Genomic DNA, 56466 nt, shown 5'->3' with positions numbered 1-56466 from the left:
TGATATGATCAACTATTTGTGGCGGGGCGCTACACCAAAAGTCTAGCCCTTGATCGGCATATTCTGGATATCCCAATTCTTGAGCTACTGATTGAGCGTGTTCTAAACTAGTCAGATGTCCAATTAAACCAAACATGGAGTGATATATTAGGCGTGTGCTGTCGTGCAAAACTTGGGAATTATTCAGCAATCCTCCGGGGTAACGAAATTGTCACCCCTATGGTTAGTATTTAAGCAGTTGCGAGTCCGTAAGCAGAAAGACGCATGATGTCACGGGTGGTAAAGCCTATGTTACTTAATGCTTCGCCATATTGAATCATGAAGTCTTCTACTAGAGCGTCTTTTTCCATTGCTAGAACTTTGGCATCGTCTGCTACTTCATTCAGCATTTTCCAGACAATGGGCAGATTTTGACGGTTTGCTTGCTCTAATTCAGCCTTGGATTCTGTAAAGTTTTTTTGCAGCCACACCTCACCAAAGTTAAGATGACTGTATTCTTCTTTGACAACTCCTTCTGTAATTTTCTTGGCAAAGTCGTCAGCCACGGGAATATATATGTTATAGGCTGCGATCGCAAAACATTCAATAATTAAAGATTGAATTAGCAAACAAGTAACTATTTTACCTTCTGCTGCTGCGGTTTGGAAGTTTTTGTGCAATCCTGAGAAAAACTCCTTGGCAAATTCCAGATCTGGAGTTACTTTTAAATTCTTTCCACAGGCTTCAAATCCCTTTTTGTGGCGACTTTCCATTTTTGACAGGCGAATTAATTCCTCTGCTTGTGCCGGTAATAGTTGAGATAATGTTATGTAATTTTCGTGGGCTTCTTGTTCCCCTTCAATGACGATAGCATTAATGCGGCTATAAGCATCTTTATATACTTCACTTTGGAAATCAATTTCTTCACTTTGGACATCAATTTCTTTGACCTGGTCTAAAATCTGCTGCATATTCTGTATTACTCCGTTAACCCTACTCATTGGATACAAAAACTTAACTTGCCCGATAAAATTGGGGATAATGATCACTGTGATTTAATTTAACTTAACAAGGAACTATAGTGATTAGATTAGTTTTTACTGATGTTTTAGTACCAGAAAAACAAATACATGAAGTCATAACCAATGTCCAAGCTAAATTGGAATCTCAAAAATGCCAATTTTTTAAGCCTGTTAGTGGTGCTAACAGGTGTATTTATCGTTTTCCTGCCGCTAATTGTGATTTTCTCCACATTTCTGGGAGTTTAGGTAACAAAAGCAGCGATTTTCCCCAGTAATTGGACTCTAGCCAATTATCGGGCGCTATGGAAAGAAAGTTTTGACTGGCCTTTACTAATTCTACCTTAGTAGCGATCGCAGTTTAAGTTAATTCAGATTTTATAGCCTTTACTATTTCAACTGCGGTGTCAAAATAAGTAATTAAACGCAGATAAACGCAAATATGCGCGGATAAATCTGTATTTCAGCCAAATAGGAATTGACTAATTAGACATCTCCAGATCGGAGTTTTGATAAAAAATAGATTATTCTCTATACTGAGTTAAATATAATTTTATTTAAAAAAACATAAAATATGCAAAATCTAGGTTTAATTTTAATCATTATCTCATTTTCTCCCTGGTTAGCCATCGCTGTCATTGTACCATTTTTACCGATTTCCCTGGCTCAAAAAGCCCTATTAGTACCAGCTTTATTAGTCTTGGCCGAAGTTTTGTTTTGGCCAGGGGTGCTGTTGGTGGGAAAAGAAGTGGTGCAAAAGTATAGCCGTTATTTCAGTTTTCGCTATTTGCGAATATTACTCAAAAGATGGAAGCACAAAAATCGCCGAAGATGGTAATTAGATAGAATAGCGATTGATAAAATCCCTGTGTAGGTTAGGAAAATGACAGCACGAAAATTGAACGAAACTGAACTAACACTAGCTCTCAAGAGTTTACCAGGATGGCAAATCAAAGATGGCAAATTGTACAAAGAATATAAATTTAACTCTTTTGCAACTGCCTTAGGTTGGATGGTTAGTGTCGGTATTTATGCGGAAAAAATGGGACATCACCCGGAATGGTTTAATGTTTACAACACTGTTATAGTTGATCTTACTACCCACGATATTGGTAATGCTATCAGTAATTTAGATGTTGAACTTGCTAAAAAAATGGATGAATTAGCAGCACCGCTGTTACCCTAAATAAGGAGGAATTGGTAACACCCGAAGCTAATTTGTTTCCTGGATTTGTAAGCGGATAGTATGTTCTATTGCGCCGCTTAGTTGCAGTTCCATGATTTCACCACCAAGGGGTTCTATACAAGTGAGGAGCGATCGCAGGTTAGGTGTACTTGCACCCGTATCTACATATAACCTATCCGCTAAATTACCAATTTTTTTCCAAGTCATATACAACTTAGCAATACTTTGTTCGATTTGAGATGCTTGATTTACCAAGTCAGCAGCAATACTTAAACAACCGACTCTTTGGGCTTCTTCTAATGCGGTTTCAATATCTACATCTTCCGCTATTAACGCTTGTACCTGAGCAGCAGATTTGAGATATTTAGCTAATTGACGGGCTTCTGAAGTCGCTTGTTTAACAGTATCAACGTCAGGATTGGCGGCTATATCCCTTTGTAATGCCTTTTGGTGCAGTTCGGGCAGTTTTTCCATTTCCTTGACTAGAGGGGCAATGTAGCGCGGTGGGAGGCTGTTATCGGCGGCTTTTTCCCTGACTTCTTCCGGTAATAAATCGGAAGACATGGCTGTCCATTCGTCACTGAGTTGACGGACCTCTCGACGGGTAATGCGATCGCCTTTTTGTGCCGCTTCACTAACCATCTGTTGTACTTCTGGTACAGCTTTGGCAGTTTCGACAAAAGCCCGTTTACTAAAGTTATTAACTGTGTCCGGGTCGAGTTTGCCATCAGAAATCAGGGTATCAGCACTATTAGCCAATTGAATCCAACTGTAGGCCTGGGTTTTACTGATTTCCCGTTCTTTAAGCCATTTAAGAAAACCTGTACCGCGCCCATCTCCGCCTTTTTTTTCTCTGTCACGGATAGAACGTAAAATCCGGCCTCGCCAAATTTCGGTTTGCAAATCAAAACGATCACATACCTGCCATGCTACATCAAGTTGTTGTAAAAAATCAGACTCAGGAATTTGTTCATCTTCTGGATCGGGTAGTTGAAAATCTAAATCCGCTGGTTGTTGGAGTGCAGCAGCAATGTCATTCATGGAGTCGGTATCTTGCACGATGGATAAGTAGTTGGGGTATGCGACTTGTGCTTATATTCACATAACCTAATATTTATTATTCTGGAAATTGGTGAATAAAGCAAGTTAGTATTTTACTGCAAAAATTTAATTTTAGGGGACTGGGAAAATGAGAAAATGAATAAATAAATAAACAAAAGATCAGGATGCAGACGAAAGATGAAAATCAAAAACTTTTCCCTATTCCCTTCTTTATGAATATACAAACTGCCAAAATACTAGATGGTAAGGCATTAGCCGATAAAATTCAAATAGAACTCAGCGAGACAATCACTAAATTACAGGGTAAAATTGGCCGACCTCCTGGTTTAGCAGTATTAATGGTTGGTGATAACCCAGCATCAGCCGCTTATGTCCGCAACAAAGAAAAATCCTGTGCTAAAGTGGGAATTACCTCTTTTGGTAAACACTTCCCCACCCAAACCAGTCAAACTGAACTGGAGGAAGTCATTGCTGAACTCAACGAAGATGAAAGGGTAGATGGAATTTTGGTACAATTGCCCTTACCCAATCATTTAGATGCTGTCAGTCTACTACATCGAATTGCACCGGATAAAGACGCTGATGGACTCCACCCGGTGAATTTAGGGCGACTGGTACGGGGTGAAACAGGTCTACGCAGTTGTACTCCCGCGGGTGTGATGCGCTTATTAAGGGAATACAAAATTCCTTTACAGGGGAAAAAAGCCGTAGTGGTAGGACGTAGTATTTTAGTAGGGAAACCCATGGCATTGATGTTATTAGAGGCTAATGCTACAGTCACAATTGCTCATTCAAAATCTCAGAATTTACCGGACATTACCCAAAATGCTGATATTCTCATTGCAGCCACAGGTATTCCGGGGATGATTACCGCTGATATGGTAAAATCGGGTGCGGTTGTGGTAGATGTAGGGATAAATCGAGTTACAGATAACAGTGGCAAAAGTCGTTTGGTTGGTGATATTCAGTTTGAAGCGATCGCTAATGTAGCAGAATATATTACCCCTGTTCCTGGTGGTATCGGTCCAATGACGGTGGCTATGTTACTGCAAAATACTGTTTCTAGCTATTTACAAAGAACAGACAATTGAGAAATAATTTTTATGAATGCGGCTTCAAACTCCTGGAGATTGTAAACTTTGAATCTCCAATCCAAAATTTAAAATCTAAAATCTAAAATTCCGTGAGTGTTTCCGTCCCCAACCTCCGTAAAATTAGTATACAGATCGCAAACAACAGCCCCATATTTTGAACAGTTAAGAGGAATACAAAGCATGGTAGCAACGGATGAAAAATTGACAACCCCAAAAAAATCAGAGTCGGCTAGTTTTAACCTCGCTACCTATCTCAAAGAACGACAACAGCTTTGCGAACAGGCTTTGGATAATTCCATTACCGTCGTTTATCCAGAAAAGATTTATGAAGCCATGCGCTACTCCCTCTTAGCTGGAGGTAAACGAGTTCGTCCTATTCTCTGTCTGGCTACCGCCGACATGATTGGTGGCACAATAGAAATGGCCATGGCCACAGCTTGCGCGGTAGAAATGATCCATACCATGTCACTGATTCATGATGATTTACCCGCTATGGATAATGATGATTATCGTCGTGGTAAATTGACAAATCATAAAGTCTATGGTGAAGATGTGGCTATTTTAGCAGGAGATGGTTTATTGGCCTTAGCTTTTGAGTATGTGGCCGCCCAAACTCCTGAAAATGTACCCAAGGATAGGGTTTTACAAGTAATTATTCGTCTGGCCAAGGCTTTGGGTGCGGCTGGCTTAGTCGGTGGCCAGGTAGTAGATTTAGAATCGGAAGGTAAATCAGATATTTCCCTAGAAACTCTGAATTTTATTCATAATCATAAAACCGCAGCCCTGTTAGAAGCTTCTGTAGTTTGTGGAGGAATTATTGCCGGTGCATCTGCTCAAGATGTGCAAAAATTAACTCGTTATTCTCAAAATATTGGTCTCGCTTTCCAAATCATTGATGATATTCTAGATATTACTGCTACCCAAGAACAGTTAGGTAAAACCGCTGGTAAGGATCTAGCAGCTAAAAAAGTCACCTATCCTAGTTTGTGGGGAATTGAAGAATCTCGCGCTAAAGCTCAACAACTAGTTGCTGAGGCTTGTGCTGAATTAGAATTTTATGGGGAAAAAGCTATTCCTCTCCAAGCGCTCGCTCATTTTATCACCAGCCGCAATCACTAACCTCTATTTTGGATTTTGGCGGCTTGTATCCTCATTTTTCCTCCACACAACCACTACTCACACTTACTAACCTCACCAAAATACCATGCAGGACATAGGCATAGGCGAAATTATTAACAACCGGGTGCTGTTGGTTGCGCTTGTAGCTTGTTTTTTGGCTCAAGGATTAAAGCTGATCGTTGAGTTAGTCAAACACCAAAAATTAGATGTGCGTGTCCTAGTCACGACTGGGGGTATGCCTAGCGCCCATTCAGCCCTAGTGACAGCCCTAGCAGACGGTGTAGGACAAACTTTGGGCTGGGCATCTCCAGAATTTGCTCTAGCTGCGGTTTTTGCTATTATTGTTATGTATGATGCTGCTGGTGTCCGTCAAGCTGCCGGTAAGCAAGCCCGGATACTTAATCAAATGATTGATGAATTATTTCATGAAAAACCGGACTTTTTCCAAGACCGTCTCAAGGAGTTATTGGGACATACACCAGTTCAAGTTATTGCTGGTTCGGTTCTGGGTGTAACTATTTCTTGGTTAGCTAGGGCGGCCTACTAGTCATTGGTAATTGCCCGGATTTCCCAGATGATCAACCTATTACAAATGGTGTTGGTTATCCTTTGTGATACAATAGTATGGCAAGTAGATACGCAGCATATATGACAACCATACTTAGAGAAAAAGCATTAGTCCTTCTGCGTCGGGCTTTGAATAACCCAAACGCTGATTTTCGTGATGTACAATGGGAAGCTATAAGTAGGTGAACGGAAAAAAACCGACATAAGTAACGAAAAGTAAAGTTGCCCAAAACCTGTTCCCTGTTCCCTTGTCATAAGGATTTAAGGATTGACACAATTTTATGGCATTTAGCAATTATAAAAGTATTAGTTCAGTCATTAAAAAATTTCAAATCAAGTATGTGCAATCTAATTTTATGTTGGAAGTAGAATTTCCGGCTAAGGAATCTTTTAAGGAGGAATTAGACTTGCTATTTACAGATGGAGTTATTGATAACTCCGAAGATGCTATTTGTGAAAATCTCATTTATCCAGTATTGAAAGAAGTATGGAAACCTTACCGAAGTAAATTAACTCTTTGGAGTCATGAAGCATTAGCTTATGATGAGGATTTATCAGGTATTCCTGATTATACTGTGACACAGCGAAACTCTTTAAGTACAATTGTTTTTGATAAACCTTATTTTTTGATAGTTGAAGCTAAACAAGACAAATTTGAAGAAGGTTGGAGTCAGTGTTTAGCTGAAATGATCGCAGTTCAGAGAATTAATGATGATTTTGTTAGTGATATTTTTGGAATTGTTTCTAACGGGAAAATATGGCAATTTGGAAAGTTGGTTGGTGATGTATTTACTCGAAATAAAAATCTGTATATGATTCAAGATTTAGATAAATTATTTGCTGCGGTGAATTATATTTTCCAACAATGTGAATTAAAAATCCAAAAACATTAAAATAATTTCTCGTTCCCATCTCTCGTTCCCATACTCTATATGGGAATGAATTCTAGAAGGCTCTGCCTTCAAAAACAGTGGAGTCTGGAGTCAGAGCCTCTGTGATAGCATTCCCAGTCTCCGACTGGGAATGAGATAATTACGAATAGGAACTATTTTGAACCTTTAAGATGTGCAGTTTCAGAGTTTTTCAACTGGGATACTGCGGTTGTTGAGTTATTCGCAGCTTTGATTATATTATACGAAATACCCCGGATTTCTCACCAAAGCGAGGCGCTCCGTAGGAATCGCATTGTTTATCAGAAATGCGGGTTAGCGACTTTCATCGCCACCTGAAGAAAACCACAGCTATCAAGTATTCATCATGACTAAACAAGAATTTGAACGACAAAAACCCCGGGATCAAGGATTATTGTTATGTATGATGCCGCTGGTGTCCGTCAAGCTGCCGGTAAGCAAGCCCGGATACTTAATCAAATGATTGATGAATTATTTCATGAAAAACCTGACTTTTTCCAAGACCGTCTCAAGGAATTATTGGGACATACACCAGTTCAAGTTATTGCTGGTTCGGTTCTGGGTGTAACTATTTCTTGGTTAGCTAGGGCGGCCTACTAGTCGTTTGTCATTAGTTAATAAACAACTAACAACTAACACAACTAAGAATTATCAACGCACAATTGAGCGTAGTAAAACCACTTTCCGACCATCTGCTAAAATGGCCACAAATCCGGTTTCACTGAGTTTTTTTAATGTATTGTATGCTTCTTTTTGATTGGTAGTATAAACTGCGAGTAAGTAAGGGCGTTGTCCATAGGATACAAAACCTACATCACCTCCTACAGCGTTTCGCAGACTACTAACCATTTCTGGACGGTTAAAATAATCTACCAGAATTGCATAACCTTCCCCTAATATTTTGGGGTCGTAGGTGATTTTTGTAGTTTGTGTGTTTGGTATTGTTTGAGTTGCTTGTCGGGTCACTGGTTCTGTTGCACGAGTGGTAATAGTGGCAGATAAACCAACTATATTTTGAATATACCTCGCCCAACGGTTGGCATCATCAATATTTGTAAAACCACCAACTCGCGTTACTGTTTGGTTGTTATACTGACAAACAACTGTTTTTTGCTCAGTCGGTAATGCAGTACGCAACTGCTTTTGATTTTCCGGTGTCGGACTCAATACTAATAATAAATATTCCCCTATATTTGGTTGTTGACAATTAGCAAAATTTTGTTGAGCAATAACAGGATGAATATTGCTAATTAAGGGGGCAAATGCTAATAATAAAACACCCGATAAAGTTGGTAATTTTTGCATAATATCATAATATTGATAATTGATAATTGGGGAAAAGGTGAAATTATGATTTGTTCCCTATTCCCTGTTCGCTATTAAGAAACGGTGCTAAGAGAGGCTATTGCATTAGGTATAGTGTGAGAAGGGGCTGAAAATTCTCCAGTAATGACATACTCTAATCGTAATTTTAGCCAGGTAATAAATTGGGCATTAGTGGAAATAATTGCTGCTGCTGGTTGAGGACATTTCTTTTTAATATCTCTCATTTCTGGTGCTTCTAAAAAAGCAGGTTGCTTGACTAACCAAAAATCAATTTCTTTTTCTTGTTCATGATAGTGACGAGTCCGTTCTTTGAGAACTTCATCTATTGGTTCTTCTTCTATGAGAAAGTGTTGACTGGCCAAAACGTAATAATATTTTTCCATTTTCTGTGTTTACTGACTAATCCATAATTCTATGGTAAGGTGTTAACATCCCCGACTTCTAGTATTGATTCATCATTTCATTGACATCATGAAAACAGAAGTCAGGAATGTAATAATGGTACAGTATTGAAGCTGTACCCCGCATAATTAACTTTTCTTTAATCCCTGAAACCAAGAACCAAAGGGACAACCACTACCTTTATTATTGTCACTATTTTCTATTTTGCCACCTGCTGTCAACTTTTCCAAGAACAGGGCATTATCAAAATAGTGTTCTAAGGAAACAATTTTTAAATCATCGGTAACATGGGCAACACTCATACCGATCATTTCTACTGTTTCCCCCGTTGGTGCATAATCTTTGTATTTACCCTGAAAATGTCCCCAGTGTCGCCATTTGAATGTAACATGAGGCGGACCTGAATAAACTGCTAATACTTCCCAGGGAAATCCTTGGGGAAAGGTACTATGAAAGATATCATGGGATGATTCAAAACTTTCTTCAGAAGCTTTGTAATGTTCAGAGTCAGCCATAAATAAATTATAAGTACCTTTTGCACCTAATTCAGCAGCGGTATATTGTTGGCCGCCATTGCTGCTCACCCGGAATTTGTCATTAACGACAGATAACCACTGTTGGGGGTTGGTTTTCCATGAAACTTCCATTTCAAAGGTTCTGACTAGGTTTTCCACAATTGCTTCCAGTGTACCTTCTAAATGATGGTGAATACTCTCTTTAGCTAGGTTCTGTTGAGAACGGGTATAGTCAGGTGGCTTTTGATAGCGCCATTGAGCGTCTGTACTGGCTGCAATTACCTTAGCTCTGTCCTGTACCCATAGGGGTAAGTTATTCGGTGTAGAACTCATAAAAGTTTCAAGTCTGACTTTAATTTAATTTACAGGATTTCGCAACTAATACTCCCCAGTAGCAAGAGGTAAAAGATCAGAATTTTACCCAATTACCAATTACCCCCCATTGCTGCTTTCATTTCTCGAACTGCTCTTTCTATACCTACCAAAGCGGCTCGACTAATGATAGTATGACCAATATTGAGTTCTTCCATACCTGGAAGCGCGGCCACAGGGTAAACGTTCCAGTATGTGAGTCCGTGACCAGCATTTACCCTTAAACCCGCTTTAATGGCTTGTTCACAGCCCTGGGCTAATAAAGCTAGTTCCCGCTGACGAGTTGTTTCGTCTTTGGCTTCTGCATATTGTCCTGTATGCAGTTCAATAAATTTGGCTTTTACCTTGACAGATGCCTCGATTTGTGGTAATTCGGCATCTATGAACAAACTTACGGGAATGCCAGCATTTTGCAGTTTATCCACTATTGCCCCTATTCTAGCAGTTTGTCCGACAATATCTAAACCACCTTCTGTGGTCACTTCTTCCCGCTTTTCTGGTACTAGGGTAACATAATCAGGTTTGATGTCTAAGGCTATGGCTAACATTTCCTCGGTCGCAGCCATTTCTAAGTTTAGATGAGTTCTGACGGTTTGCCGCAATAGTCGCACGTCTCGATCTTGAATATGTCTTCTATCTTCGCGTAAATGGGCAGTAATGCCATCTGCACCTGCTAATTCCGCTAGTAATGCTGCTGCTATGGGGTCTGGTTCTACTGTACGCCGAGCTTGACGGATAGTAGCTATATGATCAATATTTACACCGAGTGTAGGCACGTCTGGTTTCTCCTGCTTTGCTGTCTTTTACTGTCTTCAGATGTTGATTTTAGCGGAAATACTAATAATTTTTAATTTTTTAATTCAATGGTAATAATGAAGTCCATTTACATCCTTACAAAATTAGGCGTATTTCTGTAGCAGAAGCTTTAGCAATTCAATCTTTACCCGCTAATTTTTCACTCCCAGGAAATATGTCACTTACGAATATGTTTAAAACTGTTGGCAATGGTGTACCATACTTAGCAGCAAAATCATTAGCACAAACTATTCTTGACTTTTTAAACAGTGGTTTGCCAGAATAGTCGCACGCTCTATACTACTAATTTCTGACTTCTCCTGATCTGTGGTTTAATATATAAGAAATACTTTAATTTTCATCAAGTTTAATAAACTCTACACCAAAATAAAAACGATGGCATTAGACTATCCAAACATTGATATTGCACCATTTATTGACCACTCTCTGCTATTACCAATTGCCACCCCAGAACAGATAAGTCAATGGTGCGATGAAGCATATAGATATAACTTTGCTTCCGTTTGTGTAAATCCCTGCTATGTCAAGCAAGCAGCAGAACTATTATATAAAAAAAATCCTCGAATTTGTACGGTCATTGGCTTTCCCAATGGTGCAAATACCTCAGCCGTGAAATTATATGAAGCTAAAGAAGCAGTAGATAATGGCGCTACTGAGTTAGATGTAGTTATTAATTTAGGCTGGTTAAAAGCCGGGAAAACAGACGAAGTTCACCAGGAAATTGCCACAATTTGCGAAGAAGCCGGACAGCCTGTTAAGGTAGTTTTAGAAACTAGTCTTCTTACTGATACTGAGAAAAAAATAGCAGCAGAATTGGCTATGGATGCTGGTGCAGCATTCTTAAAAACCAGTACAGGTTGGAATGGTGGGGCAACTGTAGCAGATATTAAGCTGTTAAAGGAAATCGCAAAAGATCGGGTAGGAATCAAAGCATCAGGGGGTATTCGTACACACAATGAAGCCTTAGATCTAATTATAGCTGGTGCGACTCGATTAGGCACATCCCGTGGTGTAGATTTACTTCGTCAACGTAATAACCCGGTCGGGGAATAGATAATATGAAAATTTTTTACTAGTAACTAATGACTAAAACCTACAAAGCAACTGGTATCAATCTCAAAACTCAGCCCCTGGGCGAATCGGATAAAATAGTCACAATTCTTACCCAGGAATTTGGTTTAATTCGGGCAGTGGCGACTGGGGCGCGTAAACAAAATTCCAGTCTGGGCGGTAAAATGGGGATGTTTGTGATTAATGAATTACTAATTTCTCCCGGCAAAAATCTCAATATAATTATTGAGGCTGAAACTATTAAAAATTATCCGGGTTTATCTAGGAATTTGGGTAAATTAGCTGCTAGTCAATATTTAGCTGAAATAGTCTTATGTCAATTTTTAAGCGAACAACCCCAAATAGAAATTTATGAATTATTTAATAAACATATTCAGCGTATAGAATATATACCTGGAACAGAAATAAAAGCTGTAGTCGCTTGTTTAGTTCAAGGTGTATTTCAGCTTTTAAATTTAGCGGGTCTAAAACCACAAGTAGAATTTTGTTGCTTAACACAGCGGTTTTTAACTCCAGACTGGAAAAATCCCCATTGGCAAGTTGGATTTAGTATTCCCTCTGGTGGGATAATTTGTTTAGAGGCCTGGAAAAATTTGCAACAGCAAATACAGCAGGGAAAATGGGAACATCGGAAAATGAACGGAAAAACAAAGACAAATGTTACCAATACCCAATCCTTGGCCTCTGACCCTAGTGATAAAACGGTTTTTTATCAGCAGGAGTTACCAGTTGTTTCTTACCTGTTGAACGGAAAAGAACTGTTTATGCTTCAACATCTGTCGGAAATAGAGATAATACAAATAGATGCAGCCGACTATTCTGGATGGTTAGCTGTTGAGCAAGTTTTACGCCAGTACGTCCAGTATCATTTAGAACGACCAATTCACTCTGCCACTTTGATTGACTCTTATTTTGCCACTAACCATGATGCAATCGTCTGATTTAGATAGAAAAAGCCGAACTCACTCACCTAGCGAAGCTAAAAAAAACCATAGATCATCAGATCATAATGTTGCTTCTTCACCTAAACTAAGTCATATTCATAGTTCAGAAATATCACTCAATAATATTTCTGAATCTGGAAGTTTTACGTCAGAAATTCCCTTGACTAATATCCCTAAACCACTAGAAATTACCCAGATAAATGGCAAAATTAATTGTGATCAGGATCAGGACTCAGTAGCAACGGAAATAATACCAGAAACTCCACCAATAATGGATAGTGGTTCGGGAGGTCAAGATTCAGAAAATCATCAACGAGCGGGTTTTTTACCTGTATTAAAAAATCAGAATTTCCTGGCTCTTTGGGCAGGTCAAGTTTTTTGTCAATTAGCTGATAAAGTTTATTTAGTATTAATGATCGCTTTGATTAATAGCCAGTTTCAAGCTAGTGATCAAAGTATTAGCGGTTGGGTTTCCGCTTTAATGATGGCCTTTACAATTCCCGCAGTATTATTTGGTTCTCTTGCTGGAGTGTTTGTAGATCGTTGGTCAAAAAAAGTTGTTTTGGTAGCATCAAATATTTGGCGCGGTATTCTGGTTTTACTCATTCCTGCTTTATTATGGTTCACTCATAATTGGCAGCCTGTGGGAGTTTTACCAGTGGGTTTCTTGATTATTTTAGGTGTGACTTTTCTGGTTTCTACCCTAACACAATTTTTTGCACCAGCCGAACAAGCCGCCATTCCTTTAATAGTAAAAGAACAAGATTTGCTTTCCGCTAATTCTCTTTATACAACAACAATGATGGCTTCCGTAATTGTTGGTTTTGCAGTCGGAGAACCAGTTTTAGCATTAGCAGATAAACTGTGGATACAATTAGGTGGTAGTGGTGGCTTGGGAAAAGAAATTTTGGTCGGTGGTAGTTATGCGATCGCTGGGTTAATATTATTCTTACTCCAAACTAACGAAAAACCTCACCCCCCAGAAACAGAATTTCCCCACGTTTTCTCAGACCTGCGCGACGGGTTACGTTATCTCCAAGAAAATCATCGCATCCGTAATGCTTTATTACAACTAATTATCTTATTTTCTGTCTTTGCAGCCCTCACTGTTCTGGCTGTGCGCATGGCGGAAATTATTCCTAATATGAAAGCCTCTCAATTCGGCTTTTTACTAGCCTCCGCAGGTGTCGGTGTTGCTGTGGGGGCGACAATTCTCGGCCAATTTGGTCAACGTTTTTCCTACAAACAACTCAGTTTTTGCGGTTGTATCGGCATGACAGCCTCTTTAATTGGTTTATCATTATTTACAACCCAACTCTTACCTGTACTCTTATTTATAGCCCTAGTGGGCGTATTTGGCGCTTTGGTCGGTATACCCATGCAAACCGCAATTCAAACTGAAACACCCCCAGCTATGCGCGGTAAGGTATTTGGACTGCAAAATAATGTGATTAATATTGCTCTCTCCCTCCCCCTGGCTTTAGCAGGTATAGCAGAAACTTTTATCGGCTTAAAAGCAGTATTTTTTACCCTAGCCGTCATCGTCTTATGCGGCGGTCTCTTTACCTGGTACAATACTGGTGCATCTGAGGATGCTAAATCATCAACAACTGCATCAAAATCATGAATTTCATGCTAAACTTAATCCAGTCAGATGGAAAATAGCCTTGGCTGGAAACAAACTAAATAATCAGTATATTAAGTTGTGATTAAGTAAATATTTCATAACTTTTTAATATTTATCATCAATAAAGTTATTTATTGAATTTTTAATTACCAAGATTATTTAGTTTTTCAATTACCTGTAACTGAATTTTTATCATCAACGAAAATTCTGTTATCACAACTGCATAATTAAAACAGTATAGTTGACACCCGCCTTTTTTATAGATAACCAAAGAATGCGTATAGCTTGGATTGGAAAAAAAACGCCCTTTTGTGGTAACGTCACCTACAGTCGAGAAATTACCAACGGCTTATTAGATAGAGGACATGAGGTTAGTTTTCTACACTTCGCTCAGGAAGAAGCCACCACGGACAACTGGCCGAATTTTCAAGAAGTTCCCCTACCATTTATCTACAAGTCCCAGGTTTACACTATTCCCTCTTTTAAAGCAACTAAAGTTTTGAAAGATTCCCTCAGAGAAATTAAACCAGATATAGTCCACGCTTCTCTGACTTTATCAACTCTTGACTTCGTTTTACCAGAAATTTGCGAAGAATTAAATTTACCTCTAATTGCAACTTTTCACACTCCATTTGCAGGTAAAGGAGCAAAATTATTATCTAGTACCCAACTCTTAGCTTATCAACTTTATGCCCCTTTTTTAGATCATTATGACCGCGTAATTATTTTTTCCCAAATTCAGAGAGAATTACTCTCAAATATGGGGGTGCGGGAAAACAAAATTGCTGTAATTCCTAATGGTGTAGATCCTATTAAGTATTCTCCCGGATATTCCCAAATCAAAACAGAATTTGGCGCTGAACGTTTATTTGTGTACCAAGGAAGAATCGCTCAGGAGAAAAACGTTGAATCTCTCTTGCGTGCTTGGAAACAATCAGATATGGGAATTAATACAAAATTACTTATTGTCGGTGATGGTCCATTAAAACCTTCTTTAGAATCCTTTTATGGGCGAGAACATGGGATCATCTGGTTAGGATTTATTGCTGACGAAAATCGCCGCATCGAAATTTTACGGGGGTCTGATGTATTTATTTTGCCTTCTTTGGTAGAAGGTCTATCCCTATCCCTATTAGAAGCAATGTCCTGTGGTTTAGCCTGTTTAGCTACTGATGTCGGTGCTGACGGAGAAGTTTTAGAACGGGGTGCAGGTGTAGCAATTAATACTAGAAGCGTGCGATCGCAGTTAAGAACCCTCTTACCACTATTTCAAGATCATCCAGAACTAACAACATTGTTAGGACAAAAAGCCAGAAAACGGGTATTGGAACGCTATACCCTGAATGATAACATCACCCAATTAGAAGAGCTTTATCATCAAGTCGTCGTACAGCGGCCTTTAACACTGAGTTGGGGTGTTTAGGTAATTTCATCGTTTCTTCTTGACAATCAATAAACACCTCTAGCAGAGACGTTTCATGAAACGTCTCTACAATGGTTATAAAAAAATGCACTTACCTCTAGCTACTTCTGGAGGAGGAAGATATTTATTATTTATTCATTTATGATGAATGACCACATTTAATCTATTTTGTCAAGTCGTAATTTCCATGGCTTTACAAAAATTAAGATTTCCGTTACATTACTTTACATAAAACCTAAGTTCATCATAAACATTTTTAACTTAAGTTTTCATAGCGACTAATAAACACATAATCTTGGAGATTCCAATTGTGGCATTAACTATCCAGTCTGCTCAAACTATTTTTTCTAATACTCAAGTTCCTAGTCCAATTCCCGCAACTATAGCCTTGTTCGATCAACTTAACGTTGATGATCAATTAGCTTATCTTTGGTACGCTTATACTGAAATGGGTAAAACCATTACTCCTGCTGCACCAGGAGCGGCACGCTTACAATTAGCCGAGGGTTTGCTTAATCAAATTAAGCAAATGTCCAGTGAAGAACAAACAAAAGTCATGCGGGATTTAGCCAGTCGCGCTGATACTCCTATTAGCCGTGCCTATGGTTTCTTCAGTGTAAATACTAAACTAGCGTTCTGGTACGAGTTAGGAGAATTGATGAAACAGGGAGTTATTACCCCTATCCCCGTTGGTTATCAAATGTCCCCTGGTGTAAAATTTGTATTAGAAACTACACAAAAACTTGATCCAGGTCAGCAAATTACCGTATTGCGAAATACTGTAGTAGATATGGGATTTGATACTTCTGACCTCGGTCCTAGTAGTTATCCCAAAGCAGCTACAGAACCTGCTTTCCAACGCACAACTCCAGTGATTTCCTCGGTGAAAATTGACGGCATTACAGAACCCGCTGTGTTAGGCTATATTGAAGCCATGAATGCAGATAATTTTGATGCTGCTATTGCGCTATTCACTACTGACGGTGCGCTACAACCACCATTCCAAAAGCCAATTGTGGGACGGGAAGCGATCGCTAAATATATGCGCGAAGAAGCACAAGGACTTAACATGATGCCGCAACAAGGTATCTGTGAAGTTCAACCAGACGGTTCTAAGCAACTGAAAATTACAGGAATCGTCCAAACTCCTTGGTTTGGTGTTACTGTCGGTATGAATATTTCTTGGCGGTTTTTGATCAATCCTGAAGGAAAAATATTTTTTGTAGCTATTGATATGCTGGCATCTCCTCAAGAACTCATGAACCTGCGTCGAGTTTAATCAAATCAAGAGGCTGTTAACAATAAAGTTGGCATCAAACCGTTTTAACAGCCTCCAAACTGGCAAATTATAAAGTATAAGGTATTGACACTGGGCGAAAAGTTTGTTATGATGTAAGAGACGAGGAAGAACTATCTTCCATGTATAAGCGTAATTAATAAAATATTAAGCTAAGTCACCAAATCATCAAGAATTAACCACTAACTTACGCAACAATTTAGTATAAAATACTAATCTGATTTACAGTAATGCTTTAGATTATGTTAAAATCAAAAGAAAATTAACTAACTTACCAGAACTCTGTCCCTACACTTTAGGTCAGATTTTAGACAAAAACTGGTTGCGTTTATCTTAAAATATCTTAAAATATCATATTTTCCGTCGGGAAAATTTAATCCTTCCCTAAAACAGACCAACCCAAACCTGTAGGTTGTTCATAAACCCGTTTTAAAGTATTTACATCTCTAACAGAAATAAACGGTGGTTTGCGAACTTGAGAAAAATACATTGTATCAGTTGGTAACAAACTATGACCCCAAATACCTAAAGCATGGCCAAGTTCATGACGCGCTGCCGATAGTACATATTCACCAGTTTGACTGGGACTCAACAGAATTGTAAACCTGTGAGATAGAATATTATTTGCAGTATATAAATCATAAGTAGTTAAAGCCGAACGCGCACGAGGTATTTTACTATTAGGTTCAAGTTGTAAAGGTGGAACTTTACGAATAATTTTAATATCAGCAATATCAGATTTTTCTACTACCTGTAAAGGTAAATAAATACTCCATTCTTCAACTGCTTTTAAAACATTGCCAACCCATATTTGTGATTGTTTTTCACCAATATCTTTTGGTGTTTCTATATTCACCTTTACCGGAAAATTTGACCAAATTAAATAACCAACTTTAGTAGATTTGATTTGATCAAAATAATCACCACTATTTGTTTTATCGTGCCATTTTACCAGAGTTGGTGGTAAAGAATGGTGCTTTTCAAGCACAGATAGAGAATTAGATAATTGAAAATTTCTCTCCTGTTCGCTAAAAACAGCATTAACTGGAAAACTAGTAAAAATAACTAACAGTCCTGTACTTATTGCTAAAATCAGAACTGCCATTAACCGTCGCCAAAATCGTTGATTTTGGGTAATTTTCCCCATTTTCCCCATTTTCATTCGCAACTACTTGGGCAACCAATTAGCACTTAAAACCACAGTCAAACCCATAAAAACCACCGTTAACGCCCAAGTAACTCTATTTAAAGTATTTTCGGCACTTTTGGTACTTGTGAACAATTGTGCTTGTCCACCAATAGCACCAATTCCGTCACCTTTAGGACTATGTAACAAAACCAGAACAATTAAACCAAGAGCAGAAAATGCCCAAATACCTTGTACGATGTTAGTAATTGTCATATTAGAAATGTTGGTTATAAGAAGTCATCAAACAATCAGGGATTTAGCTAAATTGGCGGTTAGAAACCGCGTCTACACAGGCAAAACCCACCAGCGTAGGTTTCAAAATCTTGATTTTTCTTGAGTCCGCGCCGGCGGACTTTGATTGTGTAGCTGCGACTTCCAGTCACCAGGACTAAACCCCTAACATTTTACAATTTTACAAGCCCACCTGTACAGGAGTACGAGTTAATTGTAAATCATATTCTGCGGCTTTGAGTAATGATCGCCCGGTCATTTCCTGGGGTTGGGATATTTGTAAAATATCCAGAATAGTTGGGGCAATGTCGGCTAATTTGCCATCATTTCTTAATTCCACATTTGTTCCATATCCTGGTATTTTGGCTTTTTCACCCTCTACCAAAATTAAGGGAACTGGGTTGGTAGTATGCGCTGTCCAAGGATTACCGCCATCATCTAGCATATACTCAGCATTGCCGTGATCAGCAGTAATAATTGCCGTACCACCAGCTTTACCAATTGTATCAATCAGACGACCCAAACAAAGATCTACCGTTTCAATAGCTGTTACTGTAGCCGGTATTTGTCCCGTATGCCCTACCATATCAGGGTTAGCATAGTTCATCACTACTAGGGAGTAGATGCCTTTTTTAATAGCAGCGATCGCCACATCCGTCACAGCTTGTGCTGACATCGCTGGGGCTTGATCATAGGTCGCTACCATGGGACTACTGACCAATTCCCGGTCTTCTCCCACACAAGCCTCTTCCATTCCCCCATTAAAGAAATAGGTGACATGAGCGTATTTTTCCGTTTCCGCAGTTCTAAACTGTTTTAAACCACGGTTAGCGATAACTTCACCCAGAATATTAGTCAGGTTTTGAGGCTCGAAAGCCACAGAAACGGGTAATTCTGGATCATATTGGGTAAAAGTTACAAAAGAAAGCGGCACAATTTGCCGTCTTTCAAAACCGTTAAAAGTTTTACTGACAAAAGCTTGAGTTAGTTCTCTAGCACGGTCAGGACGGAAATTAAAAAATATTACCCCATCACCCGATTCTACGGCACCTGGTTGCAAACGGACGGGGAGAATAAACTCATCAGTAATACCTTCAGCGTAGGATGCTTGCAATATCTCTACAGCCGAGAGTCCATTGCCTGCACCGTCTGTTGTCATTACATCGTAAGCCCGTTGGACTCGATCCCAGCGGTGATCACGATCCATGGCATAATAGCGACCACTAATAGTGGTAATTTCACCAATACCAATATCCTCTATGTATTCTTCTAGCTGCTGGATGAACCTGATTCCATCTTTTGGTTTCGTGTCACGGCCATCAGTAATCCCATGGATACAAACTTGTGAAACTTGCTGTTCCTTGGCTAAGTCAAGTAGTCCCAATAGATGGGTAATATGGGAATGCACCCCCCCATCAGAACAAAGCCCCACTAGATGTAACTTGCCATTAGTGGAACGGACTTCCTGGCAAATTTTCACCAGGGCTGGGTTTACCCTTAAAGAACCGTCTTCTACAGCATCTGAGATCCGTACCAGTTCTTGCGGTACGACCCGACCAGCGCCAATGTTCAAATGACCAACTTCCGAGTTGCCCATTTGACCTTCTGGCAACCCTACGGCTTTTCCTGATGTGCGAATGAGGGTGTGGGGATAGGCTGCCCATAAACTGTCCATGACGGGAGTTTTGGCAGCAATAATAGCGTTTCCTCGCTTTTCCTCACAGTAGCCCCATCCATCTAGAATGACTAGCACCACAGGAGCAACAGGTGCTTTGGTCATAGTAAAATCGCCCTTTACTTTTTGTAATACTTGAATGATACCATTGCTAATCATTTATGGAAGTTAAATTCTGTTGATCTTATCCCAGTCCCCGGTCAGCATTTACCAGTCAGCTTTTTAAAATTCTTGTCTCATCAGGATTTCACTTTATTTTTTTAATAGTAGATAACTTATCTATTGGAAACGGGAAACCTCTCCAAGAATAAAAGAGTCAATCCACCTTATATATATACACCTCACGGGTATAATTAATTTTGGATTAGCTTTCAGGAACAGATACCAAATGTACATCAGTATAAGGTTGCAAACTCTATGGTATTTCTGCATTGGGCTGATACTTGTTATTTGCTGCACTATATTAGGAGCAAATGCCAGTTCGACACCAGTAAACCTATACGTTTCTCCTTTAGGAAACGATACCTGGTCAGGTGAGATTGCAGCCCCTAATTCAGAGAAGACCGATGGACCATTCCAGACACTTGAGCGGGTGCGTGATCAGATCCGTACTCTGAAAAAGGGGCGTAAATTCCCTAAAGGCGGCGTTACTGTCTACCTACGTGGGGGCATTTATGAACGTAAGGTACCATTTATCCTGAATGCAGAAGATAGCGGCACAAAGGATTCGCCTATTGTTTACCGTCCCTACTTAAATGAGCAAGTTCGCCTATCTGGGGGAAAGGAGATCCGGGATTTCTACCCTGTTAATGATCACAGTATCCTCAAGCAGATGCAACCTGTCGCCCGTGGCAAGATCCTACAAGTCGATCTGAAAGCACAGGGGATTACAGATTACGGACAACTCTCACCACGCGGCTTCGGAAGACCCGATCATCCTTCTCCCTTAGAACTGTTTTTTGCAGACCAACCCATGCACATAGCACGTTGGCCTAACCAGGGTGATCTAAAAATCGCCGATGTGCCGGCGGGAAAGAATGGTGGTAGGTTCACTTATGACGGCAATCGCCCTCAGCTATGGAATAATAAGCGGGATATTTGGTTACACGGCTACTGGACTTGGGATTGGGCAGACTCCTATGAAAAAGTCAAGCTGATCAACACACAGACTCACGAAATTGCTACTGAGCCGCCCCACGGGGTCTATGGCTACACAAAGGGCAAGCGTTATTACGTCCTTAACCTCCTAGAAGAATTGGACACCCCCGGTGAATATTATTTGCATCGTCAAACTGGCATTCTCTATTTTTGGCCACCAACACCTGTGGAAAACAACCGGGCTATTGTTTCTATGATGAAAGAGCCACTGGTTTCCCTAAATGCTGCATCTTATATTACCCTGAGTGGTCTGATATTTGAAGATTCCAGAGGTGCAGCCCTTAGGATAGTTAAGGGGGAGAACGTCTTGGTTGCAGGCTGTCAAATTCGTAACCTTGGTACAAATGGGGTGGAAATTAAGGGAGGAATCCGCCACGGTGTCATTAGCAGCGATGTATATAACATTGGTGAAACGGGTATAGTCTTGAATGGAGGCGATCGCAAAACCCTGACACCAGCAAAGCACTATGCTATCAATAATCACATTCATAATTATGCTAGGTGGGTGAAGACGTACCGAGCAGGCATTTCTATTCAAGGTGTTGGTAATCTGATCTCACATAATTTGATTCATGACGCGCCCCACAATGCTATTCTTCTTAGCGGCAACGATCACATCATTGAGTTCAACAATATCCACCACGTTTGCTTAGAAACTAATGATGCTGGGGCATTTTATATGGGTGGAGACTACACCCAGCAAGGGAACATCATCCGCTATAACTATTTTCACCACCTGTACGGACTTCAAAAGCAAAACAACTCTACTCACTCTACTCTTGTTATGGCAGTGTACCTTGACGACGGTACTAGCGGTACAACAATCTATGGTAACCTATTCTATAAAGTGCAGCAGGGCGTGTTAATCGGTGGCGGACGTGATAACACAGTAGAGAACAACATCTTTGTTAAAAATAAGATTTCAATATCTGTAGATGCACGTATTTTAGGCTGGGCAAAAGCCAGTGCTGCTCGCGGAGGTAATTGGAGAATGGTGGAAAAGCTGGAAGATATGAACTATAAACATCCGCCCTACAGTATCCGCTACCCTCAATTGGTGAAAATTTTAGAAGATGAATATGGCGTTCCCAAAGGCAATAAAATTATACGTAACGTCTATTTTGGTGACGGCTGGTTAAAGTTAAAGAACAAACTGACCGACAAGACTATTACTATCGAGGGAAATTTAATTAAGAACGATGTCAGCTTTGTAGTCCCAGATGATGATCTCTTGCAACTAAAGTCCGACTCGGCTGCTTACAAGTTTGGATTTCAGCACCTGCCAATAAATAAAATCGGGTTATACAAGGATAAGTACCGTAAAGCTGTTTCCTAACTCCTTAAAAAATGGGCGAACCGGGAGATGTAAATTGCTGCTTAAAAAACAGGTGACAGAAAGCCAGAATCACAATCAGTCACCCATTTGCCGATATTACCTACTTTCGTTTTGCTCCGGCTTTGGCAGCTTTGGCAGCTTTTTTTGCGGCTTTTTCCGCTTCTGCTGCTGCCAATTCTGCTAATTCTTTTTCTTCGGCTTTCTTATCCAGATAATAGTGATAATCTCCTAAGTAAACCCGAAATTCACCATCACGAATTTCTACTATTTTATTAGCTACTTGGGAAATAAAATAACGATCATGGGAAACTACAAGGGCTGTACCATCATAATTTTGTAAGGCCTCTTCCATCATTTCCTTCGCTGGAATATCTAAGTGATTGGTAGGCTCATCCAAAATGATTAAATTCGCTGGACGCAATAGCATTTTCGCCAACGCTAACCGAGCTTTTTCACCTCCACTTAATGCCCCAACTTTCTTAAATACGGTATCACCAGTAAATAAGAATCTTCCTAACAGTGTGCGAACTTCTTCATTTGTCCATTCGGGAACTTCATCATGAATGGTTTCCATGACAGTTTTATTTAGATCTAACGCTTCCGCTTGGTTTTGTTCAAAGTAACCAGCAATAACGTTGTGATCTCCTAATTTAACAATCCCTTCTGTGGGTTTTTCCACACCCATAATCATTTTCAAAAGTGTGGATTTACCCGCACCATTAGGACCTAGAAACGCAATTCTGTCTCCTCTTTCTACTAACAGATTTGCGGATAAAAATAGAATTTTATCTCCATAAATATGGGTTAAGTCCTTAATTTCTACTACCTCTCTACCGCTACGACTAGCATCAGGAAAACGGAAATGTAGGGTTCTGACTCCGCCTACAGGTGCTTCGATGCGTTCAATTTTGTCTAGTTGCTTTTCTCTACTTTTTGCCTGGGTACTGCGGGTAGCACTAGCGCGGAATTTATCTACAAATGCTTGTTGTTTTTCTAGTTCTTTTTGTTGACGTTCATAAGCGTTCAACTGTGCCGATTGATTTTCTGCTTTTTGTTGTAGGTATGATGAGTAATTACCCAGGTAAGAACTAGAAACACCCCGTTCAGTTTCTACAATTTGGTTACAAAGACGATCCAGAAATTCCCGGTCATGGGAAACTATCACCATCGGGGTAATTAAACCTCTGAGGTAATTTTCTAACCACTCAATAGTTTCTAAATCTAAGTGGTTTGTCGGCTCGTCCAATAGTAATAAATCGGGTTTTTGGAGGAGGATTTTACCTAAACTCATTCGCATTTGCCAACCGCCAGAAAAAGCACTCACTAGGCGATCACTATCTTCCAATTGAAATCCCATTTCTGGTAATATTTTACCAATGCGGGAGTCTAAGTTATATCCGTCTAAAGCTTCAAATTGCCGCTGCAACCTGTCTAGTTTGTGAATTAATTCATCTAACTCTTCTGGAGAGGCAGTTTCCATCTCACGAGGTATGTGAGACAAAGCTAACTGTACCTCGTTAGCTTCTTTAAATACAGTCCAAAACTCCTCTCTGACTGTGCGAGTGGGGTCAACCTCAAACTCTTGGTTAAGATAAGCTATATGTAAACTAGCCGGACGAATAATTTCCCCAGCAGTCGGTTCAATCTCCCCAGAGATAATTTTCAGTTGGGTAGATTTTCCCGCACCATTAACACCAACTAAACCAATACGATCTCCTGGTTTGACTTCCCAGTTGATATCTTTAAGAACTTCGCCTGTAGGATAAATTTTACTGATATGTTCTAGTCGCAGCATGAAGTGTCTCTTGGGTAGGAAAAGGGGCAAAACTAACGCCGTATTCAATCTTAACAAAAATTAACGCAATATTTACAAGTTTTTTGACTATAAAAATAAATTTTCTCCTTGAGAATCCCCGACTAATGCCAGTTTTCGTCATTTTTGAACTATATTCTCTGGCTTGATCGCCGAAATTCTAGCTGCTCCTCCCAGATATGTGGTACATTTACTGGGAAATCACTATCAAAGTCCATATTTTGACTTGATTCTGGTGACCAATACTCACGTAACTGACAGCATTTATGACATGATAAATATCGAAAATATTATTGATAGCAGTTGTGGCCTAGCCATAAACCTGATTATTGCTTATGGGTAATTCATTAATTACCCCCGGTTTCGTGATTTTTTGCGTAAATTCTATATGATTAACTTTTTGGATTAAATAATTTCTTGATCAACAGTTATAAATCCTAGATTCTCTTTAATTTGTTTTATTATTGCTGATTGTCAAATTATTTCTAGTTTAATCAATAAATTGATAGTTAGTTATTTTTAGCATTAACCATTAAGATGGTAAAGTAACCATGACTAACATCTCAAACCAATAAAAATGGTCTCCAGATGTATCTAATCATATTGACAATATTCACAGTTATCAAAAATTATCTGCGTCAAATCTGGTAATCGTTAGTGGGGAAACTATGCACACAGTTGTTCTCGTTCTAGTTCAAGTGCTAATTGTTATTGGACTCTCAAGACTTGTAGGACTGGGATTTAAAGCAATTAAACAACCATTGGTAATTGGTGAGATATTCGCCGGCATTATGCTTGGTCCATCATTATTTGGTTTAATTGCTCCTGATCTAGCACATCATCTCTTTCCATCAGAAACAATGCCTTATTTGAACGTTTTATCGCAAATAGGGCTAATATTTTTCATGTTTTTGATTGGGTTAGAATTAAATCCCAAATATCTGAGTGGTAACTTAAAAACTGCCATTCTCATTTCCAATCTCAGTATTATTGTTCCTTTCGCTTCTGCATTTGTATTATCTTTCGTACTGTATCCTTTAGTTTCCAGTAGTAATGTCAATTTTGCTCCTTTTGCTTTATTTTTAGGGGCAGCAATGTCAATTACTGCCTTTCCTGTTTTGGCGCGAATTATTACCGAAAATAACTTACAGGGAACTCGTTTAGGCACATTAGCTTTAACTTGCGCCGCAGTGGATGATGTCACAGCTTGGTGTATTTTGGCGGTAGCGATCGCCGTTGCTCGTCATGGTAGCATTGATCAACAGGCCGTTCTCACTATTATTGAAAGTATTGTTTATATTGGCTTCATGTTCACAGTTGGACGTTGGTTTCTCAAACGTTTGAGTAAACATCATCGTCGGGCTGGGCGCTTGAGTCAATTCCTCCTGGCTGTAATTTATATGGGGGTTGTTTCCTCCGCTTTAATTACGGAATTTATCGGTATTCATCTGATTTTTGGCGCATTCCTGTTAGGCGCAGTCATGCCCAAAGATGAGGAATTAGTCAGAGAATTGGCCATCAAAACTGAAGATTTTGTCCTCATCTTTCTATTACCAATATTCTTCGCCTACAGTGGTTTAAAAACACAAATTGGTTTACTCAACAGTCCTAAGTTATGGCTATTGTCTGCCTTGATTTTATTAGTGGCAATTGGTGGTAAATATATTGGTGCTTATGTAGCGGCTAGGTTCAGCGGTATTGACAAACGAGAATCTTCCGCCCTGGGTTGGTTAATGAATACTCGTGGTTTAACTGAGTTAATCGTCTTGAATATCGGGTTAGAATTAAAAGTAATTACACCCTTGCTTTTCACCATGTTAGTAATTATGGCCTTGGTGACAACATTCATGACCTCACCATTACTAGAATGGACATATCCTAAACGCCTGATTAGATTAGATATTGTTGAACCAGAAGCAGAAATTCCACCAGAAACCCCACCAGAAATTAGTGAACCCTATTCATCACAATATCGGATTTTAGTTCCAGTAGCTAATCCCGACACCCAAAAAGGTTTGTTACAATTAGCAGCAGCGATCGCCATCAACAACCGACAACCCGCCGTAGTTTATCCCCTCAGTTTCATTGAACTCGAAGAAGACTATAGCTTTGAGAGTAGCCCCAACGAAGCCGATAGACTCATAGCCGAACGTCGTCAAAAACTAGAAGAATTAATCGCTACCCTAGAACCACCAGAAACACGCTCCTATATCCATCCCATAGTTCGGATATCTAGCAATGTCGCCAGAGAAACAGCACAAATAGCCGCCAAAATTGTCATGTCAGACCTAGTTCTCGTTGGCTGGCATCGTCCCGCTTTTAGTAACAATCGTTTAGGGGGAAGAGTTGGACAAATTCTTAGCACTACACCAGTAGACGTAGCCGTATTTGTAGATAAAGGTGGAGACGCTATTGAAAGTTTATTAGTTCCCTACTCGGCTAACATTCATGACGATTTAGCCCTGATCATCGCTTTGAGAATGCTCATTAACCATGATACTTGTATGTTGCAAGTTTTACAGGTATTTAAAGGACATCACACCCCAGACGAACTAAGTTATGAACTTAACGCCATGATGGGGCAATTACCTAAGAGTGTCCGCGATCGGATTCAGATCAACACCGTCACCACTCCAGACCCAATGCGAACAGTAATTACTGCTTCAGAAAATGTTGATTTAACTATTGTTGGTACTAGTCGTCTCTGGGGAATTGAACGTCAAACATTAGGAAGATACACAGATCAACTCGCCATTCAATGTCGTTCTTCTTTACTCATTACCCGTCGTTACAGTCAAATTACCTCACATCTGACCTCTCTGTTACCAGCAATTAATACCCAAGAAATAATTCCCAATTCCTAACTTTTGATAGTCGGTACACTGTGCTAAACATCCCAACCCCAAATAATCAAGTCATGAAAATTAGCAATAATCAAATTCTGCCAGCGATGAGGGTAAGCTTATTTGCCCTAATTATTCTCAGCCCTAGTATCAGTTTTGCCCAAGCAGTCGCACAATTGGATAATTGGCAATTTAACCCCAAAGCACAGCAATTAAAAATTAACCTCTCAGCTACCGTAAAACCTCAATATTTTTACCTTCCCGAACCACCACGTTTAGTGCTTGATTTGCCTAACACCAAACTCGGTCAAGTCCCCACCCAAAAAGAATACTCAGGTGCAATTCAGAAAATTCGCATTTCTCAAATGAACGAAAACGTCACCCGCATAGTTCTTGATTTAGCGCCAGGAACTCAGTTACAATCCAATCAAATACAACTTTTGCCCCTTTCCCCACAAAAACCCACGCGCTGGGTCTTTAGTCCCCATATTACCTTTTCCCCCGCCCAAAATCTCTCCACCACCCTACCACCATCCACAAACTTGATTACCAACCCCCAACAACCTTTTGTCACTGTACCACCTCTAAATTCTCAAAATCCCGCATCAGTCCCCAATTCACCCATCCCTTCAGCAATGTTTCCTAAGCCTACAGTCAACAAAAATAATTCCCCAAACAACCCTACAGAAATTCCCATTATCGAATTTGGTCAACCCCTACCCATACAAAAATTTTAGACAGGCTACGCCACCCAGACTATCAGCACCTACGCAACAGGCATAATATCCTACATATAATCAGGACTTACGCAAAATATCTTTCAAAGCCTCTTTCCTTCGTGATCTTCGCTCCTTCGTGGTTGATTATTCCGTAACCTGCGGGTAAGTCTTATTGTAGTCAGAACTTTAGACCTCTCTTCAAGATGCTACAGGAAAATAATCAGGGCTAAAGCCTCCACGAAAAACACAAAAATATTATTTTGTGTGACACTCGCGTAAGTCCTATATATTTAAAATCTTTCCGTATCTTGAGGAGTTCCCACAGCCCCAGGTTGAGATAAAAAGAAATTTTGAGCCGATTCATTTTGATATATACATCTAATATCCGGCTTTTCGCTGTCTAAGTCCCCTGTAAAGCCAAAGGTATTCAAACGATTTTTACATTCCCTGACCTGATCTGAAGTCACAAGTTTTTTATTTTCCAAAATTGCCCAGTTATTTTGACGAATTACACATCCAGGACGGATATTAGGCTGGGCAACATAAACATTAAAAGGATTAAGAGTGACAAATAATCTAGCATCCATCACCATTGCACTAGCTCCATACTGGACGCAAATCTCAGGATTTGGCGCTTTAGTGTCAATGAACTCCCGGGAAGCCACATTTGATGAACTCAATGTAGTTGTAGAACTAAATGCAATCCCAATTCCAATTCCCAAAATCAGCACCCCCCCAAAAATGGCAATGCTGGCGAAGTTAAAAATCGGAGATTGGAAAATAGAGGCTTTAGGGGTATTAGTCGGTCTATTGTTAGAAGATTTACGTCTCATTTTCGCTTTATTACCTTCACGCCAAATTAGAAGGAATTGGTTGATTTTCCCTGATTCACTATATTGTTTTGATATTGTTTCGATGTCACAACCACAGCCAGCAGTCAGTCAAACGACAACTGACCACTGACCATTGTACGGGCGAACGGCAGGAAATCCCCTAACTAGCTAACAGAGTCTTTTCTAGAGGTTTCCAGCGGAAAGTGCGATCTCCACCTCTCTCAATTACTACTTTAACCCTTGGTTCTAATTTGGGTAAATCCATTAAATACTCAACTTCCTGATCAGACAAAATATGTCCCTCAATTATCCACAATACTAACCCCTTCGACTTAGGAGGTAATTGTGCTAAATGAGAATCGAGTATGGGTGGTAAATAATATACATCACCCACCGCAGCACCACTACCAGTGCTTTTTTTACCCAAATGTGGCGGTCTCACACCATGAACCTGAGTCAGATATGCAGCCACGTCACCTAATCCTCTAGCAGTAATATGGAGGCCAACATAGCCAGCAGCCCGCAAACGGCGCAAATAGCGACCTTCATAGCCCCCTTCCAGAGGAACATAAACACCCAACGCACCAAACTTCTCCAAATTGCGGATGAAACCGTTACCAGTGGTAATTAAGGCCATAGATTTTCTTCCTATCCCATCTCAGATATCTCTATTATTCACTCTCTGCTAGTAGATTAAGTTAAATGAAGCTGCATATTTTCATCAACCTTGAGAATCTCAAGCTAAAATCTAGGCAAAATCACCCCCCTATCAGCATCCCAATAATATATCTAAAAATATCTAAAAAAAATACTAGACAAAAATTAATGAATGGTTTACAATGTTAGATTGTGACCGAATAGTAAATTAGATAGCCATCTTATTTTAGAGTTATCAGCCAGTCCTAGCATCTGATATTCTAGTTAGTTCCCCCAGAAGAATAAATTAGCTTATCTAGACAAGAGACTGCTAAACTAAAAAAGCTAGGACACAAACCGAGAGCCAAAATCTTATGTAGGCTCCCACAGCAAATCACTCCCGTAAATCCTAAAAAAATTAGGCCAGACCTCAAACAATAGTTTAAACTATTAATTAAGAGAAGTAGTTCCAGATCAATAATGTTGGTTTTATGGCATTATGTTAATGGTCAGGAAACGGATACTGAGGGTTAATAACCACTTAAGTCCCACTACAACGGTAGAGTGCCAGAGCAACTGCTTGGACGAAAGCATTGCTGCACACAGCGCAAAGCAATCAAGCCTCGCATTAGGTAGAAGTAACACCTTCTCAATAGGGTAGGCAACTATTCCTGTGATGGTGATTAGATTAGGTAAGTGAAAATAAACAAATTCACTAAAACAGAAAGAGCAAGAATTGTTGTGTTGCCAAGATTTTGTACTGATTAACACCAGTCCAAATTTCTGAAGGTATAGTTTACCTGCAAGCAACCGTGACAAAACTGCCAATTCGATTTCCATTAGTCAAATTAGGAAGGAGAACCAGTAACTGTGTCTGTAGGTATTCTCGGCACCAAGCTGGGCATGACCCAAATCTTTGATGAAGAAGGAGTATCTATTCCTGTCACAGTCATCCAAGCAGGTCCATGCACCGTTACACAAGTTAAAACAAAACAGACCGACGGTTATGCAGCCATTCAAGTTGGTTATGGTGAAGTTAAACCCAAGGCACTAAACAGACCATTGTTGGGACATTTGGCTAAATCATCTGCCCCGGCTGTCCGTCATTTGAATGAATATCGCACCGATAGTGCTGGAGATTATGCTTTAGGTCAAGAAATTAAAGCAGACATTTTTAGTGCTGGTGAAATTGTAGATGTAGTTGGCACAAGTATCGGTCGCGGTTTTGCCGGCAACCAGAAGCGTAACAACTTCGGTCGTGGACCTATGTCCCACGGTTCTAAAAACCACAGAGCGCCAGGTTCTATTGGGGCTGGTACAACCCCAGGTCGTGTTTATCCCGGGAAAAGGATGGCAGGACGTTTAGGCGGTACTCGTGTCACAATTCGCAAACTGACAGTAGTAAGAGTAGATACAGAACGTAACTTAATCATCATTAAGGGAGCTATTCCTGGTAAACCAGGAGCTTTAGTTAACGTTCTCCCGGCAAAGAAAGTTGGTAAAAAATAGTCATTGGTCATTGGCAAAAAAAGACAACTGACAACTGACAAAGGACACAAAGATGGTAGAGAGTGTAATTAAAAATTGGCAAGGAGAGCAAGTTGGGGAAACCAGCTTTGACTTACGAGTTGCCAAAGAAACAACAGCGGCGCATATCGTACACCGCGCCCTAGTCAGACAAATGACCAATTCTCGCCAGGGAACTGCCAGCACTAAAACTCGTGCCGAAGTTCGTGGTGGTGGTCGTAAACCTTGGCGGCAAAAAGGCACAGGTCGCGCCCGTGCAGGTTCTATTCGTTCACCATTATGGCGTGGTGGTGGTGTGATCTTTGGACCTAAGCCCAGAGATTTTAACCTACAAATGAACCGCAAAGAACGCCGTTTGGCATTGCGAACAGCCTTTATTAGTCGTGCTGAAGACTTAATAATTGTTGAGGAATTTAGCAACGAGTTACAACGTCCTAAAACAAAGGAACTCGTGGCCGCATTAGCTAGATGGGGTGCTGCACCGGAACAAAAAACACTGTTGATTTTGTCGGAAATTGCAGAAAACGTGCTTTTATCAGCCCGGAACATTGAAAACTTAAAACTGATTCCTGCTAACCAGTTAAACGTTTACGACCTGCTCCATGCTGACAAAATTGTTGTCACATCATCAACTATAGAGAAGATTCAGGAGGTCTACAGTGTCTAAACTAATTGCCACCCGTGACCTACCCGATTTAGTGCGTCGCCCCATTCTCACCGAAAAAGCGACCATGCTCATGGAGCAAAACAAATATACATTTGAAGTAACTCCTAAAGCCACTAAACCACAAATCAGAGCCGCCATTGAAGACCTATTTGCAGTTAAGGTCGTCAAAATCAATACCGCTAACCCACCACGGAAACAAAAACGTGTAGGTAGATTTATTGGTTATAAGCCCCAATATAAGCGAGCTATTGTCACCGTTGCTCCTGGGGACGAAGAAAAAATTAGAAAAGTTCTCTTCCCAGAAGTCTAGAAATTTTAGATGAGAGATTTGAGATCAGAAACAATCTAAAATCTAAAATCTAAAATCCAAAATTGATTAATCCAAAATTCAAAATTCAACTATGGGTACTCGTTCTTATCGCCCTTATACCCCCAGTACTCGCCAAGTTACAATCTCCGACTTTGCTGAAATTACCAAAACTGAGCCAGAAAAATCATTAACTGAATCAGTTCATCGTCCCAAAGGTCGGAACAATCAAGGGCGGATAACCAGCCGTCGTCGGGGTGGCGGACACAAACAACTTTACCGCATTATTGACTTTAAGCGAGATAAGCGGAATGTCTGGGCAACAGTTACAGCCATTGAATACGATCCTAACCGGAATGCGCGGATCGCTTTGTTATTGTACGAAGATGGCGAAAAACGTTACATTTTGCAACCCAATGGCATGACTGTAGGCACAAAGGTGATTGCAGGACCTGATTCTCCCATTGAAGATGGTAATGCTTTGCCACTGTCAAATATCCCCCTGGGTAGTAATGTTCACAACGTGGAAATGACTCCAGGTAAGGGCGGTCAAATCGTCCGTGCTGCTGGTGCAACTGCCCAAGTTGTCGCTAAAGAAGGCAACTATGTAACTTTAAAATTACCTTCAGGTGAAGTCCGCTTGATTCGCCGTGATTGCTACGCCACCATTGGCCAAGTCGGTAATACAGACGCGAGAAACCTGAGTGCTGGTAAAGCTGGACGGAATCGCTGGAAAGGCCGTCGTCCCAAGGTTAGAGGTAGCGTCATGAACCCTGTGGATCACCCCCATGGTGGTGGTGAGGGAAGAGCGCCTATCGGTAGATCCGGTCCTGTAACACCTTGGGGTAAACCTACATTGGGTGCTAAGACCCGTAAGCGCAAGAAAGCAAGCACTAAATTAATTATCCGTCGTCGGCGCAAATCCTCTAAACGTGGACGTGGTGGCCGTCAGTCCTAGAATTTGAGATTTTAAATTTTGGATTTTAGATTGGGTCTATTTTTAAGCTTTCAAAGTTTTTGAGGCCTAATATGGGACAGCTTAGTTATCCAAAATCCAAAATTCAGAAATTGAAAATCCAAAATCCAAAATCGAAAATTGCACTATGGGTCGTTCTTTAAAAAAAGGTCCGTTTATTGCTGACCATCTCCTCAAGAAAATTGAGAAGTTGAATGCAAAAAATGAAAAACAAGTGGTTAAAACCTGGTCGAGAGCTTCGACAATTTTACCCTTGATGGTAGGTCATACTATCGCTGTTCACAATGGACGGCAGCACGTTCCTGTATTTGTCAATGAACAAATGGTAGGTCATAAATTGGGAGAATTTGCTCCTACTCGTACCTACAGAGGTCATGGCAAAAGTGACAAAAAATCAGGGAGATAATCGCAATCTACAATTAACTTATGGCAACTGATACTACTACTGAAGTAAAAGCGATCGCCCGTTATATACGCATTTCTCCCTATAAAGTGCGCCGTGTACTTGATCAAATTCGCGGGCGTTCCTACCGAGAAGCACTAATCATTCTCGAATTTATGCCCTATGGTGCTTGTGAACCAATATTAAAGGTTCTCAGAAGTGCCGCAGCTAATGCCGAGCATAATGCTGGACTAGACCGGGGTGACTTGGTAATTAGTCAAGCCTACGCTGATCAAGGTCCAGTGCTAAAACGGTTTCAACCCAGAGCGCAAGGTCGAGCTTACCAAATTCGCAAGCCAACGTGTCATATAACTGTTGCGGTTTCCGCCGGCGCTACTGCTGAGTAAACAGCTTTATAGGCACAAGAAAATTGCGTACAGTCAGAAATTTTAGAGGAAGCATTTGTGGGACAGAAAATTCATCCAGTCGGCTTTCGACTGGGTATAACACAAGAACACCAATCCCGTTGGTTTGCAGAACCTGACCGTTATCCAGAACTTCTACAAGAAGATTACAAACTCCGTCAATACATTGAACAAAAACTAGGTAGATACGCGCAAAATAACGCCGGGATTTCCGAAGTGAGAATCGAGCGCAAAGCCGATCAAATTGACCTAGAAGTACGTACAGCCAGACCAGGTGTGGTTGTAGGTCGTGGTGGTCAAGGTATTGAATCATTACGGTTGGGACTGCAAGGGGCATTGGGTGGTAATCGCCAAATTCGCATTAATGTAGTCGAAATCCAACGAGTTGATGCTGATGCCTATCTAATTGCTGAATACATTGCTCAACAATTAGAACGTCGTGTTTCCTTCCGTCGAGTTGTCCGTCAAGCAATTCAACGGGCGCAAAGGGCAGGAGTACAAGGAATTAAAATCCAAATCGGTGGTCGGCTCAACGGTGCAGAAATTGCCCGGACAGAGTGGACCCGTGAAGGCAGAGTTCCTCTCCATACCTTGCGTGCTGATATTGACTACTCTGGCTGCACAGCTAAGACAATTTACGGGATTCTCGGTATTAAAGTTTGGGTATTTAAAGGAGAAATTATTCCTGGTCAAGAACAGGCTCCCACCCAACCAGCCAGAGAACGTGACCGTGACCGTGACCGTGACCGTGGAGACCGTGAACGCGAACCCCGTCGCCGGCAACAACAACGTCGCCGTCAACAGTTTGAAGACCGCTCCAATGAAGCCTAGTCAATGCTCAATAGTCAGTGGCAAAAAAAACTGACAACGGACAACGGACAACCACGGGGGGTTTGCCCCTACAGACAACCGACAACTGACAAATCATGTTAAGTCCTAGAAGAACTAAATTCCGCAAACAACAACGCGGACGTATGGAAGGTCTGGCCAGCCGTGGCAGTACCCTCAACTTTGGGGACTTTGGACTCCAAGCCCAAGAACCATCTTGGATTACTTCACGGCAAATCGAGGCCTCCCGTCGGGCAATGACTCGTTATATTCGCCGGGGTGGTAAGATCTGGATTCGCATTTTCCCAGACAAACCAATCACCATGCGTCCTGCTGAAACCCGGATGGGTTCTGGTAAAGGTAATCCAGAATTTTGGGTAGCCGTAGTCAAACCAGGCCGGATTATGTTTGAAATTGGCGGCGTTGCTGAAGAAATTGCCCGCGAAGCTATGCGATTGGCCGACGCTAAGTTGCCAATTAAGACCAAATTTATTGTGCGCTCTCAACCACAGGAGCAGGAGTAGCTTATGCCTCTTCCCAAGATTGCGGAAGCTAGAGAATTAAATGACGAACGTCTGGCTGAGGAAATTGTTGCAGTTAAAAGACAACTATTCCAGTTGCGCTTGCAAAAAGCCACAAGACAACTAGAAAAGCCTCACCAGTTCAAACACGCACGCCACCGACTCTCCCAATTGCTGACAGTAGAAGGAGAACGGAAACGGGCAGCAAGTCTTTCAGACCAAGAGCAAAAGTAGAAGATTATGGCAGTCAAAGAACGAGTTGGCTTGGTAGTGAGCGATAAAATGCAAAAAACTGTGGTAGTAGCCATAGAAAACCGCGCTCCTCACCCCAAGTACGGCAAAATCGTAGTTAAAACCCGCCGCTATAAAGTTCACGACGAAGAAAATACGTGCAAAATAGGCGATCGCGTGCGGATTCAAGAAACCAGACCCCTAAGCAAAACTAAGCGTTGGCAAGTTACAGAAATCCTGAACACCAAAGCTACAGCGTAAACTGTTGTAACATAAGCTACAACAAACCCAAAAGAGAGACCAGTTGTGATTCAACCCCAATCTTATCTGAATGTCGCAGATAATAGCGGTGCTAAAAAACTAATGTGCATCCGCGTATTAGGTGCAGGTAACCGCCGTTATGGTGGCGTAGGTGATAGAATTATCGCCGTTGTCAAAGAGTCTTCACCCAACATGGCTGTCAAAAAGTCTGATGTTGTAGAAGCAGTAATTGTGCGTACTCGTAAGGCTATTAGTCGTGATAGCGGTATGACCATCCGTTTCGATGATAACGCGGCAGTTATCATCAACAAGGAAGGTAATCCTAGAGGTACACGGGTATTTGGTCCGGTAGCTCGAGAACTGCGCGATAAAAACTTTACTAAAATTGTTTCTCTGGCTCCGGAGGTGCTGTAATGGCAAAGCAGCCACAACCCAAAGTTTTTTATAAAATGCACGTCAAAACCGGTGACACTGTGCAAGTCATCGCCGGCAAAGATAAAGGTAAAGTTGGTGAAGTGATTAAAGCACTACCACAACTGAGCAAAGTTGTGGTCAAAGGTGTCAACATGAAAACCAAGCACGTGAAACCCCAGCAAGAAGGGGAATCAGGGCAAATAGTCACGACTGAGTACCCCATTCATAGCTCTAATGTGATGCTCTATTCTACCAAACAAAACGTTGCTAGTCGCGTCTGCTACACTTTCACTGCCGAGGGTAAGAAAGTGAGAATGCTCAAAAAAACAGGTGAGATTTTAGATAAATAAACTGGTGAATGAGGATGAGATTTTAGATTTTCCACCAAAATCTCAAATCCAAAATCCAAAATCCAAAATCTAAAATTCCCTGACCAAGCCCAGGGGATATAAGGAGAAACACTATGGCCATAACACGACTAAAAACTGTATATCAAGAGACAATTGTCCCAAAATTGATTACTCAGTTTGAATACACCAACGTGCATCAAGTGCCGAAGGTGATCAAAGTATCTGTCAACAGAGGTTTGGGAGAAGCTGCTCAAAATGCTAAATCCCTGGAGGCATCCCTGAGCGAAATTGCCCTGATCACTGGACAAAAACCAGTAGTAACACGGGCTAAAAAGGCGATCGCAGGTTTTAAAATTCGTCAAGGTATGCCTGTAGGGATTATGGTGACACTCAGAGGCGAACGGATGTACGCCTTCTTAGATCGTCTGATTAACCTGACACTACCTAGAATCAGAGACTTTCGCGGTGTCAGCCCCAAAAGCTTTGACGGACGTGGCAACTACACTCTAGGTGTGCGGGAACAGCTAATTTTTCCAGAAGTGGAATACGACAAAATTGACCAAGTCCGAGGTTTAGATATTTCTATTATCACCACGGCAAAAACAGACGAAGAGGGCCGCGCCTTATTAAAGGAAATGGGAATGCCCTTTCGTGATCAATAAGTTCATCTAAAGAGGGAACGATGGCGGCTAACGACACAATTGCAGATATGCTGACGCGCATCCGCAATGCCAATATGGCGAAACATCAAACTACGCAAGTACCAGCTACAAAGATGACTCGGAGTATTGCCAAGGTATTGCGGGAAGAAGGCTTTATTGCGGAAGTTGAAGAAGCAGGAGAAGGAGTAAAGCGTAACCTAGTTATTTCCCTGAAATACAAAGGTAAAAATCGCCAACCTTTAATTACTGCCCTCAAGCGAGTCAGTAAACCCGGTTTACGAGTTTACTCCAACAAAAAAGAATTACCAAGAGTGCTAGGCGGTATCGGTATTGCCATTATTTCTACATCCAGTGGGATTATGACTGACCGCGAAGCACGCCGCCAAAATCTAGGCGGTGAAGTGCTTTGCCACGTTTGGTAATCGTCATTGGTCATTGGTCATTGGTCAGTGGCAAAACAACGAACAACTGACAAGTGACAACTAACAACTGACAATAGACAAAGAACAAAAAATCATGTCTCGTATTGGTAAACGTCCAATTACCATCCCCGCCAAAGTTCAAGTGGCGATTGATGGTGTCAAAGTAGTGGTAAAGGGTCCTAAAGGTGAACTTTCCCGACAACTACCTAACAATGTTATCGTCTCCCAAGACGGAGAAACATTGCTAGTTACCCGTCGTGATGAAACCCGGACCTCTAGACAAATGCACGGTTTGAGCCGCACACTAGTGGCCAACATGGTAGAGGGAGTATCCCAGGGTTTTCAACGTCGCTTGGAAATCCAAGGGGTCGGTTATCGCGCTCAAATTCAAGGGCGTAACCTAGTTTTAAACATGGGTTATAGCCATCAAGTGCAAATTGAACCACCAGAGGGAATTCAATTTGCGGTAGAAGGTACTACTAATGTCATAGTCAGTGGCTATGACAAGGAAATTGTCGGCAACACAGCCGCGAAAATTCGCGCCGTTCGTCCCCCTGAACCTTACAAAGGTAAAGGTATTCGCTATGCCGGTGAAGTGGTCAGACGCAAGGCTGGTAAGACTGGTAAGGGTGGTAAGAAGTAAATATGAAACTTACTCGTAGAGAATCAAAACAGCGTCGTCATCGGCGCGTTCGTGGTAAAGTTAACGGTTCGGCCGAACGTCCCCGTCTGGCTATATTCCGATCTAATGAGCATATTTACGCTCAAGTGATTGATGATACCAAACAGGAAACTATAGTAGCGGCATCAACCGTAGAACCAGAATTAAAATCCAATATCGCTTCTGGCGCTAACTGTGAAGCATCAGTGCAAGTTGGTAAATTGGTAGCAGTACGCGCTCTAGAAAAAGGCATCACCAAGGTAGTTTTTGACCGGGGTGGCAACCTCTATCACGGTCGCATTAAAGCCCTAGCCGAGGCAGCACGGGAGGCTGGTTTAGATTTCTAAGTCCGTCAGTGGTCAGTAGCAACTGACAACTGACAACTGACAACTGACAACTAAAAGAGAACATTGATTATGGTAACCGGTCGTCGTAAAGCAAGTCGTGCGAAAAAAGAAGAAACCAACTGGCAAGAGCGAGTTATCCAAATCCGCCGGGTGAGTAAAGTCGTCAAAGGTGGTAAAAAACTTAGCTTCCGCGCCATTGTCGTCGTCGGTAATGAACGTGGACAAGTTGGAGTCGGAGTTGGCAAGGCCTCAGATGTAATTGGTGCAGTTAAAAAGGGTGTCGCTGATGGTAAAAAACATCTAATTGACATCCCTATCACTAAATCCAATTCTATTCCTCACCCCATTGATGGTATTGGTGGTGGAGCTAAGGTCATGATGCGTCCAGCTGCACCAGGTACAGGCGTAATTGCCGGGGGTGCTGTACGGACTGTATTAGAGTTAGCAGGAATACGTAATATTCTGGCTAAACAATTAGGTTCAAACAATCCTTTAAACAACGCTAGAGCCGCAGTTAACGCTCTATCGACCCTGCGGACATTAAGTGAAGTTGCTGAAGATCGCGGTATCGCCATTGAGAAACTCTATATTTAGTCGCCCTTTGTATCAGATTCTCAATCTCAAATCCAAAATCTAAAATCTAAAATCCCCAATCAAAATGAGACTCAACGATGTTAAGCCTCAAAAAGGCTCGAAAAAACGCCGTAAGCGCGTAGGTAGAGGTATTTCTGCTGGACAAGGCGCTAGTGCTGGTCTAGGGATGCGTGGTCAAAAATCCCGTTCTGGTAGTGGGACAAGACCAGGTTTTGAAGGTGGTCAACAGCCATTGTACCGCCGGATACCTAAACTCAAGGGATTCCCTCTCGTTAATCGGAAAATTTACACGATCATTAATGTAGAGAAGTTAAATGATTTACCTGCTAACTCAGAAGTAACTCTGGAATCTTTAAAGGAGGCTGGTATTTTAACCGCTGCTAAGGGGCCATTGAAAATTTTGGGAAATGGGGAATTAAATGTTCCTCTCCGGGTAAAGGCCGCTGCTTTCACGGGTCAAGCTCGTATCAAAATTGAGGCTGCTGGTGGGAGTTGTGATAGCGTAGCGCGGCCTACAGCCACAGCTGCATAAAAGATGAAGGATGCGGGATGAAGGATAAAAGATCAAGCACTGGAAACTTCACACCTCATACTTCACACCTCATACTTAAAAGGTAAAACTCTATGATCAGTCGAGACAAAGCCCCAACGGCTCAAGAAACTTTTATGCAAATGGCGCAAGCAGCCGGACTGAGAGGTAGGCTGCTTGTTACCGTAGGTATTTTAATTTTAGTTCGTTTGGGCATCTTTTTACCTGTACCAGGAATTGATAGACCTAAGTTTGCTGAAGCTATATCGGGCAATAATTCCATCTTTGGCTTGTTGGATATATTCTCTGGACGAGGACTCTCTACTTTGGGGATCTTTGCTTTGGGGATTTTGCCCTTTATTAATGCTTCCATTATCATCCAATTGCTCACCGCCGCTCTGCCCTCTTTAGAAAATTTACAGAAAAATGAAGGGGAAGCAGGTCGGCGGAAAATATCACAAATTACCCGCTATGTGACTGTAGGTTGGGCAATTATTCAAAGCGTGGCTTTTTCGGCATTATTCCTCCAACAATTTGCCCTCAACCCAGGTCCGATATTTGTGGCAGAAACCGCAATTGCTCTCACTGCTGGTTCAATGTTCGTGATGTGGGCATCAGAACTAATTACGGAACGGGGTATTGGTAATGGTGCATCTTTGCTGATTTTTGTCAACATTGTTGCTTCTTTACCCAAGGCTCTGGGTGATACCATTGACTTGGTACAGGTGGGTGGACGGGAAATTGTCGGCCGTGTCATTGTTCTTGTACTAGTTTTTATGCTCACTATTGTGGGTATTGTGTTCGTACAAGAGGGAATGCGCCGCATCCCTATTATTTCTGCCCGTCGTCAAGTGGGTAGAAAGGTTTTAGCAGAACAGCGGAGTTATTTACCCCTACGTCTTAATTCTGGGGGGGTAATGCCGATTATTTTCGCGGCGGCCATCCTGAGTTTGCCGCTTTTAGTCGCCAATTTTACTAAAAATCCCGAATTAGCAAACATTGTTAATACCTACCTGAGTCCTGGTGGTTCTGCACCTTGGGTATATGCCCTCGTTTACTTAATTTCCATTGTTTTCTTTAGTTACTTCTATTCTTCGTTGATTCTCAACCCTGTAGATGTGGCTCAGAATTTGAAAAAAATGGGTTCTAGTATTCCGGGTATTCGTCCCGGTAAGGCTACTAGTGAGTATATTGAACGGGTGACAAATCGCCTCACTTTTTTAGGTGCTATCTTTTTGGGTTTGGTGGCAATTATTCCTACCGCAGTGGAAAGTGCTTTGAAAGTGCCAACTTTTAAGGGGCTAGGTGCAACATCTTTGTTAATCTTGGTTGGTGTGGCAATTGATACGGCTAAACAAATCCAAACTTATGTTATATCTCAGCGATATGAAGGAATGGTGAAACAATAGTGACGCGATTAATCTTCTTGGGACCACCGGGAGCAGGTAAAGGAACTCAAGCTAAAATATTGGCTGAATTTTTACAGATTCCCCATATTTCTACAGGTGACATTTTACGCCAGGCTATTCAGGAGAAAACAGATTTGGGTATCCAAGCCCAAGCTTATATGGATAAAGGCGAATTAGTCCCCGATAAATTAGTAGAGGATATGGTTGAGGAACGTCTGAAAAAATCAGATGCTAAATCAGGTTGGATTTTAGACGGCTTTCCCCGTAAAGTTACACAGGCAGAGTTTTTGGCAAAATTACTCGAAAATTTAGGACAGGGTGGTGAAAAGGTAGTCAATCTGGATGCGCCAGATGAAACTGTTGTTAGTCGCTTACTCGGACGCGGACGCAAAGATGATACTCAGGAGGTGATTCGTCGCCGCCTGGAGGTTTATCGTGATGATACTGCACCCTTGATTAGTTATTACAGCCAGCGCGAAAAACTCCTCACAGTCAACGGTAATCAGTCCCAAGAAGAAGTTTTTACTGCTTTGCAAAATATCATAGCTGCTTAAAAGAAATAGGGACAGTATTCTATGTAGGTAGAAGGAAAAAACTGATTTCATGATGGCCTATTACCTGTACCCTACTTTCTCGCCCAGGCACAAGTCAATTTTAGCTAAGATATATTCATAAACTGTTGAGATATTTCTCTAATTGTGTTCTTTATGCATGACAAGTGTACAAGAATAATAGGAGATTGTTGAGTTGAGGAAAAAACTTGTCTAAGCAAGATCTAATTGAAATGGAAGGGACTGTCACCGAATCTTTGCCTAATGCAATGTTTCGTGTTGACTTAGATAACGGCTTTAATGTCCTAGCACACATCTCTGGAAAAATTCGCCGTAATTACATTAAGATCTTACCTGGCGATCGCGTCAAAGTTGAATTAACACCCTACGACTTAACCAAAGGTAGAATCACCTATCGTCTGCGGAAGAAATAAATCTATGTAGAGAATTCTACCATAAATCAATTGGTTTTTTTCTAGTTACATAACTGAAATATTTCTTCTATAAATGCTATAATCTACTATTTGGAGTCAATTTTAAAAGGCATGAAAGTCAGAGCCTCGGTTAAGAAGATTTGTGAGAAATGTAGCGTGATCAAGCGTCGTGGTCGCGTTATGGTGATTTGTGAAAATCCCAAACACAAACAACGTCAGGGATAGATTCAAATCTATCAAAGTTAAGAACGGGACTAAAGGCTTGAGGCCAGATCACGTTTTACTAACTGCAATTACGAAAACAATAGGGAGAAATTCATTGTGGCACGGATTGCCGGAGTAGACCTTCCCCGCGATAAGCGCGTTGAAATCGGTCTAACATACATTTACGGAATTGGCTTAACTAGATCACATCAAATTCTCGCGGCTACTGGTGTAAATCCAGATACCCGCGTCAAAGACCTAAGTGATGCTGATGTCACAGCCCTCAGAGGCGAAATCGAAAGCAACTATCAAGTTGAAGGGGATTTACGTCGTTTAGAAGGGCTAAATATTAAGCGTCTAGTTGATATTGGCTGTTACAGAGGTCGTAGACACCGCATGGGCCTACCTGTGCGGGGACAAAGAACTCGTACCAACGCCAGAACCAGACGTGGTAGAAGACAGACGGTGGCTGGGAAGAAAAAAGCTCCCGGTAAATAATTTTTCTAAACTTGCGGCAATGGGCAAGTTGTACCTTAAATTTACTCAACAAATATGGCCAGACAACCAACCAAAAAAACCGGGAGCAAAAAACAGAAACGGAACGTTCCCAACGGCATTGCCTACATTCAATCTACTTTCAACAATAGCATTGTCACGATTACCGATCAAAAAGGAGATGTCATCTCCTGGGCAAGTGCTGGTTCTAGTGGATTTAAAGGGGCAAAAAAAGGAACTCCCTTTGCGGCACAAACCGCTGCTGAAAGCGCGGCTAGACGAGCCACAGACCAAGGAATGCGGCAAATCGAAGTCATGGTTAGTGGCCCTGGTGCCGGCAGAGAAACTGCGATTCGGGCGCTCCAAGGTGCAGGACTGGAAATTACACTCATTCGGGATATTACCCCAATTCCCCACAACGGTTGCCGTCCACCCAAGCGCCGTCGAGTTTAAACAAAACTATTTTGGCACCCAAGCCGGTAGGTTGAAGCTCGGGAAAATAATCAGCAATGCCCTGTGTGGCTGGTAATTTTGAACTATTTTCCCCAAGGGAGTACCTATCCAATTTAGACCCATGGGGTAAATAAGTTCGCGTCACAAAGCGATAATCAGCTTTTCCCCCAGGTTGATCAACTTTGTGGAAACCAAAAAAACAATACCTGTAGGCTAAATTAAGATATCAAATTTAGGCGATAATTGCCAACTGTCAATTGTCAACTGGAAAACGAGGCAATTAATTTACCTTCTAGCAGCACCTTAAAAAGGGAGGCTACTCCATGGCGCAGTTTCAAATTGAATGTGTAGAATCTAATGCTGAGGAAAGTCGGAGCTATTACAGCAAGTTTGTTCTCGAACCTCTAGAGCGAGGACAAGGAACAACTGTTGGTAATGCGTTGCGGCGGGTGTTACTTTCTAATTTAGAAGGAACATCAGTAACAGCAGTGAGAATTGCTGGTGTTAGTCATGAGTTTGCAACGGTTCCGGGTGTGCGGGAAGATGTACTGGAAATCCTCATGCGCATGAAGGATGTGATTCTCAAGAGTTATTCTGCTCAACCCCAAATTGGTCGCTTAGTCGTGAATGGACCTGCTACGGTAACGGTGGCACATTTTGACTTACCCAGCGAAGTAGAAGTGATTGACCCAACTCAGTATATCGCCACCGTCGCTGAAGGTGGCAAACTGGAAATGGAATTTCGCATTGAGAGAGGCAAAGGTTACCGCACTGTAGAACGAGGCAGAGAAGAAGCCACATCTTTGGATTTTCTGCAAATTGACTCAGTATTTATGCCTGTACGGAAAGTCAACTATAGTGTGGAAGAAGCTCGTGGCGATGGTTCTTTGAAAGACCGACTCCTGTTGGAGGTATGGACTAATGGTAGCATCTCTCCCCAAGAGGCACTATCATCGGCCGCTGGAATTTTGGTAGATTTATTCAACCCTTTGAAAGATATCTCCTTAGAACTAACGGATATAGGTTCAGACTACCCAGATGACCCCACAGCCCAAATCCCAATTGAAGAGTTACAGTTGTCTGTAAGAGCTTATAACTGTCTCAAACGCGCCCAAGTCAACTCTGTAGCGGACTTATTGGATTATACCCAAGAAGACCTTTTAGAAATCAAAAACTTTGGTCAAAAGTCAGCGGAAGAAGTAGTGGAAGCTTTACAGCGGCGCTTGGGTATTACCTTGGCTCCAGAAAGAAGCTCCAAAAGCAGCTAAAGCAAAACCTAATAAATAAAACTTCATTAGTGCATTGTTATGCGTCATCGTTGCCGAGTCAAACAACTTAGTAAACCAGCAGACCAACGTCGCGCTCTCCTCAGAGCTTTGACAACAGAGTTGGTACGTCATGGTCGAATTACTACAACTTTAATCAGAGCTAAAGTTGTTCGCAGTAAGGTAGATAAAATGATTACTCTAGCAAAGGATGGCTCTCTAGCAGCCCGTCGTGAAGCTTTAGGTTATATCTACGACAAAACCCTAGTTCATGCACTATTTGAGCAAGCTCCTACTCGGTATGCTAACCGTCAAGGGGGCTATACTCGGATTCTCCATACCGTACCCCGTCGCGGTGATCATGCTCAAATGGCGATTATTGAACTAGTTTAAAGTTATTGGTTATTGTCATGGGTCATTGGTCATTAGTCAGTAGTCAAGAAAAACCACTGACAACTGACAATTGACAACTGACAACTGACAACTGACAAACAACTATGTTAGAAAGCGGCCAGCATTATCCCACTCAGCGAGTAGCTTTAGTTATTCAGTATCTAGGTACTCATTTTCACGGCTGGCAAAGACAAAAAGGACAGCGCACCGTCCAAGAGGAGATAGAAACAGCTATAGCCACAGTTTTGGGGTATCATGTAGCACTCCACGGCGCAGGGAGAACTGATTCTGGAGTCCATGCTGCCGCTCAAGTCGCTCATTTTCAGGCTACAGGTTTAATTCCCGCACATAAGTGGGCAAAAGTTCTCAACAGCTATTTGCCCCCAGATGTATTGATCAGGGCATCAGCGGGTGTAAGTGAAAGTTGGCACGCTCGTTTTAGCGCTGTTTACCGACGATATCGTTACACTATATACACCGAAGAATTACCGAATTTATTCGTAAAACCCTTCAGTTGGCATTATTATTATGCAGCCTTAGATGAATCCTTAATGACATCTGCCCTCAAACCGCTGCTGGGAAAACACCATTTATCTGCTTTTGAGCGGGCTGGGTCAGTGCGATCGCATTCCTGGGTAGAAATACAAGCAGTAGAATGTCGTCGCAGCGGAGCTTTTATCCATATTGAAATTCAAGCTAATGGATTTTTATATGGCATGGTAAGGCTGTTAATAGGCATGATAGTAGAAGTGGGTTCTAGACAACGGACAGTAGAGAATTTCACCGAAATCTGGCAACAAGAACGGCGAGAAGAAGTGAAATATTCTGCACCTGCTCACGGACTATGCTTATTGAGAGTCGGTTATCCCGATTTTCCCTTGCCACCAAAAATATGGTATGACACCCAACCATACTTAGTCATGAATAATGACAACTGACAACTGACAAAGGACAAAGGACAAAGGACAAAAAATGAGTAGTAAAACCTACCTTCCCCCTCAAGCATCTCTTGAGCGTGATTGGTACTTAGTAGACGCTACAGATAAGCGTCTGGGAAGACTGGCCAGCGAAGTCGCTATGATTCTCAGAGGGAAGAGAAAAGCCGAATATACTCCCCATTTAGATACAGGGGATTTTGTGATTATTATCAATGCTGAGAAAGTAGCAGTTACAGGTAAAAAGCGCACCCAAAAACTTTACCGTCGTCATTCTGGCCGTCCCGGTGGCATGAAAACAGAAACCTTCGCTAAGTTGCAACAGCGCTTACCAGAAAGAATCCTCGAACACGCCATTAAGGGTATGTTACCTAAAAACAGTTTGGGTAAACAACTATTTACCAAACTAAAAGTCTATGCAGGACCTACCCACCCTCATGCAGCACAACAACCTAAAGAAATCACCATTAGTACAATTCCTGGAGAAAATTAATGCAGGTAGCAGAAATTAATAGCGGTCGTGCCGTTTACTGGGGTACTGGTCGTCGTAAATGCTCAGTGGCCAGAGTTCGCCTAGTTCCTGGTGCGGGTAAAATGACTGTTAACGGTAAAGATGGAGAATTGTATTTCCAATTCAATCCCAACTATTTAGGAGCTATTAAAGCACCTTTAGAAACATTGGGTTTGGAAAACGAATACGACATCGTTGTGAAAGCTGAAGGTGGTGGCTTAACTGGACAAGCTGATTCTATCCGTCTAGGAGTAGCCCGCGCTTTATGTGAGCTTGACCCGGATAACCGTTCACCTTTGAAAACCGAAGGGTATTTAACTCGTGACCCACGAGCTAAAGAACGGAAGAAATACGGTTTACATAAAGCCCGCAAAGCACCTCAATACTCCAAACGTTAATCACTTTTGGATTTTGGATTTGGGGTTTTTCTCCACCAGCGCAGCAATATGTATTGTCTCTGAGGGACGATAGAGATATATAATAGCAAAGCATGGCCTAAGCCATAGAGATTTATCTCAAAATCTAAAATCTAAAGTGTCAAAATTTATATACATTCACAACACAAAAAACAATGGCTAAACCTGATATTCACCCTAAATGGTATCCAGACGCTAAGGTCTACTGTAATGGTCAAGTAGTGATGACCATTGGCGCTACCAAGCCCGAACTCCACGTAGATGTTTGGTCTGGAAATCACCCCTTTTACACTGGTACTCAGAAAATGATTGATACTGAAGGCCGTGTAGAACGCTTTCTCCGTAAATATGGTATGTCCAGCGCTCAAACTGCTGACGATAATCAAAAGTAGCGGGTTGGCTATAGCTATTTAAGCGAGTGCATGGCGGAAGCCATAGACGACCCCGCACTGCGCTGGGTCGCTTCTCATTTTATGCTTGAGCCAACTTGTTATTTTTTAGGAGCATTTATAGTCATCATGGCAGAATTATACTTACTGGAGAAACTTAAATCCGTTGAACAAACCTTTAATGAATTAACACGCCGTTTAGCTGATCCTGATACCGCTAGTAATCCTGATGAGTATCAAAAAATTGCTAAGTCTCGTTCTTCTTTGGAAGAGGTAGTTAATACCTATGAAACTTGGAAAACAGCCCAGGATGAATTGGTAGGGGCGCGTCAAATACTCAAAGAGTCTAATAGCGACCTAGAGTTGCATGAGATGGCCGCATTGGAAGTTAGCGAACTAGAAGAAAAGCTAGAATATTTAGAAAGTCGCTTAAAGGTATTGCTGTTACCCCGTGACCCCAACGATGATAAAAACATTATGTTGGAAATCCGCGCTGGTACGGGTGGTGATGAAGCAAGTATCTGGGCAGGAGATTTACTGCGAATGTATTCCCGGTATGCTGATAACCAAGGTTGGAAGGTGAAGTTAGTCAGCGAGTCCCCTGGGGAAATGGGCGGTTTTAAAGAGGTAATTCTAGAAGTTCAAGGTGATAGTGTTTATAGTAAACTCAAGTTTGAATCTGGTGTACATCGTGTACAGCGCGTACCAGCAACGGAATCTGGGGGAAGGGTTCACACTTCTACCGCTACTATAGCGATTATGCCGGAAGTGGATGAAGTGGAAGTCCATATTGATCCGAAAGATATTGAAATGAGTACAGCCCGTTCTGGTGGTGCGGGTGGACAAAACGTGAATAAGGTGGAAACAGCCGCTGACTTATTTCACAAACCTACAGGTATTCGGATTTTCTGTACAGAAGAACGTAGTCAGTTACAGAATAAAGAACGGGCGATGCAAATTCTCCGGGCTAAATTGTATGAATTAAAACTGCGAGAACAACAGGATGCTGTCACTTCCATGCGGAGATCCCAAGTTGGTACGGGTTCTCGTTCGGAAAAGATTCGCACCTACAACTATAAAGATAGTCGGGTGACTGACCACCGTTTAGGTCAAAATTTTACCCTTAATCCTGTCTTGGAGGGTGATATAGAAACGGTGATCCAATCTTGTATATCTCAAGACCAACAAGAACGGTTAGCAGAATTAGCCGCCTCCGGTTCTAGTAGCTAATTATCACAGGAAACAGGAAAAATAGATAGTTAACTATTCTCAGGTTTAAGGACTAAATACCTTAAACCACTTATTTAAAACTGTATTAATTGTTTGTTTAATTTGATGGTTGCGATTCCATCTTTGAAAAGCGATTTCGTAATCTTCCCCTTTAGTTTGAAAAGTATTCCAAATATCTAAAGATATGGCTAATGCAGAAGCGACTAAGATATAAAGTGACCAAGAAATACCGCCACTTAGGGAATCCATGGCTAGGAAAAAAATGTTAATAATTGCGTAATTTCCGAGACGTTTTTTAAATTTACTGCGACGATAAAGGTTAAAAGCTTGACGTTGCTCGACTTCGCTTTGTTTAACCAACCAATCTCGTTCCGCTTGTTGGAGATTATCAGGTGATATTTGTAACTCTTTAGCAATTTCCAATATCTGTTGATAGGAAAATTCTTGATTATTGTCATTGACTTGACGAGAAATCGCTAATTGTAGGATTTGCTGTACATCCTCTTGAGTATAGGAACGCAGGGTATGAGAATTAAATTCTGTCATAATTCTTGCTCAAATAAACGTTTTCATAGAGAACCACACTACTATCAGCAATATTGGTACTACTTCCAGGTTAGCAAATTTAAATCTATTCTGGTTTAGTTCTTTTTCGTGGGTTCTAGAGTGGTATCTGTGGTTAGATGAAGATTTGAAGAATAATTAACCGCAGATTAACGCAGATTAACACAGATGAAGACTGATGAATTTATTTGGGGATATTTTTATTGGGAAATCTCTAACAGCAATACCCAGTTAAATTACCAAGAATTTAAAAAATTCCATCCTTCTTTTTCTCCTGTTTCGGGTATTTCTTCTGTTACTGGTGTGTTGATATTTTCATCTTGAATTAAACGATTATATGCTCCAGAATCCACCCATTTTAATAATTCACCAGTTCGCATGACTAACCAAGAAAGATGAGATTCTGAATAACTTAATATTTTCGTAACTTGATCTAGATTATCAACACTATTAGCAGTAAATTCGCGGGATTGAATTAGGAAATCTTCAATGACATTAGGGGTTAAATACTCTTCTGGTAAACCCGCAAGTTTCATTAATGCGGTAGTTGCAACATCAATATTTTGACAAGCTAATAAACCTGCACGGTCTGCTGTAAATTTTGCCATCATTACCCAATTATATAACGCTAATTCTACACCACTAGCGATTAATCCTCCTAATCCTAATGTGGTACTACTTAACCATACTTTCAATGCCGGCATGACAATTGATATTTGATGATAAATCATATGTTGACTTTTAATTCTAGCAATTTCGTATCCAAAAATAAATAGTAATTCATCATAGTTTAACCATTCCATTGCTTCAATATTAATCCCAATAATAGGTTTTTCTACGCCAATGATATAGGTTTTAATATGTCCTGTGCCTCGAAACAAATACAATTCAGGAATGGTTGTCACATCCAGAATTTGGCAAGCTTCTAGTAATGGTTGATATAATTGGGGAAAATTCCGGGGTGTAACTCTGATTTCACTAGCAATACTTTGTAATCTCAGTAAACGATCAATACCATATTCGTTGACTTTTTTCAGTAAAGGAGAAATACCGGGCATATTTTGTAAAGAAGCCAAAGCTTTTCGATCAAAAGGGTGTTCGTAAGCTGTTGAACTGATTCCAGTTAATATTTTTTTTGTCATGGGTAAGTAGGTTGGCGTTAAAAATTGTCGTTATGACAAGGGAACAGGGAACTCTTAACTGGGAACAGGGAACTCTTAACTGGGAACAGGGAACAGGGAAGAGGCTTCGCCGTGAGCGTCAGCCGAACGGTTTTGGGCAACTTTACTTTTCGTTACTTATGTCGGTTTTTTTTCCGTTCTCCTACTTAGTGGGTTAATTTGGTAATATTATTAATATAATTAAATTATATAGCTAATGACACCCTCCGCAAACGTAAAAAAATCCCGTTCAAAACTCAAATATATTCGTAGGTTGGGTTGAGGAACGAAACCCAACATTTTTGAGTTCTCATCTAAATGTTTTGTTGCTCATGTATATTTTATATTCTATGCTTTGTAAAAATCTGTAGCCAGAATTTCCTCTATTCTAACTTGACTTTATGATTTTACCAGAGCGATCGCTTTTACAGCAAGTAGCTTTGAGTGAGATACACCTTGTGCGGGCAAGACTTGTACTGAGATTGGTCGAAGTATGCCCGCACCACAAGAGTTTTATTATTGATATTTGTACTTCATAAGATCGGGAACTGCTGTAAAAGATGTTTGCCATTTCAGAAAATGCTGAGGAACGAAACCCGACATTCTACCCTATTTACAACATTTCGGCCCATTTGTTGGGTTTGACTGCGTTCAACCAAACCTACAAACAATGGTCAAGTTATTGTTTACGAACCCATATTTTTATTCACTAATTCTCATACAGGTTTTGGTTTAAATTGTTCCATAACGTACTCCATAACTACAGGTTGCAAAGTATATTTACCTGCTTTTTCCTGAATTAAAGAGCGTGAATGTAGCCTTTCTATTGCTTGCCAAAAATGGGATCTAGAAATATGAGGTAATATATTTTCTAAATCAGTAATTGTTGTTAATTGCCAGTTAATTGCCAAATAATAGATGATTTGCTTTTCTAGATCACAGAGACAATTTAACTGTTGTTCTAGCAACCTGTGAAGATGATAACTGACTAATAGGGTATTCTGTGCTAGAAATTTGCTAATATCACCATTAAATAATTTGATGATCGCATTAATAGCTATTTGAATTTTTAAAGGATTATTACCATATAAATCGCATAATTCATATTTTTGTTGTTCTGTCCCCAATAGTTGTTTTGATTGTATTAAGGAAAACGCTGTTTTAAAAGAACCAAACAATCTCAAAGAACGCACTGAGGATGACCAGTTTTCCAGTAAACTAATTTGGTCAGGTTGATTTCGACAGGTGAAAATTAGACAGCTTTGATGATTGGTTTTCGCAATTACTTGGATAATATGATTATATTCGCTATCAAACTCGTCTACAACTATTTTGATGTCATCCAAGATAATCAGACAACGATAAGCACGCAAATAATGGATAATTCGATGAATATTGGGTTTACTTTCCTTGTAATTGGACACCAAGGATAGCATATCAGTAATCATCTCATCAAAAGACAGGACATTAGGCACATAACGCCAAAAAACGTAATCAAATTGATTTTGAATTTGTTTTGCTAGTTGAGTAGCTAAGGTTGTTTTTCCAACTCCAACCATACCGAATAATCCCAGTACACGACAACCATCTTGTAAAATCCATGACTGTAATTGTGTCAGTTCTTGGCTATATCCGTAAAATTCTGAAATATCAATTGCAGTTCCCCAGTCTAGAAATTGATTTGCATTTGGTTTTTTTTTGCGTATTTGTGCGTATACGGGGGTGGTAGATATTACTTGAACACTGGTAGTAATTTCTTGCCAATCTAGATTTAATTTACGACACAGTTCTTCAAAGCTTGTATAACTAACAGGTTTACCAGTCAGAAAATTACTAATTGTAGATAGGGATAATCCTGTGTCATAAGCTAAAGATCTTTGGCTGGGGTAGCCATTAACTCCAAGTGCCATATTAACCTGTTGAATACGGTCATTGCTTACTTTAATTGACTTTCGCATATTATAAATAATTTACATAGAGACAGCAATAATCCACTTTTTCAAGCAGATTTGACTAAATTTCAGATGTTATGAGTTATATCTTCTCATAATCAATCCGTCATGTAAATCTATCTTTAGATAGATGACAATGGTTGTTTTGTTTTTTGGTGTCAAAATTAGCTCTCAAGTCAGATGAAGTCAGATGAAGTCAGTGTTTCTCAGTACGGAAGTCACTTAGCAGTGGAATAAAATATTTGAGTGGAAAAGATTTTTCCTAGCACAGTTCAGAAACATCATGTAATCAGATAGAGGGTTATCTTCATGGCAAGATTTACAGTCACCAACAATAACGACAGTGGCGCAGGTTCTTTGCGTCAAGCCATCATTGATGCGGGTAATGTGGTTGGAGTAGATACTATTGATCTCACCAGCGTCAGCGGCACAATTAATCTCAACAGTTCTCTCGGCAATCTGAATACAGGTAACGATATCAATTTTGTTGATGATGGTAACACCACCATTAGTGGTCAAAATGCCTATCAAATTCTTGCGGTAAATGGTGCTAGTGTTACCTTCTCTAGACTTAGCTTTGTTAACGGTTTAGCCAGAGGAGGCGATGGTAATAATGGTGGTGGCGGTGGTTTAGGCGCTGGGGGGGCACTGTTTATTAATGCAGGTAATGTCACCCTGAATAATGTCACTTTTAGCGGTAACAGGGCAGTTGGCGGTAATGCCAATGGTAATGCTGGTTCTGGTGGTGGTACTGGGTCTAATGGCTCAGGTGGAGGTAGTGGTGGGGGATTTAATTCTACTACCAGTGGCGGATCAGGTGGTGGTGCTGGTATTTACGATTATGATACTGGCCGTCCTGGTGGAAACGGCGGGTCAGGTAGCTTTGGTGCAGGTGGTGGTGGTGGCGGCGGCGGCGGCGGTGCTTATGAAGGCGGTTTTTGGTATGATCCTAGCGATGGTGGTGGTAATGGTGGAAACGGTGGAAACGCTGGCTTTGGTGGTGGTGGCGGCGGCGGCGGCGGCGGCGGCTATGATTATGATTACTGGAGTAGTAATGATTATGGAAGCGGTGGAGCAGAAGGAGCCGGCGGTCAGTTCGGTGGAAATGGAAACGGTGGAGCCGGTGGTGATAACAGATCAGGCAGTCGCGGCGGCGGTGGTGCTGGTTTAGGTGGTGCGATTTTCGTTAACTCTGGCGCGAGTTTAACCCTACTAAATAGCGTTTTTACTGGCAACTCAGCCACAGGTGGTACTGGTGCAAATAATGGTCAAGGTGTTGCTGCAAATATTTTCGTCAATGGAGCTACAGCCCAAGCCATTGGCACAAACTACAGTGATACCTACGGTACAATCAATGCTGTCTCCTTCCTCACTAATGCCTATGAGTATAACGGGTCTATCTATCGCCTCACTACCGCTGGAACATGGCAACAAGCTCAACTTCAGGCACAGAGTTTAGGAGGAAATCTTGTCACCGTCAACAATCAAGCCGAGCAGGATTGGTTAGTCAGTACCTTTGGTGGTAGTGAATACCTGTGGATTGGATTTACAGATGAGGTGACAGAAGACCAGTTCAGGTGGGCTAGCGGTGAAACCTCTACTTATAGAAACTGGTTCGAACCAGGTGAACCAAATAATTACAACGGAAATGAAGATTATGCGGCGATGAATTGGAATTCATCTGGTAAATGGAATGATTTCGGTAACGGTTCTGCACGAGGCATCATTGAAAACAAATTTTTCGAGTATAACGGCAGCAAATATCTGTTAACAGGTCCTGGAACATGGCAACAAGCTCAAGATCAGGCACAGAGTTTAGGGGGAAATCTTGTCACCGTCAACAATCAGGCCGAGCAGGATTGGTTAGTCAGTACCTTTGGTGGTAGTGAATACCTGTGGATTGGATTTACAGATGAGGTGACAGAAGACCAGTTCAGGTGGGCCAGCGGTGAAACCTCTACTTATAGAAACTGGTTCGAACCAGGTGAACCAAATAATTACAACGGAAATGAAGATTATGCGGCGATGAATTGGATTTCATCTGGTAAATGGAATGATTTCGGTACCGGTTCTTTACGAGGCATCATTGAAATCAATCAGTATGGTGCAACTGGACGCAATGCCGATTCTCAGTTTTTCGTTCTCGCAAAACCTGAAAAATTTACCATTAGTGTTATCGGCGGTTTTGGTCCTGACATTTTCCAACTCAGATCCTACGACGGCTTAACTACATCTCAACAAGTTACAGGTTCTCAAGGCAGTGATGTATTCAATATATCCCTTGAAGGATCATCTGGTACAGTCGGACTGGACTTCAATACTGGCAAACTCAAACAATTGGCTGTTCTTTTAGTAGAACCTGATTGGGATGTGAGAGAGAAACGCCGTATTGCGGATAATACTCATGCTGGAATAGGGGCTGGGATTGATTATGCAGCAGCATTAGCACAAGCCGTAGATATTACTGGTTTAGCTGATGGAGCAATTGATGCGATCGCTACTACAGCACACCTCGCTAATGATGTAGCTAATATCGAAGCCAACTACAACTTAGATATAGAGGAATATCAAAACAATTTGGCGGGTATTGGTGACTTCTTTAGTGGTCAAGGTGCAAATGGTTGGGGAACAGTCAACGTAACCCAAAGAAGATCCATAGTAGAAATTATGGATTTTCAACCAGGGATAGATACCATCACACTTCCTAAGCTCACTGGTAATCAGGCTTATAGGTATACATTAGTATCAGGTATTAATGGAACAGGTGTAGAAGTAGCGTACAACAACCAAACCAATGAACCATCAACGTTTTTGAGAATTTACATAGATCCAACCCTTTTACCAACAGTACAAGGTCAAAGTGGTGGTGTAACGCAACTTATTGAGAGTTTGTTTACCAACAATGCGACTAATGGTGTTATCGGTACGACTCGTAACAATACTAGTAAAGTGGCAGTAAGTGGTTCAAGCTACACTGGAACTATTGCTGGGGATTATATCTATGTTGCTCAAAATAACAACACTGTCGGCTCTGTCAAAATATACGGTAATGCCGGTGATGATCTACTTGCAGGACGTAAAAATGGGACTAACGAAATATATGGTGGTGATGGGGATGATTTCATTGTACCCGGTGGAGTGAATGACACTATTGATGGTGGTGCAGGATATGACCAGGTTAATTATTCACAGAATGCGGTAGGAATTTCTATCACCAGTAGTAATAGTACCAACTTCAAAACCGTTGAATCAGTTACAGGTACTGTCTACAACGATACTATCAATTACAGTGACTTACAAGTTGCCCCAGATGACGGATTACCCATAAATTTAGAGGGTAGGGCAGGAAATGACAGTCTTGTAGGCAGTCAATATCAGGATGTCATTGATGGCGAAGATGGCAATGATACCTTAATTGGTGGTGCGGGTAGCGATATCCTCAAAGGTGGTGCGGGTGATGACTTCCTCACCGGAGGACTTGGAAAAGATACCCTAACTGGAGCGTTGGGAGTAGACCGTTTTGACTACCGCACTTTGGCTGATTCTGTTTTCAGTAATTTTGATGTCATTAACGACTTCAATGCTAATACTGACAATGATTTATTCCTTGTTACCACTGCCTGCAGCGGATTTTCTAATGCCGGATCTGTAACAACACTTGATACGGCAGGCATTACAGCTAGGTTAACCAACACTACTTTTACAGCTAACGCTGCTGTTCAATTCTCCTTTGGTAGCCGTACCTTTGTCGCTATTAATGATGCTACAGCGGGGTTTAGTGCCAATAACGATGCCATCATTGAGGTAACAGGATTAACTGGGACTTTGGGACTCAATAACTTTACAACTACTAATGATATTGCTCCTCCCACCATTACCCTAGCAGTATCACCCAGTAGCGTCACTGAAGATAGTACACCCAATCTTATTTACACCTTTACCCGCACAGGAGCAACAACCAACGCCTTAACCGTTAACTACGGCGTTACGGGTACAGCAGACAGTAGCGACTATACAGGAGCAACACCCGGAACAGGAAAAACCATCACCTTTGCTGCGGGTGCGAGTACAGCCACTCTGACTATTGACCCCACAGGTGATAGCACTCCAGAAAGTAATGAAACTGTTGTTTTAACTTTGGCTTCAGGAACAGGTTACACTGTTGGGACAACCACAGCCGTCACGGGAACTATTACTAATGATGATGTTGTTGCTTTTCCCAGCATTACCCTAGCAGTATCACCCAGTAGCGTATTAGAAAACGGAACTACCAATCTTATTTACACCTTTACCCGCACAGGAGCAACAACCAACGCCTTAACCGTTAACTACGGCGTTACGGGTACAGCAGACAGTAGCGACTATACAGGAGCAACACCTGGAACAGGAAAAACCATTACCTTTGCTGCGGGTGCAAGTACAGCCACTTTAACTATTGACCCCACAGCAGATACCACTGTAGAAAGTAATGAAACCGTGGCTTTAACTCTAGCTACAGGAACAGGTTACACCATTGGTACAACCACAGCCGTGACGGGAACTATTAATAATGATGATTTCCCCACCATTACCCTAGCAGTATCACCCAGTAGCGTCACTGAAGATGGTACACCCAATCTTATTTACACCTTTACCCGCACAGGAGCGACAACCAACACCTTAACCGTTAACTACGGCATTGCGGGTACAGCAGATAGTAGCGACTATACAGGAGCAACACCCGGCACAGGAAAAACCATCACCTTTGCTGCGGGTGCGAGTACAGCCACTCTGACTATTGACCCCACAGGTGATAGCACTCCAGAAAGCGATGAAACTGTTGTTTTAACTTTGGCTTC

65 protein-coding genes and 2 pseudogenes (1 of these 67 only partly in view) are annotated in these 56466 nt (G+C 41.2%); 51 read left to right on the top strand and 16 right to left on the bottom strand.

What is annotated here, in order from left to right; genetic code table 11:
- A protein-coding gene (locus tag H6F62_RS00340) for a long-chain acyl-[acyl-carrier-protein] reductase (protein ID WP_137906532.1) crosses the window boundary here: on the bottom strand, positions 1-136 show its 5' portion. The gene continues 884 nt to the left of window position 1, outside the view; 136 of the gene's 1020 nt are visible here — the first part of the coding sequence; it begins with the start codon at positions 134-136; the stop codon falls past the left edge of the window.
- 94 nt (positions 137-230) lie between these two features.
- Positions 231-950 carry an aldehyde oxygenase (deformylating) gene (locus H6F62_RS00335; protein ID WP_190371060.1) on the bottom strand — a complete coding sequence of 240 codons (720 nt, stop codon included), beginning with the start codon at positions 948-950 and terminating at the stop codon, positions 231-233.
- Positions 951-1060: 110 nt separating this feature from the next.
- On the opposite strand from H6F62_RS00335, the gene H6F62_RS00330 reads away from it, so the two are divergent.
- The 3 genes from H6F62_RS00330 to H6F62_RS00320 all read left to right on the top strand — a co-directional run bounded on the left by H6F62_RS00330 (position 1061) and on the right by H6F62_RS00320 (position 2184).
- Entirely contained in the window at positions 1061-1276 is a 216-nt protein-coding gene (locus H6F62_RS00330) for a hypothetical protein (RefSeq protein WP_137906424.1), read from the top strand.
- Positions 1277-1572: 296 nt separating this feature from the next.
- Positions 1573-1836 (top strand): transporter suffix domain-containing protein, encoded by a 264-nt coding sequence (locus H6F62_RS00325; RefSeq protein ID WP_190371059.1) that lies wholly within the window; start codon positions 1573-1575, stop codon positions 1834-1836.
- A 45-nt stretch (positions 1837-1881) separates the two neighbouring features.
- Positions 1882-2184 (top strand): 4a-hydroxytetrahydrobiopterin dehydratase, encoded by a 303-nt coding sequence (locus H6F62_RS00320; protein WP_190371058.1) that lies wholly within the window; start codon positions 1882-1884, stop codon positions 2182-2184.
- A gap of 27 nt (positions 2185-2211) precedes the next feature.
- Here the strand turns inward: H6F62_RS00320 and H6F62_RS00315 are convergent, their stop codons facing one another.
- Positions 2212-3243 carry a hypothetical protein gene (locus H6F62_RS00315; RefSeq protein ID WP_137906422.1) on the bottom strand — a complete coding sequence of 344 codons (1032 nt, stop codon included), beginning with the start codon at positions 3241-3243 and terminating at the stop codon, positions 2212-2214.
- 215 nt (positions 3244-3458) lie between these two features.
- On the opposite strand from H6F62_RS00315, the gene folD reads away from it, so the two are divergent.
- The 5 genes and pseudogenes from folD to H6F62_RS00290 form a co-directional block, all read left to right on the top strand.
- On the top strand, positions 3459-4337 hold the full coding sequence (gene folD / locus H6F62_RS00310) for a bifunctional methylenetetrahydrofolate dehydrogenase/methenyltetrahydrofolate cyclohydrolase FolD (RefSeq protein WP_137906531.1): 879 nt from the start codon (positions 3459-3461) through the stop codon (positions 4335-4337).
- 183 nt (positions 4338-4520) lie between these two features.
- Positions 4521-5459: a geranylgeranyl diphosphate synthase CrtE gene (crtE, locus tag H6F62_RS00305; RefSeq protein ID WP_190371057.1), complete on the top strand. Its 939-nt coding sequence runs from the start codon at positions 4521-4523 to the stop codon at positions 5457-5459.
- Positions 5460-5544: 85 nt separating this feature from the next.
- Positions 5545-6006 (top strand): divergent PAP2 family protein, encoded by a 462-nt coding sequence (locus tag H6F62_RS00300; protein ID WP_137906420.1) that lies wholly within the window; start codon positions 5545-5547, stop codon positions 6004-6006.
- Between the two features lie 301 nt (positions 6007-6307).
- On the top strand, positions 6308-6919 hold the full coding sequence (locus tag H6F62_RS00295) for a hypothetical protein (RefSeq protein ID WP_137906419.1): 612 nt from the start codon (positions 6308-6310) through the stop codon (positions 6917-6919).
- 408 nt (positions 6920-7327) lie between these two features.
- A pseudogene (locus tag H6F62_RS00290) lies at positions 7328-7537 on the top strand (divergent PAP2 family protein); the annotation flags it as partial.
- Positions 7538-7588: 51 nt separating this feature from the next.
- On the opposite strand, the gene H6F62_RS00285 reads toward H6F62_RS00290, so the two are convergent.
- From H6F62_RS00285 to H6F62_RS00270, 4 genes are all read right to left on the bottom strand, one after another.
- The gene (locus H6F62_RS00285) at positions 7589-8242 is read right to left on the bottom strand and encodes a hypothetical protein (RefSeq protein WP_137906418.1); all 654 of its coding nucleotides are present in this window, start codon (positions 8240-8242) and stop codon (positions 7589-7591) included.
- A 74-nt stretch (positions 8243-8316) separates the two neighbouring features.
- On the bottom strand, positions 8317-8646 hold the full coding sequence (locus H6F62_RS00280) for an MgPME-cyclase complex family protein (RefSeq protein ID WP_137906417.1): 330 nt from the start codon (positions 8644-8646) through the stop codon (positions 8317-8319).
- 147 nt (positions 8647-8793) lie between these two features.
- Complete coding sequence (locus H6F62_RS00275; protein WP_137906416.1) at positions 8794-9513, bottom strand: ester cyclase; 720 nt, start codon at positions 9511-9513, stop codon at positions 8794-8796.
- A gap of 92 nt (positions 9514-9605) precedes the next feature.
- Entirely contained in the window at positions 9606-10328 is a 723-nt protein-coding gene (locus tag H6F62_RS00270) for a pyridoxine 5'-phosphate synthase (protein WP_028089047.1), read from the bottom strand.
- An 89-nt stretch (positions 10329-10417) separates the two neighbouring features.
- Here H6F62_RS00270 and H6F62_RS00265 point away from each other — a divergent pair.
- The 7 genes and pseudogenes from H6F62_RS00265 to H6F62_RS00235 all read left to right on the top strand — a co-directional run.
- Positions 10418-10633, top strand: a pseudogene (locus H6F62_RS00265) (DNA cytosine methyltransferase); the annotation flags it as partial.
- 110 nt (positions 10634-10743) lie between these two features.
- On the top strand, positions 10744-11421 hold the full coding sequence (gene deoC, locus H6F62_RS00260; protein ID WP_137906415.1) for a deoxyribose-phosphate aldolase: 678 nt from the start codon (positions 10744-10746) through the stop codon (positions 11419-11421).
- Between the two features lie 29 nt (positions 11422-11450).
- Positions 11451-12380: a DNA repair protein RecO gene (gene recO / locus H6F62_RS00255; RefSeq protein ID WP_137906414.1), complete on the top strand. Its 930-nt coding sequence runs from the start codon at positions 11451-11453 to the stop codon at positions 12378-12380.
- Positions 12364-14010, top strand: coding sequence for an MFS transporter (locus tag H6F62_RS00250; RefSeq protein WP_137906413.1), 1647 nt, complete (start codon positions 12364-12366; stop codon positions 14008-14010). Before recO ends, H6F62_RS00250 begins: the two co-directional genes overlap by 17 nt.
- 274 nt (positions 14011-14284) lie before the next feature.
- Positions 14285-15433 (top strand): glycosyltransferase family 4 protein, encoded by a 1149-nt coding sequence (locus H6F62_RS00245; protein WP_137906412.1) that lies wholly within the window; start codon positions 14285-14287, stop codon positions 15431-15433.
- 310 nt (positions 15434-15743) lie between these two features.
- Positions 15744-16712 (top strand): orange carotenoid protein N-terminal domain-containing protein, encoded by a 969-nt coding sequence (locus H6F62_RS00240; protein ID WP_137906411.1) that lies wholly within the window; start codon positions 15744-15746, stop codon positions 16710-16712.
- A gap of 235 nt (positions 16713-16947) precedes the next feature.
- Positions 16948-17067, top strand: a complete 120-nt coding sequence (locus H6F62_RS00235; RefSeq protein WP_137906530.1) for a DUF29 family protein — start codon at positions 16948-16950, stop codon at positions 17065-17067.
- Between the two features lie 36 nt (positions 17068-17103).
- Here the strand turns inward: H6F62_RS00235 and H6F62_RS00230 are convergent, their stop codons facing one another.
- The 3 genes from H6F62_RS00230 to gpmI form a co-directional block, all read right to left on the bottom strand.
- Positions 17104-17877, bottom strand: a complete 774-nt coding sequence (locus H6F62_RS00230; protein WP_190371106.1) for a peptidase — start codon at positions 17875-17877, stop codon at positions 17104-17106.
- Positions 17878-17898: 21 nt separating this feature from the next.
- Positions 17899-18132 (bottom strand): preprotein translocase subunit SecG, encoded by a 234-nt coding sequence (secG, locus tag H6F62_RS00225; protein WP_137906409.1) that lies wholly within the window; start codon positions 18130-18132, stop codon positions 17899-17901.
- 199 nt (positions 18133-18331) lie between these two features.
- Positions 18332-19930 carry a 2,3-bisphosphoglycerate-independent phosphoglycerate mutase gene (gene gpmI / locus H6F62_RS00220; protein ID WP_190371056.1) on the bottom strand — a complete coding sequence of 533 codons (1599 nt, stop codon included), beginning with the start codon at positions 19928-19930 and terminating at the stop codon, positions 18332-18334.
- A 283-nt stretch (positions 19931-20213) separates the two neighbouring features.
- On the opposite strand from gpmI, the gene H6F62_RS00215 reads away from it, so the two are divergent.
- Positions 20214-22319: a right-handed parallel beta-helix repeat-containing protein gene (locus tag H6F62_RS00215; protein WP_137906407.1), complete on the top strand. Its 2106-nt coding sequence runs from the start codon at positions 20214-20216 to the stop codon at positions 22317-22319.
- Between the two features lie 100 nt (positions 22320-22419).
- On the opposite strand, the gene H6F62_RS00210 is transcribed toward H6F62_RS00215, so the two are convergent.
- Entirely contained in the window at positions 22420-24114 is a 1695-nt protein-coding gene (locus tag H6F62_RS00210) for an ABC-F family ATP-binding cassette domain-containing protein (RefSeq protein ID WP_137906406.1), read from the bottom strand.
- Positions 24115-24800: 686 nt separating this feature from the next.
- On the opposite strand from H6F62_RS00210, the gene H6F62_RS00205 reads away from it, so the two are divergent.
- Both H6F62_RS00205 and H6F62_RS00200 read left to right on the top strand, forming a co-directional pair.
- Complete coding sequence (locus tag H6F62_RS00205) at positions 24801-26996, top strand: cation:proton antiporter (protein ID WP_137906405.1); 2196 nt, start codon at positions 24801-24803, stop codon at positions 26994-26996.
- Between the two features lie 53 nt (positions 26997-27049).
- Entirely contained in the window at positions 27050-27712 is a 663-nt protein-coding gene (locus H6F62_RS00200) for an AMIN domain-containing protein (protein WP_137906404.1), read from the top strand.
- A gap of 272 nt (positions 27713-27984) precedes the next feature.
- On the opposite strand, the gene H6F62_RS00195 is transcribed toward H6F62_RS00200, so the two are convergent.
- Complete coding sequence (locus tag H6F62_RS00195) at positions 27985-28527, bottom strand: DUF3172 domain-containing protein (RefSeq protein WP_028085263.1); 543 nt, start codon at positions 28525-28527, stop codon at positions 27985-27987.
- Between H6F62_RS00195 and H6F62_RS00190 the strand changes: the two genes are divergently transcribed.
- Entirely contained in the window at positions 28436-28657 is a 222-nt protein-coding gene (locus H6F62_RS00190) for a hypothetical protein (RefSeq protein WP_190371108.1), read from the top strand. The genes H6F62_RS00195 and H6F62_RS00190 overlap by 92 nt on opposite strands.
- Before the next feature lie 30 nt (positions 28658-28687).
- Here the strand turns inward: H6F62_RS00190 and H6F62_RS00185 are convergent, their stop codons facing one another.
- Positions 28688-29164 (bottom strand): NAD(P)H-quinone oxidoreductase subunit N, encoded by a 477-nt coding sequence (locus H6F62_RS00185; protein WP_028085262.1) that lies wholly within the window; start codon positions 29162-29164, stop codon positions 28688-28690.
- Positions 29165-30033: 869 nt separating this feature from the next.
- Here H6F62_RS00185 and rplC point away from each other — a divergent pair.
- The 31 genes from rplC to prfA all read left to right on the top strand — a co-directional run bounded on the left by rplC (position 30034) and on the right by prfA (position 47952).
- On the top strand, positions 30034-30672 hold the full coding sequence (rplC, locus tag H6F62_RS00180; RefSeq protein WP_028085261.1) for a 50S ribosomal protein L3: 639 nt from the start codon (positions 30034-30036) through the stop codon (positions 30670-30672).
- Positions 30673-30724: 52 nt separating this feature from the next.
- The gene (rplD, locus tag H6F62_RS00175; protein WP_137906403.1) at positions 30725-31357 is read left to right on the top strand and encodes a 50S ribosomal protein L4; all 633 of its coding nucleotides are present in this window, start codon (positions 30725-30727) and stop codon (positions 31355-31357) included.
- Positions 31350-31667 (top strand): 50S ribosomal protein L23, encoded by a 318-nt coding sequence (locus H6F62_RS00170; RefSeq protein ID WP_190371055.1) that lies wholly within the window; start codon positions 31350-31352, stop codon positions 31665-31667. The genes rplD and H6F62_RS00170 overlap by 8 nt, the downstream gene beginning before the upstream one ends.
- A gap of 91 nt (positions 31668-31758) precedes the next feature.
- A complete protein-coding gene (gene rplB / locus H6F62_RS00165; protein ID WP_137906401.1) occupies positions 31759-32622 on the top strand; it encodes a 50S ribosomal protein L2 in 864 nt (287 codons plus the stop codon).
- Between the two features lie 145 nt (positions 32623-32767).
- Entirely contained in the window at positions 32768-33046 is a 279-nt protein-coding gene (rpsS, locus tag H6F62_RS00160; RefSeq protein ID WP_028085257.1) for a 30S ribosomal protein S19, read from the top strand.
- Between the two features lie 20 nt (positions 33047-33066).
- A complete protein-coding gene (rplV, locus tag H6F62_RS00155) occupies positions 33067-33429 on the top strand; it encodes a 50S ribosomal protein L22 (protein WP_137906400.1) in 363 nt (120 codons plus the stop codon).
- Positions 33430-33486: 57 nt separating this feature from the next.
- Positions 33487-34278, top strand: coding sequence for a 30S ribosomal protein S3 (gene rpsC, locus H6F62_RS00150; RefSeq protein WP_137906399.1), 792 nt, complete (start codon positions 33487-33489; stop codon positions 34276-34278).
- A 95-nt stretch (positions 34279-34373) separates the two neighbouring features.
- A complete protein-coding gene (gene rplP, locus H6F62_RS00145) occupies positions 34374-34799 on the top strand; it encodes a 50S ribosomal protein L16 (protein ID WP_137906398.1) in 426 nt (141 codons plus the stop codon).
- A 3-nt stretch (positions 34800-34802) separates the two neighbouring features.
- Positions 34803-35030 (top strand): 50S ribosomal protein L29, encoded by a 228-nt coding sequence (rpmC, locus tag H6F62_RS00140; RefSeq protein ID WP_027402099.1) that lies wholly within the window; start codon positions 34803-34805, stop codon positions 35028-35030.
- A 6-nt stretch (positions 35031-35036) separates the two neighbouring features.
- Positions 35037-35288: a 30S ribosomal protein S17 gene (rpsQ, locus tag H6F62_RS00135; protein WP_137906397.1), complete on the top strand. Its 252-nt coding sequence runs from the start codon at positions 35037-35039 to the stop codon at positions 35286-35288.
- 45 nt (positions 35289-35333) lie between these two features.
- Entirely contained in the window at positions 35334-35702 is a 369-nt protein-coding gene (gene rplN / locus H6F62_RS00130; RefSeq protein ID WP_137906396.1) for a 50S ribosomal protein L14, read from the top strand.
- Positions 35702-36052 (top strand): 50S ribosomal protein L24, encoded by a 351-nt coding sequence (rplX, locus tag H6F62_RS00125; protein ID WP_137906395.1) that lies wholly within the window; start codon positions 35702-35704, stop codon positions 36050-36052. Before rplN ends, rplX begins: the two co-directional genes overlap by 1 nt.
- 113 nt (positions 36053-36165) lie before the next feature.
- Complete coding sequence (gene rplE, locus H6F62_RS00120; RefSeq protein ID WP_137906394.1) at positions 36166-36714, top strand: 50S ribosomal protein L5; 549 nt, start codon at positions 36166-36168, stop codon at positions 36712-36714.
- Between the two features lie 20 nt (positions 36715-36734).
- Positions 36735-37136, top strand: a complete 402-nt coding sequence (gene rpsH, locus H6F62_RS00115; protein ID WP_028085248.1) for a 30S ribosomal protein S8 — start codon at positions 36735-36737, stop codon at positions 37134-37136.
- A gap of 94 nt (positions 37137-37230) precedes the next feature.
- Complete coding sequence (gene rplF, locus H6F62_RS00110) at positions 37231-37779, top strand: 50S ribosomal protein L6 (RefSeq protein WP_137906393.1); 549 nt, start codon at positions 37231-37233, stop codon at positions 37777-37779.
- Positions 37780-37781: 2 nt separating this feature from the next.
- The gene (gene rplR, locus H6F62_RS00105; protein ID WP_028089025.1) at positions 37782-38144 is read left to right on the top strand and encodes a 50S ribosomal protein L18; all 363 of its coding nucleotides are present in this window, start codon (positions 37782-37784) and stop codon (positions 38142-38144) included.
- Between the two features lie 69 nt (positions 38145-38213).
- A complete protein-coding gene (rpsE, locus tag H6F62_RS00100) occupies positions 38214-38738 on the top strand; it encodes a 30S ribosomal protein S5 (protein ID WP_028089024.1) in 525 nt (174 codons plus the stop codon).
- Between the two features lie 64 nt (positions 38739-38802).
- Positions 38803-39270 (top strand): 50S ribosomal protein L15, encoded by a 468-nt coding sequence (rplO, locus tag H6F62_RS00095; RefSeq protein WP_137906392.1) that lies wholly within the window; start codon positions 38803-38805, stop codon positions 39268-39270.
- Positions 39271-39362: 92 nt separating this feature from the next.
- Positions 39363-40676 carry a preprotein translocase subunit SecY gene (gene secY / locus H6F62_RS00090; RefSeq protein WP_137906391.1) on the top strand — a complete coding sequence of 438 codons (1314 nt, stop codon included), beginning with the start codon at positions 39363-39365 and terminating at the stop codon, positions 40674-40676.
- Positions 40676-41230: an adenylate kinase gene (locus H6F62_RS00085; protein WP_137906390.1), complete on the top strand. Its 555-nt coding sequence runs from the start codon at positions 40676-40678 to the stop codon at positions 41228-41230. The genes secY and H6F62_RS00085 overlap by 1 nt, the downstream gene beginning before the upstream one ends.
- A gap of 206 nt (positions 41231-41436) precedes the next feature.
- Positions 41437-41661, top strand: a complete 225-nt coding sequence (gene infA / locus H6F62_RS00080; RefSeq protein WP_006276978.1) for a translation initiation factor IF-1 — start codon at positions 41437-41439, stop codon at positions 41659-41661.
- Positions 41662-41772: 111 nt separating this feature from the next.
- On the top strand, positions 41773-41886 hold the full coding sequence (gene rpmJ / locus H6F62_RS00075) for a 50S ribosomal protein L36 (RefSeq protein ID WP_015079193.1): 114 nt from the start codon (positions 41773-41775) through the stop codon (positions 41884-41886).
- 96 nt (positions 41887-41982) lie between these two features.
- Complete coding sequence (rpsM, locus tag H6F62_RS00070) at positions 41983-42363, top strand: 30S ribosomal protein S13 (protein ID WP_028089020.1); 381 nt, start codon at positions 41983-41985, stop codon at positions 42361-42363.
- Positions 42364-42417: 54 nt separating this feature from the next.
- Entirely contained in the window at positions 42418-42813 is a 396-nt protein-coding gene (gene rpsK / locus H6F62_RS00065; protein ID WP_028089019.1) for a 30S ribosomal protein S11, read from the top strand.
- A gap of 323 nt (positions 42814-43136) precedes the next feature.
- Positions 43137-44081 carry a DNA-directed RNA polymerase subunit alpha gene (locus tag H6F62_RS00060; RefSeq protein ID WP_137906389.1) on the top strand — a complete coding sequence of 315 codons (945 nt, stop codon included), beginning with the start codon at positions 43137-43139 and terminating at the stop codon, positions 44079-44081.
- Between the two features lie 39 nt (positions 44082-44120).
- Positions 44121-44471, top strand: a complete 351-nt coding sequence (gene rplQ, locus H6F62_RS00055; protein ID WP_028085239.1) for a 50S ribosomal protein L17 — start codon at positions 44121-44123, stop codon at positions 44469-44471.
- Positions 44472-44575: 104 nt separating this feature from the next.
- Positions 44576-45409 carry a tRNA pseudouridine(38-40) synthase TruA gene (gene truA, locus H6F62_RS00050; RefSeq protein WP_190371054.1) on the top strand — a complete coding sequence of 278 codons (834 nt, stop codon included), beginning with the start codon at positions 44576-44578 and terminating at the stop codon, positions 45407-45409.
- 34 nt (positions 45410-45443) lie between these two features.
- Complete coding sequence (gene rplM / locus H6F62_RS00045; RefSeq protein WP_027402083.1) at positions 45444-45899, top strand: 50S ribosomal protein L13; 456 nt, start codon at positions 45444-45446, stop codon at positions 45897-45899.
- Positions 45899-46315: a 30S ribosomal protein S9 gene (rpsI, locus tag H6F62_RS00040; RefSeq protein WP_028085236.1), complete on the top strand. Its 417-nt coding sequence runs from the start codon at positions 45899-45901 to the stop codon at positions 46313-46315. The genes rplM and rpsI overlap by 1 nt, the downstream gene beginning before the upstream one ends.
- 173 nt (positions 46316-46488) lie before the next feature.
- Complete coding sequence (gene rpmE / locus H6F62_RS00035) at positions 46489-46725, top strand: 50S ribosomal protein L31 (protein ID WP_137906387.1); 237 nt, start codon at positions 46489-46491, stop codon at positions 46723-46725.
- 126 nt (positions 46726-46851) lie between these two features.
- Positions 46852-47952: a peptide chain release factor 1 gene (prfA, locus tag H6F62_RS00030; protein WP_137906529.1), complete on the top strand. Its 1101-nt coding sequence runs from the start codon at positions 46852-46854 to the stop codon at positions 47950-47952.
- A 45-nt stretch (positions 47953-47997) separates the two neighbouring features.
- Here the strand turns inward: prfA and H6F62_RS00025 are convergent, their stop codons facing one another.
- The 3 genes from H6F62_RS00025 to H6F62_RS00015 all read right to left on the bottom strand — a co-directional run bounded on the left by H6F62_RS00025 (position 47998) and on the right by H6F62_RS00015 (position 51586).
- Positions 47998-48498, bottom strand: coding sequence for a 2TM domain-containing protein (locus H6F62_RS00025; protein ID WP_190371053.1), 501 nt, complete (start codon positions 48496-48498; stop codon positions 47998-48000).
- Positions 48499-48752: 254 nt separating this feature from the next.
- Positions 48753-49658: a M48 family metallopeptidase gene (locus H6F62_RS00020; RefSeq protein ID WP_190371052.1), complete on the bottom strand. Its 906-nt coding sequence runs from the start codon at positions 49656-49658 to the stop codon at positions 48753-48755.
- A gap of 734 nt (positions 49659-50392) precedes the next feature.
- A complete protein-coding gene (locus H6F62_RS00015; protein ID WP_190371051.1) occupies positions 50393-51586 on the bottom strand; it encodes a helix-turn-helix domain-containing protein in 1194 nt (397 codons plus the stop codon).
- 351 nt (positions 51587-51937) lie between these two features.
- Here H6F62_RS00015 and H6F62_RS20750 point away from each other — a divergent pair.
- The coding region (locus H6F62_RS20750; protein ID WP_277878500.1) for a lectin-like protein at positions 51938-56466 on the top strand (4529 nt) is incomplete at its 3' end.

The organism is Anabaena sp. FACHB-1391 (assembly GCF_014696755.1).
GTDB classification, from domain to species: Bacteria; Cyanobacteriota; Cyanobacteriia; order Cyanobacteriales; family Nostocaceae; genus Dolichospermum; species Dolichospermum planctonicum.
The sequence above is the reverse complement of the archived record's forward strand: the minus strand, read 5'-3'. Positions and strand labels throughout refer to the sequence as shown.

What these genes read in the sequence shown, in the direction of transcription:
- rpsH (WP_028085248.1), top strand. Translation starts at nt 36,735, where the DNA reads ATGGCGGCTAACGACACAATTGCAGATATGCTGACGCGCATCCGCAAT.
- H6F62_RS00295 (WP_137906419.1), top strand. Translation starts at nt 6,308, where the DNA reads ATGGCATTTAGCAATTATAAAAGTATTAGTTCAGTCATTAAAAAATTT.
- H6F62_RS00325 (WP_190371059.1), top strand. Translation starts at nt 1,573, where the DNA reads ATGCAAAATCTAGGTTTAATTTTAATCATTATCTCATTTTCTCCCTGG.
- folD (WP_137906531.1), top strand. Translation starts at nt 3,459, where the DNA reads ATGAATATACAAACTGCCAAAATACTAGATGGTAAGGCATTAGCCGAT.
- rplE (WP_137906394.1), top strand. Translation starts at nt 36,166, where the DNA reads ATGGCCATAACACGACTAAAAACTGTATATCAAGAGACAATTGTCCCA.
- deoC (WP_137906415.1), top strand. Translation starts at nt 10,744, where the DNA reads ATGGCATTAGACTATCCAAACATTGATATTGCACCATTTATTGACCAC.
- truA (WP_190371054.1), top strand. Translation starts at nt 44,576, where the DNA reads ATGTTAGAAAGCGGCCAGCATTATCCCACTCAGCGAGTAGCTTTAGTT.
- H6F62_RS00020 (WP_190371052.1), bottom strand. Translation starts at nt 49,658, where the DNA reads ATGACAAAAAAAATATTAACTGGAATCAGTTCAACAGCTTACGAACAC.
- crtE (WP_190371057.1), top strand. Translation starts at nt 4,521, where the DNA reads ATGGTAGCAACGGATGAAAAATTGACAACCCCAAAAAAATCAGAGTCG.
- H6F62_RS00200 (WP_137906404.1), top strand. Translation starts at nt 27,050, where the DNA reads ATGAAAATTAGCAATAATCAAATTCTGCCAGCGATGAGGGTAAGCTTA.
- rpsK (WP_028089019.1), top strand. Translation starts at nt 42,418, where the DNA reads ATGGCCAGACAACCAACCAAAAAAACCGGGAGCAAAAAACAGAAACGG.
- secG (WP_137906409.1), bottom strand. Translation starts at nt 18,132, where the DNA reads ATGACAATTACTAACATCGTACAAGGTATTTGGGCATTTTCTGCTCTT.
- H6F62_RS00320 (WP_190371058.1), top strand. Translation starts at nt 1,882, where the DNA reads ATGACAGCACGAAAATTGAACGAAACTGAACTAACACTAGCTCTCAAG.
- rplV (WP_137906400.1), top strand. Translation starts at nt 33,067, where the DNA reads ATGGCAACTGATACTACTACTGAAGTAAAAGCGATCGCCCGTTATATA.
- rplM (WP_027402083.1), top strand. Translation starts at nt 45,444, where the DNA reads ATGAGTAGTAAAACCTACCTTCCCCCTCAAGCATCTCTTGAGCGTGAT.
- rplO (WP_137906392.1), top strand. Translation starts at nt 38,803, where the DNA reads ATGAGACTCAACGATGTTAAGCCTCAAAAAGGCTCGAAAAAACGCCGT.
- H6F62_RS00230 (WP_190371106.1), bottom strand. Translation starts at nt 17,877, where the DNA reads ATGGGGAAAATTACCCAAAATCAACGATTTTGGCGACGGTTAATGGCA.
- H6F62_RS00185 (WP_028085262.1), bottom strand. Translation starts at nt 29,164, where the DNA reads ATGGCCTTAATTACCACTGGTAACGGTTTCATCCGCAATTTGGAGAAG.
- H6F62_RS00190 (WP_190371108.1), top strand. Translation starts at nt 28,436, where the DNA reads ATGGCAATGCTGGCGAAGTTAAAAATCGGAGATTGGAAAATAGAGGCT.
- H6F62_RS00275 (WP_137906416.1), bottom strand. Translation starts at nt 9,513, where the DNA reads ATGAGTTCTACACCGAATAACTTACCCCTATGGGTACAGGACAGAGCT.
- H6F62_RS00215 (WP_137906407.1), top strand. Translation starts at nt 20,214, where the DNA reads ATGTACATCAGTATAAGGTTGCAAACTCTATGGTATTTCTGCATTGGG.
- H6F62_RS00300 (WP_137906420.1), top strand. Translation starts at nt 5,545, where the DNA reads ATGCAGGACATAGGCATAGGCGAAATTATTAACAACCGGGTGCTGTTG.
- H6F62_RS00250 (WP_137906413.1), top strand. Translation starts at nt 12,364, where the DNA reads ATGATGCAATCGTCTGATTTAGATAGAAAAAGCCGAACTCACTCACCT.
- H6F62_RS00205 (WP_137906405.1), top strand. Translation starts at nt 24,801, where the DNA reads ATGCACACAGTTGTTCTCGTTCTAGTTCAAGTGCTAATTGTTATTGGA.
- H6F62_RS00210 (WP_137906406.1), bottom strand. Translation starts at nt 24,114, where the DNA reads ATGCTGCGACTAGAACATATCAGTAAAATTTATCCTACAGGCGAAGTT.
- H6F62_RS00060 (WP_137906389.1), top strand. Translation starts at nt 43,137, where the DNA reads ATGGCGCAGTTTCAAATTGAATGTGTAGAATCTAATGCTGAGGAAAGT.
- H6F62_RS00195 (WP_028085263.1), bottom strand. Translation starts at nt 28,527, where the DNA reads ATGAGACGTAAATCTTCTAACAATAGACCGACTAATACCCCTAAAGCC.
- H6F62_RS00335 (WP_190371060.1), bottom strand. Translation starts at nt 950, where the DNA reads ATGCAGCAGATTTTAGACCAGGTCAAAGAAATTGATGTCCAAAGTGAA.
- rpmE (WP_137906387.1), top strand. Translation starts at nt 46,489, where the DNA reads ATGGCTAAACCTGATATTCACCCTAAATGGTATCCAGACGCTAAGGTC.
- rpmC (WP_027402099.1), top strand. Translation starts at nt 34,803, where the DNA reads ATGCCTCTTCCCAAGATTGCGGAAGCTAGAGAATTAAATGACGAACGT.
- rplX (WP_137906395.1), top strand. Translation starts at nt 35,702, where the DNA reads ATGGCAAAGCAGCCACAACCCAAAGTTTTTTATAAAATGCACGTCAAA.
- H6F62_RS00015 (WP_190371051.1), bottom strand. Translation starts at nt 51,586, where the DNA reads ATGGCACTTGGAGTTAATGGCTACCCCAGCCAAAGATCTTTAGCTTAT.
- H6F62_RS00025 (WP_190371053.1), bottom strand. Translation starts at nt 48,498, where the DNA reads ATGACAGAATTTAATTCTCATACCCTGCGTTCCTATACTCAAGAGGAT.
- recO (WP_137906414.1), top strand. Translation starts at nt 11,451, where the DNA reads ATGACTAAAACCTACAAAGCAACTGGTATCAATCTCAAAACTCAGCCC.
- rpsE (WP_028089024.1), top strand. Translation starts at nt 38,214, where the DNA reads ATGGTAACCGGTCGTCGTAAAGCAAGTCGTGCGAAAAAAGAAGAAACC.
- prfA (WP_137906529.1), top strand. Translation starts at nt 46,852, where the DNA reads ATGGCAGAATTATACTTACTGGAGAAACTTAAATCCGTTGAACAAACC.
- gpmI (WP_190371056.1), bottom strand. Translation starts at nt 19,930, where the DNA reads ATGACCAAAGCACCTGTTGCTCCTGTGGTGCTAGTCATTCTAGATGGA.
- rpsS (WP_028085257.1), top strand. Translation starts at nt 32,768, where the DNA reads ATGGGTCGTTCTTTAAAAAAAGGTCCGTTTATTGCTGACCATCTCCTC.
- H6F62_RS00280 (WP_137906417.1), bottom strand. Translation starts at nt 8,646, where the DNA reads ATGGAAAAATATTATTACGTTTTGGCCAGTCAACACTTTCTCATAGAA.
- H6F62_RS00285 (WP_137906418.1), bottom strand. Translation starts at nt 8,242, where the DNA reads ATGCAAAAATTACCAACTTTATCGGGTGTTTTATTATTAGCATTTGCC.
- rplP (WP_137906398.1), top strand. Translation starts at nt 34,374, where the DNA reads ATGTTAAGTCCTAGAAGAACTAAATTCCGCAAACAACAACGCGGACGT.
- rpsQ (WP_137906397.1), top strand. Translation starts at nt 35,037, where the DNA reads ATGGCAGTCAAAGAACGAGTTGGCTTGGTAGTGAGCGATAAAATGCAA.
- rplQ (WP_028085239.1), top strand. Translation starts at nt 44,121, where the DNA reads ATGCGTCATCGTTGCCGAGTCAAACAACTTAGTAAACCAGCAGACCAA.
- rplD (WP_137906403.1), top strand. Translation starts at nt 30,725, where the DNA reads ATGGTAGAGAGTGTAATTAAAAATTGGCAAGGAGAGCAAGTTGGGGAA.
- rplB (WP_137906401.1), top strand. Translation starts at nt 31,759, where the DNA reads ATGGGTACTCGTTCTTATCGCCCTTATACCCCCAGTACTCGCCAAGTT.
- rplF (WP_137906393.1), top strand. Translation starts at nt 37,231, where the DNA reads ATGTCTCGTATTGGTAAACGTCCAATTACCATCCCCGCCAAAGTTCAA.
- rplR (WP_028089025.1), top strand. Translation starts at nt 37,782, where the DNA reads ATGAAACTTACTCGTAGAGAATCAAAACAGCGTCGTCATCGGCGCGTT.
- H6F62_RS00245 (WP_137906412.1), top strand. Translation starts at nt 14,285, where the DNA reads ATGCGTATAGCTTGGATTGGAAAAAAAACGCCCTTTTGTGGTAACGTC.
- rpsI (WP_028085236.1), top strand. Translation starts at nt 45,899, where the DNA reads ATGCAGGTAGCAGAAATTAATAGCGGTCGTGCCGTTTACTGGGGTACT.
- secY (WP_137906391.1), top strand. Translation starts at nt 39,363, where the DNA reads ATGATCAGTCGAGACAAAGCCCCAACGGCTCAAGAAACTTTTATGCAA.
- rpmJ (WP_015079193.1), top strand. Translation starts at nt 41,773, where the DNA reads ATGAAAGTCAGAGCCTCGGTTAAGAAGATTTGTGAGAAATGTAGCGTG.